We start from the raw sequence: 57671 nt of genomic DNA on the forward strand, positions 1-57671 counted from the left end.
TTCTCCATTTACACCCCTTTTTCCTTCAAAAGAAAAAAACCAGGTTTAAAACCCGGTAATTAATCTATGACTCTACTGCAAAAACCCCTTTTGTTGCATGAGGGTTGCATAAATATACAAAGCGAGCGTTGGCGAAGCATGGATGCAGCACCCTGCGGGTACTCCTGATGTTCCATCCTTCGGATGTCACTATTAAGGTTGCACCGGCAAAGGCGAGCAGGCGAAAGGGGGCGAGCGGCAGGACGTCGCGAGAGCGCTATCACCCTGCGGGTACTCCTGGTGTTCCACCCTGCGGGTGTCACTATTAAGGTTGTGACCAGGATGGGAGATTAGCGCGGCACCCCTTGAGCCACGAGACAAGCCGCAGGTGTTGCCCATGCGAAGCGCCCTGTCGGGCACAACTGATGCTCCCTGCGGTCGCTATTAAGGACGCTGGAGCGGTATATTTATGCAAGCTAATGCATATTTATAACTTTCTGCAGTGACATCATCTATTAGCAATATTTTATTTTATTATTTTTTACTCGCCGACCTGGATTTCCGGGCCATGCGGTTCAAATCTATGCGCTTTCCTTCTACCAAATAAACCACCATTTCCGCCAGATTGGTGGCGTGGTCGCCAATCCTTTCGATATGACCGGCAACCAGCAACAGCGAAGTAGCCTGGGGAATGTTTTTGGGATCTTGCATCATATAAGACAGAAGTTCGCGAAAAATCTGGTCGTAGAGGTTGTCTATTTCCTCTTCCAGGGGAATAAGACTCATGGCCAGGTTTACATCATGATTAACAAAGGCTTTTAGAGCCTTTTCCAGCATCTTTTGCACAATAGCGGCCATACGGGGTATATCAATCAGGGGCTTTATATAAACCTGATCATAAAGATCTATGGTCAGGTGAGCAATATCTTCGGCATGGTCGGCCATTCGCTCAATATCCACGATTATTCTCAAGGCCGTCCCTATCAGGCGCAAATCGCTGGCCATGGGTTGTTTTAGCGCCAGTATGCCCAAAGATTTTTTCTCAATATCCATTTCCATCTGATCAATGAGATCATCATGGGCAATTACCTCCCTGGCCAATTCCAGGTTTTTCTCCACCAGGGATTTGACTGCCTTATACAATTGCTCTTCTAAAAGTCTTCCCATTTTTAGGATTTCCTCTTTGAGCTTTTCCATTTCACAGGCCAGGGTTTCATTTATCATTTTTCAAATCCTCTTTCGTTTTACTAATCCACATAAAAAACCATAAACATATGCTTGACTCCACTGCAAAAACCCTTTTGTTGCATAAGGATTGCATGAATATGCAAAAGTTTTTTCCGTCCTCCGTCTTTCGTCCTATCCAAAACGTCCGGTAATATAATCTTCTGTTTTGTTATGGCGGGGATTGAGAAATAATTCCTCCGTCCGGTTGAATTCCAGCATGCAACCATGAAGGAAAAAACCAGTATAATCGGAAACTCTCGCTGCTTGCTGCATATTATGAGTTACTATCACTATAGTGTAACGAGTTTTCAGAATAGCAATCAATTCTTCCAAACGGGCGGTGGAAATGGGGTCCAGAGCGGAGGCCGGCTCATCCATTAGTATAACTTCGGGCTGCACCGCCAGCACCCGGGCAATGACCAAACGTTGCTGTTGCCCCCCCGACATCTGGTTGGCCGGGGCAACGAGCCTGTCTTTGACTTCATCCCAGAGGTTGGCCGATTGCAGACTCCGGCAGACTATTTCATCCAGCTCGCTGCGCTTCTTTATCCCATGAATTCGTGGTCCATAGGCCACATTTTCGTAAATGGACATGGGAAAGACCGCCGGTTTCTGAAAAACCATCCCGACTTTCTTGCGCAGTTCCACCACGTTTATTCCTTTTTCGTAAATAGCTGAATCATCCAAAAAGACTTCGCCACTGATACGGCTGCCCTCAATCAATTCATTCAAGCGGTTTAAGGAACGTAAAAAGCTGGACTTGCCGCAGCCTGAAGGGCCAATCAAAGCCGTTACCCGGTTTTCTTCTATATCCATATTAATATTATATAGAGCCTGAAAATTGCCGTAAAATAGGTTAAGTTCCCGGCTTTTCATCTTAATAGCCTTTTCCACTTCATTTACCTCCGAGTTACCCGCCGTTGTGAGATAAAAGGCTCATACTACGGTTGGCCAGGTAATTTATAAATAGTAGCAAAATAATTATTAAAAAGGCAGTTCCAAAAGCTCTTTCCATGGAAAGTCCCTCCATGGCCAGCATGTATAAATGTACGGACATGCTTCGGGCCGGATCTGCCGGGCTCAAAGGCATGCCCAGGGAAGTACCCGCAGTCAATAGAACCGCCGCGGTCTCTCCAATAGCCCGTCCCAGCGCAAGAATCATACCAGTAACAATACCGGGAATGGCCGCCGGTATAACGATTTTTCTAATCGTCTGCCACTTGCTGGCACCCAGGGCCAGGCTGTTTTCCCGGTACTCCCGGGGCACGCTCAGTATAGCTTCTTGCGCGGTCCTGGTTATAGTAGGCCAAACCATAATAGCCAAAGTCAGGCTTCCAGACCATATGGACCAGCCCAGCTTCAAATAAATTACAAAAAACACAAACCCGAAGAGACCATAAATAATAGAAGGTATGGCCGCCAGAGTTTCAGCGGTGAGTGTGACCAGGTAAGCAAAGTAGCTTTCCTTCTGGGCATATTCCTCCAGGTGAATAGCAGTACCAACCCCCAGCGGCGCGGCAATGGCCAGAGACAAGACCGTAAGGTAGAGGGTTCCCACTATGGTGCTGGAAATCCCTCCCTCTTTGCCGGCTCGCCTGGGGGCTTGCATTATGAAATCCAGGTTAATCATAGCCAGGCCTTTATAAACAATGTAGCCCACGATTGCCAATAGAATCCCAATAATTATGAGAGCTGACAAGTATAACAGGCAAGTCAACGCTTTTTCCCCTATCCTAGTTCCCGGCATAGCGTTTTCCCGCCCTTCTAATAAAGTTAAGCAGCAGATTAAGCAAGAGAATGAAAATAAAGAGTATAGCACCGGTCGCGAATAGGGCTGCCTGGTGGTCTCCGGCAGCGTAGCCCATTTCCAGCACGATGTTGCTGGTCATGGTTCTTAGCGGCGCGAGCAGGCTATCCGGTATTATAGCAGCGTTCCCGGTTACCATCACCACAGCCATTGTTTCCCCAATGGCCCGGCCCATAGCCAAAACTACAGCGGTAATAATACCTGAACTGGCGGCCGGGAGTATAAGCCGGCCAATAGTTTGATAATGGCTGGCTCCGAGGGCTAGCGAGCTTTCTTTGTATACAAGGGGTACCGCTTGGATAGCATCCCGGGAAATATTAATTATAGTAGGCAATATCATTATCCCCAGAATAATAGCTCCGGCCAGAACACTCATCCCAGTTCCCCCCAGGTAATTGCGAATAAGCGGTACAATGATCACCAACCCGAAAAAACCGTAGACTACCGAAGGAATACCCGCTAAAAGACTGACCATACGGGTCATTATTCTACCTACCGGCGGCGGAGCTATCTCAGCCATAAAGATCGCCGTTAAAAGCCCCAGTGGTACTGCCCAGGCTAAAGATGCCGAGGTAAGCAGCAAAGAGCCGACAAACATAGCACCGATGCCAAATTTCCCCTGGATGGGCTTCCATTCCAAAGAAAACAGGAAATCTCCTAAACCCACCGAGGCTATCAGCGGAACCCCACGGGAAAATATAAATACGCTTATGAGCAACAAAGCCATGATAGATACGACTGCGCTGAGCATCAAGAGCTTTTCCACCAGGATTTCGGGAATAAATCTTGCTTTGCTTTTTCGGAGAATGACCAGTATCCGCTCCCATCTCCCGGCTTTAGCTTGAAGGATTTGCGATTTCTCCTCACGATTATTATGCTGTTTTACGGCAGTGATTTTTCCTTCAATTATGCCATTCATTTAGATAAGCTCACCTGCTTCAAAAATACTTCGCTATTTTATGCTGATAGCACCTTCATTGCCCAGTATGTTCTGCCCTTCATCGCTGAGAACGAATTCAATAAAAGAATCGGCTATTTTATTATCCGAAGCGGTCCGGGTTAAGTAAATAAAAGGCCGGGAGATTTTGTAGCTGCCGTTTTTGACATTGTCAACAGCAGGGAGGACTCCGTCAATTTTCAGAGCCTTGACATCTTGATTGACTGCCGCCAGTGAAATAAAACCAATCGCATTCTTGTCCCCGGCAACTGTGGTTCTGACTGCACCGGTGGAGTTTTGAATCAAGGACTTGGCAAAAATATCCTGCTTGTTCATGACAATCTCTTCGAAAGCTCCCCTGGTTCCGGAACCTTCTTCTCGACAGACTATGCTTATGGGAGCATCAGCCCCGCCCAGTTCCTTCCAGTTGGCAATATTGCCCAGGTAAATATTTCTCACATCCTCCATCTTTAATTCACCAAGCCGGTTGGAGGGATGAACCACAATTGCTATGGCATCCAGGGCTATGGTCGTCTCTTTTAAACCCGCCTTTTTTTCTTCATCCTTAAGTTCCCTCGAACTGGCACCTATATCGGCAGCTCCGCTGATGGCGGTTTCGATTCCCTGGCTGGATCCTCCGCCCTGAACATTAATCTTTACGCCTGGGTTTTTGCTCTGGAATTCTTCCGCTAAAACTTCAGTGAAAGGTTGGACTGAGGTTGAGCCCGCAATAGTAATAGAGCCTTGGAGTTCATCATTTCCCCCGTTCTTGACCCCGGATTCCGGTTCCGACAGGTTTTTACTGCAGGCGCTGGTAAAAACCAGGGCTAAAAGCAATAATCCCAGTATGATAAAACTTCCTACCCTTCTCAACTTCTCTGAATACATTTTTTACATTCCTCCTTATTGAAGATATTGATGCACCAATTCTAACTTCCATGCTATCAGCATATTGTTAAGAATGGCCTTTACATAAAATAAATTTTGTCATTAAGAAGTGTAAATATTGTGTAAATATTTTAAAATGCGGTTTTGCCATAAAAAAATGAGGGTATTACCCTCATGCGCAGAACAATTCTAGCCAGCAGAACCCAATATAACGAGTGAAATATGTCCCCCGCCTCTTTAAAGCGGTCGGGGTCCTATTAACAAAACAGGCGGCGGGTTGAAATCCCGCCTCTTTGCAGAGTTGTGTTGAAACTGCTAAGCAATTTCTTGCGATGCTTAAAGTCCCTCCAGGAATAACTCTGCCGCTGGCCTGACGGTCAGCCCCTATTCCCGCAGAAGCGAAAAATAGAAGCAGGAACCCTTTCCCGGAACGGACTCTACCCCCACCTGTCCTCCATGGTTCTCCACCAGGTGTTTCACTATTGCCAGGCCCAGGCCGGTACCCCCGGTTTTTTTCGAGCGGGCTTTGTCCACTCGGTAAAAGCGTTCAAAAACGCGGGGCAATTCCTTCTCCGGAATACCCTCGCCCTTATCGGCTACCTTAACCCTGATGGAATTCTCCTCTTCTTCAATACTGATCTTTACCATTTCGCCATCCGGGCTGAAATTGATAGCGTTTTCCAGCAAATTCAACATCACCTGCACTATGGATTCGGCATTGCCCTTAATAATTACCGGGTTTTCCGGCTTATCAAAGCATAATTTAACTTGACTGTTCTTTTTTCTCTTTTCCATCAGGCCAATAGCATTTTCGATTGTCTGGTTCAAATCCATCCATTCCTTCCTTAATTCCTCGGACTGAGATTCCAGACGTGACAATTCCAACAAGCGCTTAATCAAACGGGAAAGACGCTGGGCCTCTTCATAAATAATTCCGGAGAACTCACGTACCCTCTTCTCTTCTAATTCCCTCTCGTTAAGCAGGGTTTCCGCAAATCCGCTTATGCTGGCCACCGGAGTTTTTAACTCGTGGGACACATTGGCTACAAAGTCCTTGCGGATTGCTTCCAGACGCTTCAGTTCACTAATATCATTCATAACCAATAAAACCCCTCCAGCAACAGCATCTACTCCGATAAAAAGGGGTATGGCCGTAGTTTCCACCCGTTTTTCCCCCAGCTTATGCAAAATGATCTCCTGACTGCAAGTTTTTCCCTCTTCCCTAACCTGATCGATCAAAGCCAGCAAGTAATAGTTGCTTATAACTTCCAGATGCCTGCATCCGACAACATTATCTTGAAAACCCAGCAGATTAATAGCTACCGGATTAACATAGTTTATTATTCCCTTATTGTCCACCATCAGTATGCCATTGACGGTATTGGCGAGCAAAGCCTCCAGCCTTTCGTTGACAGCCGAAATCTGGTTAATATTCTGTTCCAGGTTCTCTGCCATTTCATTAACTGCCACCGCCAAAAGACCCAGTTCATCTCGGGCGGGGAAGGAAATCCGTTTCTTAAGATTCCCCCGGGCCATATCCTGAACCGTTGCCGTAAGCTCGGCCACCGGTCCGGAAAACCACCGGGCTATTCCTAGGCTGAGCAAAAATGCCAAAATGCCGGTCATGACAAGAACTAATAGAATAATATGAAGGATCTGGCGATAAAGACTCTCCACTTCAAGCAGCGCTTTGGCGATCCTTACCACCCCTTTTTGCTCACCATTGCCAAAGGGAACTGCTACATAAAGCATTTGAACCGCGGCCGTCTCACTGTAACGCATCTCCACCGCCGTCTCTCCCTTTAAGGCTCGAAATATCTCGGGGCGGTTTTTGTGTTCTTCCATTTGCCGGGGATCAAACTGGGAATCACCCAGCACTTTTCCCTCCTGATCAACAATAGTAACCCGGTTGTCCGTATCGCGACCGGCCAATTCGGCGATTTGCTGCATAAAGCGTCCAGTTTCCTCCTGGCCATCATAGCTCCGGGTCATTTCCGCCACCAGCAAGCCTTCGTATACCAGATTGGCTTTAAGATTATCCAGATAAAAGTCCTTGAAGCTAAATGAAAGAAAAACCCCCAAAACCGCCAGAACCAGCATTATTATCAATAGATAACTGATGGTAAGCTTCCAGCGAAAGGAGTTAGGCATTTCCGCTCACCTCAAACTTGTAGCCTACTCCCCGGATGGTTTTAATATACCTGGGATTTTTCGAATCTGGCTCAATCTTTTCCCGCAGCTTACTGATATGCACATCCAGAACCCTCGTATTCACCGGTTCCGCATAATCCCATAACACCTGCAGCAAATAATCGCGTTTCAGCACCCGGCCCCGGTTCTTAATCAGCAGTTCCAGCAGTTCGTATTCCTTCAAGGTAAGCTCCAAAAGCTTATCTTTATAGTATACTTCGTAGCTCTCGGACTTTAGGGCAAATTCACCGACCGTAATGATACTGCTTGCATCTGCTTTTTCCTCCATTTGCCGGTTCCGTCTCAAAACCGCTTTTACCCGGGCGCTCAGTTCCCGGACGCTAAAGGGTTTGGTCACATAATCATCGGCTCCCATCTCCAGTCCCACTACTTTATCAATTTCTTCATCACGGGCCGTCAGCATTATTATAGGGGTTTTAACGCCCTGTGCCCGAACCTCGCGACATATTTCCAGGCCGTCTTTGCCCGGAAGCATTAGATCCAATATGATTAGATCCGGTTTCTCCTCCGTTATTTTTTGCAGGGCTTCCACTCCATCGTATGCGGGAATCGTAATAAATCCCTCTTTTTTTAGATTATAGGTAAGCAATCTAACCAGGGCTTCTTCATCATCGACCACCAGGATTTTGCCTCGCATCTGCAATCACCTCAATATCAGGTTGATATAAACCTATATTAAGCTTTAAACTGTAATGGTAAAATGCTTTTTACCGAATCTTTACATTAAATTTACCTGTTGCAGAACTGTTTTGTCTGACATATTGCGTTATTGGGATAGTGATTATACTCTCTTTAAAAAAAGCAATAAAAAACACCCTCAATCATTTTAGATTAGCGCGTTCTTTAAATCTGTTGAACTTTAAAACTATGGTTCATCTTTGATTTCATTGATAATCCTATGCATCAGAATCGAACTGTTTAATAATACTAGAACAATAATCTTTTAATTTCGGAATATCGCTTGTAATGGTCTCCCACAAGCTTTCGTCATCGATCTTGCCGTAGTTATGAGCAACTACATTACGCAATGCCTTAATTTGTGTCCAAGGTATCCCAGTATAGCTCTGTTTAAAATCATTCGTAAGATGTGTGGTTAGTTCTCCAATCTGTAGAACGCAAAGAGCTGTAGCATTCTTATAAACAGAATCTTGTTTAAAAACTGTATAATCGTCACCAAAGCGATGGATAGCCTCCGAAATATCATTACAATAGGAAATAATGCGCCTGAGTACATAGGCGTTTCGATTATTCTGCATATAATAGTATCTCCTCATTCTTAATTTTTTGCAGAAAATCATCTTCCAGACTTCCCGTTGTCAAAACGTCGACTTTCATCTGTAAAGCTTCTTCAATTTCTGTATACAGACCACATAAAGCAAACATTCCTTTAAGAGACCCTTTATCTACACGAAAATCCACATCACTGTTTTCACCAATATCTCCACGAGCATAAGAACCAAACAGATAGACACGTGCTACTCCGTATTTCCGTGCAATCGGTTCTACAATAGCCTTGATTTCCTCTATCGTATACTTTTTGACCGGCATAGTTCTAATCTCCTTTGGCCCTGACTTCATCTAAACTATTGTACTTATTATATCACAGCCCTTTTCAAAAAAATACCATAATCAGATTTGCTGCAACAGCTTATCACTGAAAAAACCGGTAATTGACTAGTTATATCTTACCCACATACTCCTTTTAATCGGAAAAAAACAAATAGCCCATTGACCTCAAACAAACACCAACAGGCTTTTAAATAATCATCTTATCTTTGCCTGCCCTTGCGGCAGGCATACTTTTTGGCTTCTTTCTTCTTATCCTTATGGGTTCCGGCATGCTGGTTGAGAGCAACCGGAATGCGCGGCTTCAATACCTTCTTCTTCATGATTTCCCCCATTATGATCTGCCTGGGTTATTACCCCCTCACTCCTAATCCCTTTAAATCACCGTATCCTTCTTCCCTCTACCGCCATCCGCCTTTCGTCATCTCCCGATGACTGACGCCTGACGACCACTCTGTCTTCCGCCCTCCGTCTTCCGTCTTTCTATACTTTAAAACAGCTTCCCCCGATGAATTCCCGGAGAATGGAATTGGCGGGGACCGCATCCGGCGCTATGGGTTTAAAATAGCTGGCAAATTGCAGGAGATAGCGCGCTACCACATATTCCGGGTGTTCCGGGCCAATCTGCCGCAACAGAGGCTCAATATAGGGCTTCAATACTGATAATTCATAAACCAGAGAGGAATTGAACATAATATCGGCATTTTCTTGAAAAGAAAAAATGTTCCTTTCCTCTCCCCGCCTAACCGAAGGCCATCTCTTAATGGTGTCCAAGGCATTGTAGCCTCGGGTTCTGGCATCACGAACTATCCGTCGCACCAATCTGCTGTCCGTGGTGGGAATCCGGTTGCTGTAATCTATATTCAACTGGGTCAGAGCACTGATATATATTTTAAATTTTTGTTCCGGCGGAATACTCCAGGTCAAGCGCTCATTCAGGCCATGGATGCCCTCGATAATTATAGGTTCTCCTGCCGGCACCTTCATGGACATACCTCGCTCTTCGCAAGAACCCCGGGTAAAACTATAGATGGGAATTTCCACTTCATCCCCTTTGATCAGCCGTCCCAGATGCTCATTAAATAAATCGACTTTAAGGGCTTCCAAAGCTTCAAAATCATAGTCGTTATTCTCATCCCGGGGTGTCAAGTCACGGTCAACAAAATAGTTGTCCAGGGACAGGACTACCGGCTTCTTACCGTTTACCCGGAGCTGTATGAGCAAGCGCTGGGCAAAAGTGGTCTTGCCGGAAGAGGACGGTCCTGATATCAGCACCAGGCGTATATCCTCGTCACTGCAAATCTGGTCGGCAATAAAAGCAATCTTCTTTTCATGCAAAGCTTCATTAACCCGGATTATATCGTTAATATCTCCCTGTTCAATAATATCATTAAGGGCCGCCACATGAGGAGTTTCCAGCATTTCGGCCCATTTTTTGGCCTCCTGAAATATGCTGGCCAGTTTTTTTTGCTCCACATAAGGCCGCAGCGAATTTGGAGCACTCAACTCCGGAGTTTGTAAAATCATTCCCGGTGGATATTCAAACAAGCGAAACTTTTTCAACATTCCCGTTTCGGGAAGCATAAAAATATAGAAGTTTTCGTAAAATCCATCAAGCTCAGATACCTGGACCTTATCCACATCCCGGTAGGCCAGGAGTTTCACTTTGTCTTCCTCCCCCTGCTCCCGGAATATTTCCTGGGCTCTTTCTTTATTAATCCGCATTCTCCTGATAGGCAGATTATCCTCAACCATTTCCCGCATTCTTTTTTCGAGGGCTTCAATCTCGTCTGCCCGCGAGTCCTCATTCAAAAACTCGCATAACAAGCCATTGGACAGAGAGTGTTTTACCGTCAGCACCCGTTCAGGATACAAATCACGCGCTGCCTTCATCAACAGAAAACTCACACTGCGACGGTAAATCCTCACTCCGATTTCACTATTCATATCTACCAACTCTATAGCACAGGAGCGGGTGAAACGATAATTCAAATCTCGCAAGCGATTGTCAATAATTATTGCCATTACCGGATAGAGTAATTTCTTCTCCAGCCTCTTTAGCAACTCGGCTACGCTAGTTCCTTCCAGAACATTATATGAACCTATTCCTTTAATCCTTACTTCGACCCCAGCTGTCTCCACTCTTGCAATGGCCATTATTTCCCTCCTCAATCTTCTCCTCCTGGCCCTTATCTCATTATATAATATTCGGGAGAAAATTGCTGACCGGCCCTTTACCATTAAAAGATTGATTCCGCTGCAAAAAGTAATAATTATGCATTTGCTTGCATAAATATTCCGCTCGCAGTCTACGCATGGGCAACACCTACGGCTTGACAGAAGAATCTATCTTGCTTACCATAAAATTGGAAGGAGAGAAAAAGAATGAATGTCTTCACCAATCTCTTCAAGGAAATAAGCTTCATGAAACTCTTGAAAGCCCTGGAAGACGGCCTTGCTTCCACCGGTCGCGCCCTGAGCGGCAGCAAAACACCCGATAATTCAACTCCCCCAGCAAGCAGCAAGAGCCGCCCTTTCAGCGAGATTATTAAAGAAGCCAGCCAGGCTTATGGTATTCAGGAAGAAGTAATTAGTGCCGTAATAAAACAGGAGTCATCTTACAATCCCCGGGCGGTTTCTTCCTGTGGTGCTCAGGGTCTCATGCAGTTGATGCCAGGCACAGCCAGAAGCTTGGGGGTAAGGGATGCCTTTAATCCGGAAGAGAATATTATGGCGGGAACCCGCTATTTGAAAGAAAAGCTGAACGAATTCAATGGCAGCCTGCCACTGGCCCTGGCGGCATACAATGCCGGCAGTGGAGCAGTTAAAAAGCATGGAGGTATTCCCCCTTATAAAGAAACTCAGGCCTATGTTAATAAAATAATCAAGTCTATTGATCACCTGGCCTAAAGATAAAAGGCCGCATAAAGCGACCTTTAAGCATCGTAAGAAACTGCGAAGCAGTTTCATCACACCACTGCAGTGGGCGGGGGATTAGAACCCGCCGCCTGTTTTGTTATTTGTTAAGGACCCGACCGTTTAGCACCCTGCGGGCACCACTGATGTTCGCTTCGCTCACTATTAACCTGCATTCCCAGAAACACGTAACGAGAGTGGCCTGAACCCCAATTAGTACCTGAAAGTTCACTCGTTATGCGTTTTTCTCGTAACGATGGCTTTGAAAGGTTAGTGGGGTTTTATAACACCCGATTTTACTGTGTTTATACTGAAACCTCGTTATGAGTAGTCGAGAATGCAGGTATTAAGGATGCGGGGGGCATATTGCGCCTCGTTATAAAAACAGCCAGCATTTAGTCTTCGCTTAATATCTCGGAACGCTCTCCCAACCAATAAGCTATTTCCGGGAAAACTCGCATGCGGGCCGTTTCGCCCAAAACCAATCCCCCGTGACCTACCGGGAACTCCATATAGGTTTTATCATTACCCCCCAGATAGGTTAAAGCAGCTGCGGTCTGGTGCGGCATAACGATATGATCCCGCAAGCCTACCATAGCCAGGATGTTGGCTTTGATGCGCTGCAATTGCACTCTCTTTCCCCGCAATACCACCTGATTTTTTATGAGCTTGTTGCCCTGATAGAAGTCCCTTATCCAGTCGCGATAGGCACCGCCAGGAAAATTAATATTATCACTCGACCACTTGTTAAGCACCTTCCAAAAATGAACCGGCTTTCCTTCCTCTAAAGTTTTCCACAAGCGAGTATATGTGCCCCAATAATTGGCCAAAGGATTCAGCATCCTGGTTCCCCAATCTATGAAAGACTTGGGGACCAGCTCCATGGTATCAGCTATACGGTCCGGGTCATAACCCGGGGCTTTAAGCCATACATCATAGGTTCCGGCCCGGTTAAAGTCGATGGGAGCCGCCAGGTAGACCAGGTTTTTTAAAACCGGCCGGTCAAAAAGGGCCGCGTATAATGTAGACATGGTTCCACCCATGCAGTAACCGATAATGCTTATTTCTTTGGAACCGGCACTACGCGCCACCTTCCGGGCAGCGGTGGCGATATAGTCATAGACCAGATCAGCATAGCTTATATCTCGATCCTCCCATTCAAACTCTCCCCAATCCAGCAGGTATACATCGAAACCCTCGTTTACCAGATACTCCACCAGACTGGACCCAGGGGTCAGATCCAATACATAAGGCCTGTTAATGAGAGCATATATCATTAATACCGGGGTGCGATAGCGGCGCTCACTACTGCTCTGATAGTGATAAAGTTGTGCTTTATTCTTGGTCCACAAAGTTTCTTTGGGCGAACAACCAGTAGCAGGTCGGGGATCATAAGTCAAGATCTCCCTCCACCTGGTCGTGGTCATCAGCCAGTGTTCCCAATTTTGCTGCAGTATTTCGCCAGCTTCACCAGGCGAGTGCGCTTGGAAGATGCGCTCCATATCATTACCCCCTCTTGCTTAATTATTCCGTTGCAGTCTTTTGGCTTTTCCGGGTAGTCGCTTGGGGCTTCGGCTTGGCTTTTAGCTCCAGCAGGGAAGCCTTTATTTCTTCTATCGCCAGTTCCAGTGCTGTAATCTTTTCTACCAATGCTTCAGTATTCTTAATATGCTGGTCAATTTGTTCAACCCTTCCAGCATCCGCTTCATCGGAAATACTGGCTGGTACCGGAGCAAAACGTTCCAAAATAGCAGCCGTATCTTCCTTCAAATCATAAATATCTGTAAATAACTCTTCATCCAGACGATCTATCTTGTTCTCAAGAGCGGTAAGCATTTTCGCCACACGAGCAGTATCCCGGTGTGAGGAGAAAGGCAAAGTTTCGGCAATATAATTGGAGACCTCGTTTTGCAATTTAAGATATTGCAAGTAGCTGTTAAGTATCACATCAACGCTATTAGCAAACATGGTGGTTTCAACCGCTTTGCGGGTAATTGCGGTCAGGGCTGCCTCGCTAGAAAAATATACATTTTTCCATACATTGAAGGGGTTGAACATAACTACCTTCGAGTCATCTTGTTTAATCTCATCACTCATCAAAATTCCCTCCTTTAATTTTAATGTGTCAGGGGGATAACTCCCCTGGCTATTTTAACCCCCGGCCCAATCAAATAATCAAGGGCAGATACCCCGGAAAGTTTAAAGGGTTGCTGCAGTTTAAACACTATATATATTACCCCTTACCCTTCACCGATTATTGTTTAATGATTACCGATTCAACCTTAAAACCTGCTGCCTTTATCTCCTCAATAATTGAGCGCGAATCTACTGTATCCAGGCGAATAATAAGAAGTGATTTTTCGCCTTTTACTTCCATACGAACCATGCTCTCAATTTTAATGTCAAAATGGGATAAAACTTCTCCCAACCGCAACAAAACCTGGGCATCATCATCTACCCGCAGGCACAGGCGAGTACCCCGGCAATTTACTCCCAGGATATAAAGAAAAGCATCAGAAAGATCACTTTGCGTAATTATCCCCACCATACGACCTTCATCATCAATTACCGGTAAACCGCTGATGCGATTGTCCCGTAATAATTTTGCCGCCTGCTCGATAAATGCATCCTGATGAATGGTGATTAATTGCTGGTTAAGAGGAATTATATCCCTGACTCTCAGTTTGCTTAGTTTTTGTTCCATTTCTTCGGGGAAAAATCGTGTAGCCAGTGATGATCTTTTGAGGTCCAATTCCGGCCGGGCGTTAAAATCCCTGCGGGTTACGATGCCTATCAATTTACCCCGATCCAGGACCGGTACCCTTTGCAGGCTCTTTTCCTGCATCAAATGCCAGAGTTCTCCTACACAAGTATCAGGAGTAGTTGCATAGGGATTGGGAGTCATTCGGTCTTTGACTTTCACAATGTATCCCTTCTTTCCTAAACTTATTAATAATACTGCGCAAAATCCTGTATTAATAAAAATTCTCCACTTATTTTACATAATCGTCCATTTCAAGCAGAACTGTCAAGCATTAAAGAAATCGCCCTTATAGCTTTTTACCCCCGCTTAATCCGATTTTGGACCAAACCCCCTTATTACTGCACAACTGCAGGAAATAGAATCTCGATATAGAATATTACTAGTGAGGAGGCTATTATATGAGAAAAAATAGTTGTTTATTTGCATTATTTCTGTTGGCCATCTTTCTCCCACCACTCTTTTACCCCCTGGACGCGAGTGCTGCAACAACTTTAATAAAAAATGGTGCCATCGCTTATCAACCAGAGTATAATTCTTATGATGACATTAAGGCTATAGCTACCCTTGAACCGGGGATTAACCGGCTTCTCGACTATAGCCAGGCTTACAGCATCGACTATCCCAGCCATATGAATATTGATGCTTCCTTATCCCAGGTTAAAACCAGCCTGTGGGACGATAAAACCTGTATAGAAATCTACCGGGATGATTTCTCGCAAACGGTACATAATAGCACCGGCTACCAGTATTACAGCAACCAGTTTCTTAACAACCGTAAGGATCATAAAATCCAGGAGAACCGCAGCATCAACATCGCCGGTGCCAAAGCGCATCTTTTAAGATGGCAAAGAAGCAAGCTATCTCGGGTAGTAGGAGATAAAAACTACTATATGAGCGTGGAAATCCCCCGCAACTATAAAGAAGTTTACACTATACTGATAAAATCCAGCTCTCCGCTGGAAAGCTTTCTGCCACTGGTAAAGTCATTCACCTTTATTGATAAAAAAGGGGCCAGCCAGATTAATACCCGCTTCAAGAAAAAAGATAAAGCGTGGAATGAGGAGACCAAAGCTTTTTATGAGCAATATTTTGACCCCGATGCCAGCTTGCAGTGGGGTATATTTGAAAATTCAGCCCCGGCCAGCATGGATTATCTCAACAAACTGGAGGAAAATCTGGAATACAGGTTTAATTTTCTGGTGCTTTACAAAACCTTTGATGCCCCCTTCCCCCTGGAAGAGCTGCAAAAGGCCTATGAAGAACAGAAGTATGTTGAATTAACCCTGCAGACCATGTGGTATAACCGGGACAACAGCAGTGTAACCTATGACATTCTCAATGGCCATTACGATAATTTCTTCCAGGATTATGCGGAAAAGGCCCGTCAATTCGGGCACCCCATTCTGTTTCGCCTCAATAACGAAATGAATGGGGACTGGTGCGTATACTCCAGTTACTACAGTTCCAAAGATAGTGAGCTTTTTAAAGAGGTCTGGCGTTATATTTATAATATATTCCAGCAGAATCAGGTCGATAATGTTATCTGGGTGTGGAATCCCCATGACCTTTCTTTCCCCGGTTTCATGTGGAACCACTACCTGAACTATTTCCCCGGGGAGGAATATGTAGATATCATAGGGCTTACCGGTTATAATACCGGAACATATCACAAAGGTGAAATCTGGCGTGGCTTCAGGCAAATATATGATCCGCTTTATGAAGAGTATTGCCGTTATTTTGATTATCCCTTCATGATAAGCGAGTTTGCTTGCAGTTCAGTGGGTGGCAACAAAGCCCTTTGGATTGAGGAAATGTTTGCTCAAATGGGAAAATACGACCGAATCAAAGTGGCCATTTGGTTTAACGGGGTGGACTTCGATCTGGTGGGCCGGGCGGCGCGAAAATATCGTCTGGACGAAGGCCCGGCCATAATCGAGGCTTTTCAGAATGGTTTGCCAAGCTATAAACCTGACCCGAAAGCAAATAAAACCCAGTAATAATCTCATTAATGAGGCTTGCATGAAGTATAAAGCTCCACTTGAATGCAGGGATTCGCAAGGGAATCCCTGCTGGATTTCCCCCTTCTGACGTCCGACACTTGACGTCTGACAAGCTTTCTAAGCTATCTCAAAACAGCTCCTAGCTGCTTCTTCAGTTGTTCCAGAATACTATCCATACTGTGGTTAACTTCAGCATCGGTCAGGGTTCTCTCAGCAGATTGGAATATGGCTTTAAAAGCTACGCTCTTTTGGCCTTTTGTCACCTGGGTTCCTGAATACAGGTCAAAAAGCTTGAGATCGTAAAGCAACGGATTGTTCATCCCCTTAATAACGCTTAACACCCGGGATGCTTTGATTTCCTGATCCAGGAGTATAGCAATATCTCTTTCTACTGCCGGGTAGCGGCTGATGGATTCCATTTTACTGGCTGCACCCAGCAAAGTGAACAGCTTTTCTACATCTAATTCAAAGGCCGAAGCTCTTTCCTTGATATCATAGTTTTCCAATACCAGGGGATGAAGCTCCCCGATTACCGCTATCTCCTGACCCTTCACCTCAAGGGATGCAGTTCTTCCCGGATGATAGGAAGGATTTTGGGTTTCCTTGAATTCATAATCACTTATCCCCAGCTCTTGCAGCAGATCTTCCATTATCCCTTTCAAAAAGAAGAAATCCAATTCCACCTGCTGTTTCAACCAGTTGGGCTCGCTTTTCCCGGTTACTATGGCTCCCAGGTACAATTTCTCCAAAGGCAAAAGCTCGTTGGTTGGAATAAAGACCTGCCCCATCTCAAAAAAGGCCAGATCCTGGTTCTTTCTTGCCAGGTTCCGTTTTATCGTCTCCAATAATCCTGGCAGTAGCAAGCTGCGCATAACACTCTGTTCTTCCGAAAGAGGATTGGCAATCTTAACTACATTTCGTAGTGGGCTGTCTGCCGGTAAAAGAAGCCGGTCAAAATCCTTGGGGTTGATAAAACTATAGTTGACTACCTCAGATAGACTTTGGGCCATAAACTCATTAAGCCTTTGGCGAAATTTTTGGTAGGGATTTAATCCGCCACTGCTTTCGCCTCCAGGCAGGCCAGCAGGTATATTACCATAGCCATAAAGCCGGGCTACTTCTTCAATCAAATCTACCTCCATTTGAATATCCGGGCGATAGAAAGGAATATCAACCAAAAACTGCTTGTCTTGCTCTTTAAGGTTAAATTTTAGTCTTTGCAGGTATTGCTTTATTTCATCTGGATTTATATCGGTGCCCAGCAGGTAATTAACCCTTTCCGGACGCAAAGTGAGCGTTATTGGCGTTCGGGGCTCAGGATAGATGTCACATATCCCCTCCAGTACCTGCCCCCCGGCTAAATCCTGTATCAGAGCGGCAGCACGATTTAAAGCATATATCAATCCTTCAATATCTGCTCCTTTTTCAAAACGGATTGAGGAATCACTTCTCAAGCCCAGCCTTTTCGATGTTTTGCGAATACTGGTATCTTGAAAATTGGCTGATTCCAATAAAACATCGCAAGTATCATCCTGGATCTCACTATTCTCTCCCCCCATGATACCGGCGAGAGCTACTGCCTTGCGACCGTCAGTGATAACCAGCATCTCCGAATCCAGTACCCTTTCCACTCCGTCCAGGGTAGTAAACTTTTCGCCGTCCCCGGCTCGCCTGACCAGTATTCTTTTCTCGTCCCCCAGGAGATTATAGTCAAAGGCATGTAATGGCTGGTTGGTCTCGAGCATCACATAATTGGTGATGTCCACTATATTGTTTATGGGACGGATACCGGAATTAATCAGAGCTTCTTGCATCCATTCCGGCGATTCCTTGATATTAACATTTTTCACTAGCCGGGCAGCATAACGAGGACAAAGGTCACGGGCAGCAATTTCTACCTTTATGTAATCCTCAACCTTCTGTGCTGCAGGCTTAATCTGTATTTCGGGAATCCGCAGTTCCTGGCCATTCAGGGCGGAAACTTCCCGGGCCAGGTTTATCAAGCCCAAGCAATCACCCCGATTGGGAGTCAAGTCCAGTTCAAGAACCGTGTCACCGCCCTGTTCCTGCCATCCCTCCACGGCAATTCCCGCCATGGTAAGGCGCTGTGCCAATTCTTCCGGACTCCAGCCAATATCTACATATTTCTTTAACCAGTTCAAGGATACTCCCATCTCTTTGCCTCCTAATTCAAGCGTGATTAATAAAAAGTCCTCCACCCGGCACCCGGCATTTAAGACTAAGATTTCGGGAAAACAAACCTAACAGAGTACCGGGCAATGCTCACTTGGTATATTTATGCAACCCTTATGCAACAAAAAGGGTTTTTGCAGTAGAGTCAACTCTTATGCAACAAAAGTGTTTTTCGCAGTGTTCAACCGTTCTAAAATTGGGCCAAAAACCTCTTATCATTTTCAAAAAACAAGCGTAAATCATTGATTCCATATTTCAGCATGGCTATACGTTCAATACCCATACCAAAAGCAAATCCCGTAACCTCTTCCGGGTCATAACCTCCATATTGCAACACCCGGGGGTTAACCATTCCGGCTCCCAGGATCTCCAGCCAACCGGTATGGGAACAAACCCGACAACCTTCCCCTTGGCACATAACGCAGGAAATATCCATCTCCGCGCTCGGTTCGGTAAAGGGAAAGAAACTGGGGCGATAGCGGACGGTGACATCTTCCCCAAAAACCTGGTGGGCAAAACGAACCAGGGTCCCTTTAAGGTGAGCGAAAGTAATCCTTTGACCAATTACCAGGCCTTCCACTTGATGAAACATAGGGGAATGAGTAGCATCATCATCCTTACGGTATACTTTGCCGGGAACGATGATTTTTATGGGAATTTGGGGGGCCATTTGTTCCATAGTACGTACCTGTACCGGCGAAGTGTGGGTCCGTAAAAGCAGCTCTTCACTGATATAGAAAGAATCCTGCATATCCCGGGCCGGATGATCCCGCGGCACATTCAGAGCCTCAAAATTATAATAATCCAATTCTATTTCAGGCCCCTCGGCAACAGTAAAACCCATTCCGATAAAAATACCTTGTATTTCCCGGGTAATTTGCGTAAGGGGATGTTGTCTGCCTCTCTGTCGAGGAAGTCCCGGCAAAGTCACATCGATTTTTTCCTGCAGCAATCTCTGCTCCAGTTCATCACGTTTAAATGCTTCAATTTTCTCTCTTAGCATTTGCTCCAGGTTTTGCTTAAGTTCATTGGCTACCCGTCCGGCTTTGGCCTTTTCTTCCCCACTCAGGTCTTTTAGTCCCCTCAATAACAGGGTTACTTCACCTTTACGCCCCAGGGTCTTGATTCTGAATTCATTTAACTCCTCCATAGTGGAAACCTGGGATAGCCTGGCCTGGCACTCGTTCTTAATCTCCTCAATTTTCCTCAACATATCAACTAAACCTCCTGGCAGAAAATAAAAAAGCCTTCCTCCCCATAGGGACGAAAGCCTGGTTCCGCGGTACCACCCTGATTAATCAAACCGCTATTAATGCGGCTTAATTCTCTTTGCTGCCCTTTAACGGTGGCTACCGGTGAGATCTACTACTATTTCAATCCACTGCTCCCAAGTGAATTCACCTGTTTTCCCTCCTGGCCATACTTCCAGTCTACGATATGGCCTCCCTGCAGGGCTTCCAGCAGGTTACTTGTCCTGTTCCCGGCGATTAATTTATTGAGTTATGAACATCTTATAAAGAAGATAATACAGTATACAACCGGATTGCTCAAAAAGATGCCACAGATTGTCAGCTGGATTCATCATTTGGGTCCACCCTTCAAGTTATTATGAGGGCCGAACTTTAAGGAAATTGTATCATATTTATAGAGTCAGGACAAGATAAAACCCTGTCTCTGTTTCCACGCCTCGTTGATAATTATAGCACAGGCTACCGCTGCATTCAAAGAATCAACTCCGGGCTTGATGGGTATTTTGCAGTTGATATCACAAATCTCCTCTATAACCGATCTTATTCCTTGTGATTCGCTTCCTATTGCCAGTAAAGACGGACCTGTAAAATCAAGGGAAAATACCTCCTGCCTGGCCTGCATGGAAGTACAGAAAAACTGGTAGCCAATCTGCTTCAGGCGTTTTAATTCATCCAGTGAAACATCAAGTAAAAGCGGAATATTAAAAATACCTCCCATACTGGCTCGAACTACCTTCGGGCTGAAAGGATCAACCGAATCAGGGCTGAGTAGAATCCCATCTGCTCCCAGGGCCCATCCGCTGCGAATAATAGTGCCCAGGTTGCCGGGGTCAGCTATGCGATCAAGAAAAATTAAAAAAGCGTTTTTGGACAAAAATTCTTCCCTCGACCAGGAAGGGATTTGACAAAGCGCAACAATTCCGGGTGGTGTTTCCGTATCACTAATATGCTTCATCAATCGTTTATCCACCACATAACATTCCCATTCGGGGTGTTGCTGGGAAAGTTCCGTATATTCAGGGGCCAGCTCTGCTTCAATAAAAATCTGCCGCAGAAGTTTCGGGTGTTTAAGGGCTTCTTCCAACATTTTTTTGCCTTCAATAAGGAAACAAGCTTCCTGATTTCTGAAGCTTTTCTGTTTCAACCTGGCCGCATATTTGATTTTTTTATTATCCTTCGAGCAGATCTTCAGCAAAACTTCACCTGATTTCTCTTCATCAGTTTCGTAAAGGGCAAAAAAATATGGCCCAGGGCCATATTTTTTTGCTTCTATTGCACGCTTCTCTTGGCCAGTTCGGCCAGTTGGGTGAAACCCTGGGGATCACTGATGGCCAGTTCAGCCAATAATTTCCGGTTTATATCGACTCCGGCCACTTTCAAACCATGAACCATTCTGCTGTAGGTAGTGCCATTGTTACGGGCGGCAGCATTAATACGAGCAATCCATAGTTTGCGAAAATCCCTTTTCTTTAATCTCCTATGAATATAGGCATATTGCCCGGACTTCATTACCTGTTCATTGGCTACCCGGAAGAGCTTGGATTTGCTGCCCCGGTATCCTTTGGCCAATTTTAAGATTTTCTTATGTCTTTTATGTGAGGTGACTCCACCTTTTACTCTTGGCATCAGCAAAACCTCCTAAGAATTAATTAAAAAGTAAGGGGTAAGGAGTGCGGGATTAAAATAATTCTTAAATACATCTCCCCGTTTAAGCACCCACTGATTTTTTCATCGTTGTTGTAACTCTCAATATGGATTTAATATGGGATTAAGCGGGAAATACCTCTGGTTTCCGCCTCGCTTACCAGACCGGCTTTGCGTAGATTTCTCTTTCTTTTAGGACTTTTACCCCCCAGGAGATGACTGGCATAGGCTTTTGATCTCTTAATTTTTCCAGTACCGGTTTTTTTGAATCTCTTGGCTGCACCCCGGTGGGTTTTAATCTTGGGCATTAAGCTTCCTCCTTTTTATCCTTTTTCTCGTTCTTCTCCTGTTCCATCTTCGGCACAAGAATTGTTACCATGTTTCTTCCTTCAACCTTGGGCATTTTTTCTATCGTTGATATATCGGATAATTGCTCAGTAAGTTTTAGAGACAATCTTTCTCCAATATCCGGGTGGGTAATTTCTCTTCCCCTGAACATAATGGTCAATTTGACTTTATCCCCGCCACTTAGAAATTTGCGAGCATTTTTAGCCTTAACCTGAAAATCATGTTCTTCTATATTGGGCCTCATTTTTACTTCCTTAATAGAGATTATCCTTTGTTTCTTGCGGGCTTCCTTTTCCCTCTTGCTCTGTTCAAATCTATACTTGCCATAGTCCATTAAACGGCAAACGGGGGGCTTGGCGGAAGGAGCCACCTCCACCAGGTCCAACTCTTTTTCCTGAGCCAGATCCATGGCTTCGCGGATAGAAACAATGCCCAATTGCTCACCGCTTTCGCTGATGAGCCTTACTTCCTTAACCCGGATTTCTTCGTTTAACCTCAAATCCTTACTGATGAGAAGTCCACCTCCTAATCAAAATAAAAAAGCGGGTCGCAAAAACCCGCTTGTTGGATTGCTTTTACTGTTTAACAGGATTTTACTTTCCTGTTAAAGTATCTGCTTATCCAAATACCTTACGAACCACAGTTGTAAGGTGAGAAGCATGGCTCCTGCTTAAATACAAGAAGGAGTATAACATAAATGGCTGCTTTATGCAATAAGTCGCCTAAAGAACTTTATCCTTAATTTCTTTCACAATTGTTTGTTTGAATTCCTCCAAAAGTTTGGCACCCAGGTCCCCCTCTTTACGATGACGAACCGAAACCGTGCCCTCTTCCGCCTCCCGGTCGCCCAGAACCAGGAGATAGGGTATCTTCTGCAGTTGCCCTTCCCTTATCTTGTAGCCAATTTTTTCACTGCGGAAATCAGCCTCTACCCTTATGCCTGCCTGCTCCAGTTCTGTAACTACCTGGCGAGCGTAATCCTGGCTTCTCTGGGTAATAGGAAGCACCCGGACCTGAACCGGCGCCAGCCACAGCGGAAAGGCACCGCCAAAATGTTCGGTTAGAATGCCAATGAAGCGTTCAATGCTACCGTATATAACCCGGTGAATCATTACCGGGCGGTGTTTTCCCCCATCCTCACCCACATAAGTGAGATCGAATTTCTCCGGCATCTGAAAATCCAGTTGTATGGTGCCACACTGCCAGGTACGATCCAGCGAATCCTGGAGATGGAAATCAATCTTGGGTCCGTAAAAAGCTCCATCCCCTTCATTAACCTTGTACTCCATACCCCTTTCCTCCAGGGCTTTAATCAAAGCGTTGGTAGCTGCTTCCCAGATTTCGTCAGAGCCCATAGCTTTCTCCGGTTTGGTGGAAAGCTCTACATGGTAGGGAAAACCAAAGAGACTATAGAAACGATCCACCAGATCCATTACGCCCTTGATCTCATCAATGATCTGTTCCGGCAACATGAATATATGGGCATCATCCTGGGTGAAGGCCCGCACCCGCATCAGTCCATGCAAGACACCGGACATTTCATGCCGGTGTACCAGCCCCATTTCCCCCATCCGCAAAGGGAGTTCCTTATAGCTATGCAGGTTTTGCTTGTATACCAGCAATCCTCCCGGACAATTCATCGGTTTTATGGCATAATCGCCCTCGTCAATGGTGGTAAAATACATATTATCCTTATAGTGATCCCAGTGTCCTGATCTCTCCCACAGCTCCCGGCTAAGAATTATCGGGGTGCGTATCTCCTGGTAACCGGCTTTTCGGTGTTCCTCTCTCCAGAAATTCTCCAGTTCATTTCGCAAAACCATTCCTTTGGGCAGGAAAAAGGGAAATCCCGGACCCTCGTCTAAAACCACAAACAGACCCAGTTCCCTTCCCAGGCGCCGGTGATCGCGTTTTTTCGCTTCCTCCAATTTTTGCAGGTAATCATCGAGCATAGACTTTTTAGGAAAGGAAGTGGCATAAACTCTCTGCAGCATGGGGTTTTTCTCACTCCCCCGCCAGTAGGCCCCAGCCAGGCTCATGACCTTTATGGCTTTCAAACGGCCGGTTGAAGGTAGATGCGGACCAGCACAGAGGTCAACAAACTCACCCTGCTGGTAAGTGCTGATTACAGCATCTTCAGGAAGGTCTTCAATCAATTCCAGTTTGTAATCCTCGCTGCGCTCGCTAAAAAACTGCAGGGCTTCTTCCCGTGATAGTTCTTTTCTAACTATAGGATAATCGGCTTTGATAATCCGTTTCATTTCTTCTTCGATGGTGGCAAAATCCTCCGGAGTAAAGGTATGTCCGCTGTCAAAATCATAATAGAATCCCTTGTCAATAGCCGGACCTATCGCCAGCTTGCTCTCCGGCCACAATCTTTTTACCGCCTGGGCCATGACATGAGCGGAAGAATGCCGGTAAACCTCACGGGCTCTTTCATCTTCGAAATCAAGCAGTTCCAGGCAACCGTCTTCCTTGACCTGGCTATTCAAATCAGATATTTTGCCGTTAAAAACAGCTGCCATTGCATTCTTGGCCAGTTTAGGGCTGATATCTTCCGCAACCTGCAAAAGACTTATGCCTTCCGGATATTCCCGCTGGCTCCCGTCTTTCAATCTGATGGATATCATTTAAATTCCTCCCAAATTATACTAATCGTGCTCACGCCTCATCGCAGGCATGGGCGCGCAGGCAGGCAGGCATGGGGACGGTTCTTTTGCCTGCTTTCCTTTTCTTATTTATCCCCATACCAAAGAACAGAAACACCAGTAATAATGAATCCAGGGGTGCTTAAGCAGCAAAATGCGACTGCCCTGCCATAACCTTAACCCCTGACCCCTCACTCTTTACTTAAAATTCAGGTCCTCAAGCAGTTAAGGATATTATAAGCAATTGAACCAGACCAATAATAAAGCCCAGAATGCCGCCCAGTAATTCAATAAATCTTATCTCGGTTCCGGATACTCCCCTAATCATCATTTCCAATTCATCAAGATCCAGTGCCATTACCCGGTTTTCCACTATTTGCTTGATTTGCACTTCTTCATTGAGGTAGTCTCGACCTGTAGCCAGAAGCTGTTTAAAAATTGCCGGGGTTTCCTGTTGCAAGATACGATCCAGGTTGTCCACAATCAGGGCGCTGACTTTACCTGGTATTATACGGGGCAACAGGGCATAAAGCTTTCCCCTGACCATATGGCTGAGTTCCGAGCTAAGCCGGGAATAAGTCTCCGGGGTATCAATCCGCTCAAATAAATCATCTATGGAAAGAAGCTGTTCCTCAACCAACTGTCCCAGTTTAGACGCGATTTCCGCCTGCCTTTTCGGTAAAAGTCCATATAATTCAAAATAAACTATTCTTATGGGCTTTTTGGGCCAGAACAGCAGTCTAATGGCCACAACATTGGTCATGTAACCGATACCAGCACTTATTAGTGGTATGGCAATTATTTGCCATATCATATTATCACCTTATTCGATTTTACTTTAAAGAATATAGCAGATTTCAGGCTCACTCGCAATAAATTCCGCCTTTATGAAGTAGTGCAAAGGCAAAAGGCTTTTGCGGAATGAGGTTAGGGAGCGAAGTGAGGGATTAGCAGTCAAAAAATGCGGTCTTCGACACGGGAGGCAGGATTAAGGCGAGAGTTAGCGTTGATGATATCAACTGTAAAGGAAGAAAAGCAAGAGAGTGATTGCTGGGAGCATTGGCAGCAAACTGCAGGGTTCCAGCAATAACTTAACAACTTAAGTGCCTGGCACCAAATGGTTTTCATCGTGCCGGCAGAATTTACAACCCGGACAGGCAATAATTCTTTCTTGAAAAACATTCTTGATCATCTTTACCGGTTCATTGCAAGAAAGCTCATCAGTATTGTGCAGTATAATCTTTCTAGGAGCAATGGTAACCAGTATACTTATTAGCACATCATCAAGACTAATCTCATTTTGCAAGATATCGTCCAGATAGTAGTTTATATATTTGTCTTCAATCTTTATCCCGTTCTCATCCCATAGGTAGAATCTACCTTTATCGGTAATTATCAGATTTACTTCCAGCACTCTGGGCATCTGGGTTTCCACAAAATAACGCAGGAGTTTAACAAATTCATTATACTCCTTTTCGCTTTTCAACTCTTCACTGGCCAGTTCTACAGCAAATCTAATTTCCGCCAAATATTCTGGCAGGCAAAAATTAATAAAACCTTCTATAACTAAAGTTTTATTATTTTCTATCTGGTCAAACAAACGGTGAGCAATGCGATTTTTGCGGCCATAAGCCATCAAGAGATTCAGGCTTTCATTATAGTGACACTTGCACAGAAACTCACTGGCTTTATTATGAATAATTGTTTTATCTTCTCTTAATGCTGAGCGGTACTTTCGATTAATGGCCTTCCAAAGCAGTTTTGATTCCCATTCGTAAACTATATGTTCGGCCAATACCTCGGCAATTTGGTGTTTAAATATATGAATGATATCTTCATCCCGGAACAATTTATCTCTTTTATTACCTTCCAGATTTATATCGACTATATATGTTGAATGCTCCATTTTATAGCTGCTCTGAACTTGAAAAGAAAAATCCTTCTGCTTAATCCACTTAAGCCGTTCTTCAAGCTTTATTAATAAGTTATCAATTTCGCTGTCTGTTACTATTCGAAACCCATAATTCATAAGCGTCTCCTCATTAAAATTTAATTTATTATATGTTTGCAGCTATCTCAATATTCAAAGTGAGCTCAAAGCAAAGCATTCTAATAAACCCGCTTTTGTCCAATTCAGATAATTGCCCATCAAGCAACAAATTATGCATTCATAGCTAAAATATATAAAATTTAGGTGCTGGTTCATTTAGTAAGAAAAGTGAGGAATGAGGGGTTTAATTTATTTCCTGCTGCATCTTACTATTCAAGCCCCTGCTAACCCACTTTTAATCAGTGGTTGTGGCCCTCATCCTGCACCCTGTCGGGTACGCCTGATGCTCCCTGTGGGCGCTAATTAAGGTTGAAGGGTACTCCTGGTGTTCCATCCTTCGGATGTCACTATTAAGGTTGCGGCCATGGGTGGTTAGATTAGTATTTTGCAATATTGACATTAAAGCCCTTCTCCCTGGCCTTTCGCGCCATTTCCTCGGCTCCTTCACGTTGGTAAAAAGCAGCGAGTTCTACCCGGTACAGGGGCCAGCGAGTTGTTTCCCAGCTTAAATCCAGGATTCCCCGCCCCACCAGAAGTGGATCAATCGGGACCTGGCAAATATGTCGAAATAGAATGTTTTCGCCTTCATCCGTGCTGGGCCAGCGTCCTTCCCGCTTTCTGAATAAAGCAGCTAGCAAGGCATAGGCCCCGCTCACATGGGGTGCGGCCATACTGGTTCCACTGAGCAGTCTGTATCCCCCACCCGGCCAGGCCGAATATATATTGGTACCCGGCGCAGCCAAATCAATACCGTCAAAGGAATTGGAATAACCGGCCGCCTTACCGTTCTGATTCGTGGCCCCGGTGGTAATAACCTCATAAATATAGGCAGGATAAGAAAATATCTCCTGGGTGTCCGGAGTTCCGTCCCCCTCGTTACCAGCCGCTACAACCACCGCTACTCCGGAATTAGTAAGACTGCGAATATAGTAAGCCATAAGGGGATTATAAAGCGGGCTGCCAAAACTGCAATTTACCACCAGGACGCGATCTTTTTCACCCGCATTCTGGTTGTATTGCAATATGAATTTAAAAGCTTCCAGGATGTTTTTATCCACCTCCCGATCACCGAATACCTTGAGCGGCATTATCCTGGCTTCCGGAGCCACTCCACAGTTCTTTCCGGCTACAATGCCAGCCACATGGGTACCATGGCCAATCTCGTCATGCAGATTCGAGCTATTGCCTGCAGCAGTAAAATTGCGGGGCGATACTACCCTCCCGGCAATCTCCGGATGCTCAAGCTCCAGTCCGCTATCCACCACCGCTACCACCACCCCATCCCCCTGGGATCGCGGCCATAAGCTGGCGGCATTGACCTGTTTGATATTCCAAGGAATGCCCCTCTGGCTTTGGGCTTCCTGAATTTTATAAGGATATAAGGAAAAGCGGTTCATGCCATTATTCTCCTTCTGGCTTTTCCTATTATATGGGGATAATATTCAACTGGTTAATTAGAAAAGTGAGGGGTGAGGGGTGAGGAGTGAGGGGGCGTCTGAGAGCGGAAGACGGAAGGCGGAAGACAGAGGCCGATAGCAAGAAGGGCCGGTGATTTAGAGGAATAAGAGGGAGGGGTGAAGGGGCGTCTGAGAGCGGAAGACGGACGTTGGAATGGTCGTCAGATGTCAGGAGAAAGGGGATGCTCATCGGTTGCCGGTCATCAGTTATCAGAGAACGAAAGGATGAAGGCGGAAGGCCGAGGCAGATGGCAGAAAGGCGGTATATTTATACAAGCCAATGAATATTAATAACTTTTTGCAGTGGAGCTAGATATAAGTTCTGGAGCTCGCAAAATAGCGGAGTAATTGAAGCATCTTCATTGCCCTGATAGCATACGGCCAGCTTGTAGTTCTCAAATTGGGTAAGGAAAAAGCTGCAGGGCTGTATTTGCCCATCCTGTATTAGGGTTATTCTATCTCCCATTTGGAGGCAAAAAGCATCCAGGGCCAGGCGAAAACCGGCTCCGCATGCTTTCATATAGCTTTCCTTTAAAACCCATAAGTCATAAAAGGCCTGCAGGCACTCTGACTCGGGTTTTCCTAAAATATATTCATATTCCTGGCTTAAGAAATAACTCCGGGCAATATCCCCATCAATATCAGCGCAATACTCTATATCCACTCCCAGAGCTGCATCGGATAGGGCACAGACCGCGAATTCCTCCGCATGCGAGAGGTTGAAATAGATAGCGGGATAATCCGGCAAATACGGTTTGCCGTTTTCATCCTCGCCCCAGGTCACCGGGCAGCTTATACCGGGATACAGTTCCTGCAAAGCAGCGTTTAACAAGAGCTCAACCCCCAGGGACAAGGCCCGGTCCTTTTTTTGCCGGTAGCTTAACATTTTTTCATAGCGTTTTGGGGAAACATGCTTTTTCCATTTGATATCATCAGGCTCCAGCCCGGATATCTTCATTAAATACAGCTTTATCATTGGTCAAAAAAGTTCAGGCCATCCAGGGCTTTAATCGACTGCTTCATATACTCATCGCTGATAATAGGCCATTTATAGGCCAGCCGGTACAGGATTTCGGTGGTAAATTTATTGCTGGCATCAAGCCAATAGATTTTGCTATCAGCATCATTTGACAAATAGGCGATAAGTCTGGAAATGGCTTCGTTGCGGTTTTCATCCCCCATAGCCTCCAGCAAAGATTTTTGAAATTCATCTTCACTTACCACCTCGATCTTGAAGCCGTATTGATTAATCGCATAAATCACATCAGACATATAGATTAAATGGTTGTTGTAAGGATGGAAAACGCTAAACGCCTTATTAGTACCGGAAAGCTTCAAAATTGCCGCTGCCGTAGAATCAACGGGGGAAAACTCCGCCGGTGCATCCATGGCTGTTATGGGGAATTTCCCAATAATCTTGTAGCCGCGCAGCTGCTGCATAAAACTATTGGTTAAAAAATTAATCTGGAATTCGCCGTCCGAATATCGCGACATCAGGTTGCCTACCCGCATTATTTTTGCGTCCAGACCCTCGCTGATAGCCTCTAAAACCGCACGTTCGGCCAGGAACTTGGACTTAATATAGGCGTTTTCCAGAGCCTGCCCAAAATAGACTTCGTTTTCCAATAACTTCTTATCCACAGGCGGTCTGCCATCGCGACCTTCGCCGGCAATGCTGGCTGTAGATACCTGAATTAAGCGTTTTTTGGTCTTTTGGCCAAGCTTAATGAGATTTTTTACACCCTCCACATTAACTTTTTCCAGGCTGTCATCTGCCACGAAATGCTTTACATTGGCAGCGCAGTTGATAAGCAGGTCAAAATTGTACTGCTCCAGGGCCAAAACATTATCCAAATCAGTAATATCTCCATCAATCACCATAATCCTGTCCCCGAACAAATCTTCGTAGGTATTCTCGAAATAATACATCAACATGGTTTTCAAGTGTTCCTCCAGGCTCTTTCTCTGGCCCTGGCGAATAAAGCAATAAACCTTGCCGGAGTAATTATCTAAAAATTCTTTTAACACATGGGTTCCCAAAAATCCTGTGGCTCCGGTTAATAGAATATTACCTATCGGGGTATATTCTACCTCATCAATATAGCGCAAATCGTTTGGGGCCAGTGCTGCCGCCAGTTTCTTGTAATCATAGGCTGAGATTATATCTTCTTTATCTGCTTCGATTTCTGCAGCGCCCGTATCGGCACATATTGCTGCCAGATCCCTCGGGGTTGGGAATTTAAAAATATCGGCGTATACGATTTTTAAGCCCCGGCTCATACACTGCATGGCCACCCGGGAAGCACTCAATGATGTGCCGCCGATTTCAAAGAAATTATCAACCGCACCTACTTGCGGCAAGCCCAATACCGATTTGAATATCTCGCATAAATCGGCCTCGGTTTTATTGGCCGGTGCGACATACTCACGCTCGACCATTATAAAGTCCGGCTCGGGCAGTGCTTTTTTATCCACCTTGCCGTTATTGGTAAGCGGAAGCTTATCCAGCTGAATTAAAATACTAGGAACCATATAATAGGTCAGGGTATCAGCCAAATGCCGTGTCAGTGCTGCCTTATCCACTATCCCCTGGGCAGTAAAATAAGCGCAGAGGAATTGCCCCCCTTGGTTTTCCTTTACCACCACGATACTGGATAATATGCCCTCATAATCGTTTATTACCTTTTCGATTTCACCTAGTTCCACCCGCAACCCTCTCAGCTTCACCTGATCATCTATTCTACCGTGGAATTCAATTTCACCGTTAAAATTCCACCGGGCCAAGTCCCCACTGCGATATGCTCGCCGTCCATTTATGCTGATGTATTTCTCCGCTGTCATTTCCGGCTTATTTACATAGCCCCGGCCCACTCCTGCTCCCGCAATTACCAGTTCACCGGGAGCACCTGCCGGCAATATTTTATGGTTTTCGTTAATCATATAAATCTGCACATTGGACATGGGTTTGCCGATGGTTATTTTTTCACCCAAAACCTCGCAGAAAGTACAGCCGATAGTGGCTTCGGTAGGTCCATAACCGTTAAATACAGCGGCGTTGCTGCCCAGGGCTTTAATTTGCTCGTATAATGCTGCCGGAAATGATTCCGCTCCCACATTGAACGCCTTAATTTGGCGAAGCGCCCGGCGCATTTCTGGCATATCCACGATATTGCTGATAAAGGAGGGGGTACAGGTCATCATGTCCACCTTATTCTTTAAGATCAAGTCCGATAAGGCCAGGGGATTATGAATTTCTTCCTCGTTGGCCAGGCAGACGGTGATGCCGTTTAAAAGAGGCACAAATTGCTCCAATATGGACACATCGAAGGTAATCGCCGCCAGGGCCAGAGATACGCTGGCATTATTCACATAGGACATGATTTCTGGATTCAAGGGATTGGCGTTACAGTAATGCGTCAGGTTGCTATGCTCTATCATAACGCCCTTGGGCTTGCCGGTGGAGCCGGAAGTGTAGATGCAATAACAGATATGCTCGGGTTTAATATCCACCAGCGGATTTTTATTATTCTCATTATCCAACAGCTGCTCAATACTTAAGACCTCATAATTCCCCTGGGAGCATATGCTGCAGCCTTTACTCTTAATGGCTTCGCTGGTAATAATATAGGGAGCCGCACTGTCCTCTAAAATGTACTGGATTCTATCATCGGGATAATCAGGGTCAATGGGCAAAAAGGCCGCAGCAGATTTCACCACACCCTGAATCGCTACATAGACATTTACCGTACGGGGAAGCATAATGCCTACCATCTGCTCACTTTGAATCCCCTTTTCAATTAAGGAGTTGGCTACCCGATTGGCTCTTTCGTTAAGCTCGCTGAAGGTTAGCTGTTCATCACCAGCAATTACCGCCACTTTATCGGGGTGTAAAGCTGCCTGCTCCTCAAATAAATGTGCTGCCGGAATATCCCTCACCGGCCAGGCGGTCTGGTTGAAGCCCTCTAAGAAAGCCAGGGCTTGTTCCGAGCACATATTTACATCAGCCAGGGTTTCCGCCTCCAAAAAACTCTTAATGGTTTCAATATATGCATCGGTAAAGCTCGCTATCATCTCCTCAGAATACCAGTCGCTTCTGTACTCACTCAAAAAACGATACTGCTCGCCTTCGACAAATACATCCACCGATAAGGGGGCCTTGGCATCTTTGGCTTCCAAATACATTAGCTCGCACGCTTCACCCGCAATTTGAAAATCAGTAAATTCTTCCCCCTGATAAGCAAATAGAATATCCGCTTTTATCCCGTAAGCACGACTGATTTCAGCAAAGGAGTAGATGTCGTTACTCATAAGTTCCATAAGATGTTCCTTCATGCCTTGTAAATAAACGGCTACATTCTGCCGCTGGTCAAGATTGGCATAAACCGGCAAGGTCTTGACCAGCATACCGACTATATGGGCTTTTCTCGCCTCATTTCTGCCGTTGTATATGGTGGTAAACAGCGCTTCGTCTTGATTGGTAAATTGCCCCAGCAAATAGGCAAAGGCCCCAGTAAATAAGGCATTGGGGGTAATATTGTTTTCCTGGCAAAAGGCATCAATTTGCCCCCGGGGCAATTTCTCTACCCGTTCCCAGCTCTGGCATTGCTCGCTATCATTAAATACATCCCGGGCTGGCAATGAATTGATTTCCACATCCTTAAAAAGCGAATCATAATAAGCCCTGGCCTCACTGTATTCTTTCCCGCTTCGGGCCTCGATTTCATCCAGCGAAAGATCAAAACTGGAGTATTCCTCCACGGCCAGGATTTCATCCTTATAGGCCCGGTTGATATCATTTAATAAAATCGCGGTAGAACTGCCGTCACAGATAATGTGATGAATATCCATGAACAGGTACTGGCCGCTTTCACCCTGGTAGATGACAATTCTAAACAACGGGGCGCTGGCAAAATCAAAAGCTTGAACCAGGGTATTTTTCATTTCCTCGAAAGCGCATGTTTTAATTATGGGCACCTTATACTCAAAATCATCGTTTCTAAGCTGTTTAATATCCCCGTTGGCATCTGTTTTCAGATAGCACTTCATATAGGGATGGGCATCAATCGTCTTTTCAATAGCTGCCGCCAGCCTCTCGGCATTTACAGCCTCTCCCAGCTTAAACAGCATAGGTATGTTGTAGATGGTGGATTTTTCGTCCCGCAGGCACTCCAAATATATACCTATTTGGGTCTGGGTCAAGGGATACTCCGCTAATTTTTCATAGCTCTTTTCCCCCTGGCTGTTCCCCAAAATAAACTGTTCCAATTTCTCCACCGTTTTATGCTGTTTAATATCCCGAGATTTTATATTAATGCCGAACTCCTTTGCCAGAACGACATTTAGTTTCACCGCTCCGATAGAGGTCAGACCGGCCAGGTATATATCCGTATTAATGCCGAATTCATCATTGCCGGTTATTGATTTTATGCAGTTGAAAATTCTTTGCTGCAGGGTATTTTGGGGTGGAATAGCTTCCGCAAATGTTACTTTGGGCTCCGGCAAGGCACGCTTGTTTACCTTGCCGTTCTGGTTAAGGGGGATGCTGGCTAATTGCATAGTCACAGCCGGCACCATATAGGCAGGTAAATCTTGCGCAATAAAGTCATTCAACTCCGCTATCTTGACCTGATGGTCGGCTACTATATACGCCGCTACATATTTGCCGCCGCCGGCCTCGTCATAGGCAACAACAGTTGCATCAAGGATACCGGGATATTCTCGAATTTTACCTTCGATTTCACTAAGCTCAACTCTAAAACCGCGAATTTTTACCTGAAAATCGCGCCGACCCACAAACTCGATATTACCGTCCGGCAGCCAGCGGCATACATCTCCGGTTTTATAATAACGCTCATAACCCTCGGCACGCTTATAGGGATTGGCCACATATTGTTCTGCGGTCAAATCATCCCGGCCCAGATAACCCCTGGATACTTGATAGCCGGAAATGCAAAGCTCGCCGGGAACTCCCACCGGCATTGGCCGCCCCTGTTTATCCAGGATATACAAATCGGTATTGCTCAAGGGTTTGCCGATAGGTACATTGGCATATTCCTTATCCATCAAAAATGCGGTGGAAATAATGGTACACTCGGTTGGCCCGTATAAATTATAAAAGTTGTAAGCCGGCGGCGCACAGGGCACCAATTTCTCCCCACCGGTGGAAAGATGCCTAAGGCTTTTATTATCCATGCTCAGGGCAAACTGCCGGCCCAATTGAGTGGTCATAAAGGCTATGCTAATGCCATTTTTTTCAAAATAATCGTTAAGTGCGGGCAAGTCCAGGCGCATTTCTTCAGGAATAATATGTACGCAAGCGCCCCGGGTCAAAAAGGGATACAAATCCATCATGCAGGCGTCAAAACCATAGCTGGCATAGGCGGCGCTTTTATCCTCCTCCGTCACAGCGTAATAATCCTGATGCCACAGGCAGAAATTCACCAGATTTCTATGTTCAATCATGCAGCCCTTGGGTGTTCCGGTAGAGCCCGAGGTGTATAGAAGAATAAATAAATCCTGGGCTCTGGGCGCCGTCAATGCCAGTTTACTATCCTCTAAATCCCAGATGCTGCTGCTTAAGATAATTTCACCCTGGTAATTAGGAACCCGGTCATATAAATCATCATCCACTATAAGGATTTTGGCGGCGGCATCATTCAGCATAAATTCCAGCCGTTCCGATGGGTAATTGGGGTCTAGCGGCAGGTAGGCGGCAGCACTTTTTAATACTCCTATGGAACAAATCGCCATCAACTCCGAACGATGGATTAAAACTCCCACCGCTTGTCCCCGGCCCATACCTTTGGCCGTTAGGAAGCGGGCAATTCTATCCGTTATCTCGTCCAGTTCCCGGTAAGTGTATGAATTGTCCCCATATACCACCGCCGTACGCTCCGGGGTCCTGGCCGCCTGTGCCCGCAGCATATCCACTATGGTCAATTCCCTATCCAAAGGGACGTTATTATCGTTAAAGGATTTTATTAAATCCAGGTCTTTGCCGGAAATTATCTCAATCTCACTTAATCTTTGGCCCTCTGATAGAGCTAAGATAACCGCCTGCAAGGATGTTAAAAAACGCTCAATGCTTTCCTCTTTATAAAGATTCGCATTGTAAACTCCGGTAATACCGTTCTCCGACAGCTTCACCGAGAATTTAAAAGGCTCGTTAAGCTCGGATTCTCCAAACAGCAATAGCACATCAGAGCTCAGCGCAAAATTTTTCTTAATTTCAGTATAGGGATAAAAGGAATACTTTTGGGTCCGGGCTAAATATTTCTTAATCTGCTGCAAATACTCCGGAGCAGCCTGCTCCTCGTCTATATTCGTATAAACCGGCAGCGTTTTCCCCTCAATAACGCTGCAGAATATTACCTCCTCCTGATTGCTATATTTGGCCAGGGTATAGGCAAAGGCCGCCAGGCAGGTGGTTTGGTCATGGGGCAGCTCACCGCTTAAAGTATAGGAAGCCAAGAGCGGCGGGGCTTTTTCACCCGGCAGGTCCGGGATTAAATTGGAATCAATCTCATTGCCGGCAAATATCTTCTCGAAATACTTCTGCGCCTCTTGATAGGCAAAGCTGTTTTCCGGCGTAGCCGCTCCAGCGGCAATCAGCCTTTTTTCCGTTGCACCCCAAATACTTATCTCATCACAGGCTATTTCCGGATTATTTACCATATCCCTAAGCATGGTCAAAAGATTATCCACCAAACTATCAATTTTCTCATCACTGAAAGAATCATAGCGATACTCGATTCTGATTCGCTGCAGGCCGTCCCGGTCATCCCGGCCTGGATTAATGCGGAAAAGCAAAGGGAATTCAGCATGGCTGAGTTCCAGAACATCGATATAATCCGACTTCCATGAGTTGGAAACAATGGAGTAATTCAATAGCATACCGGCATCTATATTATTTTGTTTTAATTCCTCACTATAGAGGTTAAAGGGGTACCTGCCATGGGTTAATCCGCCTTTTAAAATCCCTTTGGCATTCTCCAAAGCCTGAATAAAGGTCATTTCTGGATTATAGGGGTATTTTTGCGGCAGAAGATTCACAAACATGCCCATGGCCTCATTTAAATCTTCGCCAAAGTTTCGGCCCGAGTATCCTGTAGATAATACCATCCCCTCCGCCTTATTTACCCGGGAGAGATATACCGCCAGCAGGGCACTGGCCAAAACAAAGGGTGAAATCTGCACAGGGCATTTTTCACAGGCTGCCTTAATCCCCCAGCTTAATTCTTCCGGCAAGTCAATAGTTCTGGTGCCAATGGACAATTCCTCACTGACCGCTATGGCCTGCACATAACCGGATAAATCCTGGAATTGCTCAAGCCAAAATGCCTTATCGTTTTTGCCCTCACTAGAATTCAAGTATTGCTGCTCACGTTCGATATATAAGCGGTAATCCGCTTCATTAAACAAGTATTCGCCGCCGCTGCGCAAGCATCTCACCGCTTCCTGCAAGCGGTCAGCCAGCATATACACTGAGCTGCCATCACATATCAGGTGATGTAAAACGATTAGCAGGATTAATTTACGGGGGGTTTTAATTATAGTAAAGCGATACAAAGGAACATCAAAAATAGTGAAAAACCCCTTCGCTACGGAATCTTTCACTATCATCTCCACATCCTCGGTATCGGCCTCTATGTATTTTATAGTAGAATAATCTGCTTCAGCTATGTATTGAACCACATCCAAATTATTATCCCGGGTAAAGCGGATATTGATATTTCCCACAAGAACCGCTTTTATAGCATCCATAATATATGCTTCATCCCTGGCTGCAAAGCTAACACTGATGGGTACAATATACGCTGTAGTGCCGGGATTGCCCAGCTCAGTGGCGATTATTCTCGCCTGGGCATTGGAAAGTTTAAAAGTTTTCATATATCTACCTCCCGTAATAAGCTTTCATTTTTTTTCAATATCTATTTGATTCTACTGCAAAAAGTTATTAATATTCATTGGCTTGTATAAATATACCGCTCGCAGTCTTCGCATGGGCAACACCTGCGGCTTGTCTCGCGGCTCAAGGGGTACACGCTAACCTCCCATCCATGGTCGTATAGCGCTCTCGCGACGTCCTGTCGCTCGCCCCCTTTCGCCTGCTCGCCTTCGCCGGGCGTTGCAACCATGCTTCGCCAACGCTCGCTTTGTATATTTATGCAACCCTTATGCAACAAAAGGGGTTTTCGCAGTGGAGTCCTATTTAAATCACAGTATTTTATTTAGTAAAAAAAAGTGAGGAGTAAGGGGTAAGATGTAGGGGTTACATTGTCAAAAGGACCGTCCCCTTGACACCCTGTAAATACCTGCAATATAAAATGCATTCGCCCTCCACATTGCCGAATACTTTGAGGCCGTCCTGTTCCACAAGCTTATAGGGAAGTACCTTTTCTCGCCGAAAGCCCAGCTTCTCAAACATACCGGCAGAATTTATATTGGTGGCATCAGCTATCATCAATTCGTAGCTCAAATCAATTGCACGCTTTATCATAGACTCGCCTAGTTTTCTAGCAATTCCCCTTCTCAGATAGTTTTCATCAGTGGAAACATACATGAGTCGCACACATTTTCCCGGTTTAAAGGCCAGATTAGTTTTCAAGGGTTTTTCCAACTCTTCAAAAAAAAATATTGGTTTTGCTAATCCCGTCAATCTCTTTTGGGGTCCATTCTATATTCGGAAATACTGCAAAAGCATCAAAACATATGACTACAGCTGCTACTGCTCCCGTATCTTCATCTACCGCCGCCATTGTAAGCCCTGCATTTATACTTTCCGGAATAATCTTCAGAAAATAATCATACATTTCCTCCTTAGTAAAATTCAACGACATGGTCATAGGCTCACGCTCAGAAAATGCTGCTGTTTGAATTGCAACTATCTCTTCCAGCATATCGATTGTTGACGTTATGATTTTTATATACACACCATCAATCCTCTTTTTCATCATTATAGCATCAGAGGACCAGGAGTTGCTCAATAGACTTTACTTTCTGACCTGACTGCATTAAATAATAACTGTTAAAAAAAATGGGGCCGTTAAGCCAGTGGGAGATAGACCTGTTGCTCACCGCTATAGCCCGGGCGTCCATACCCCGGCTGCATATCCTTATAATCAGTCGCAGTTATCCGGAAATCCCTGTAGACGAGCTGGAATTGAAGGGATTATGTAAAGAGATATCCCAAAACCTCTTTGAGTTTACCCAGGAGGAAACTGTGGAGCTGTTTGCCCAAAACGGATTCCAGCTTTCTGCCAAAGAACAGATCCTTTTGTGCAATAATACCGATGGCTGGGTGGCGGCCATTTATCTGGCCTCTACCATAAAAACGAAGGGCAACTGCTGCCGCTGGTAAATACCATTGAAAACAATATAGAGTACTACAATCACGTGGCCAACGGCTGTGGTACCGGTTTTGAACATACCGCCCGGGCCGAATATTGTTTGGAAACCGGTGATTTAAGCAATGCCGAACTGTTTGCCTATAAAGCCATCTTCAAGGCTAAAACCAAAAACCAGCTGTGCCTGGTTATCTGCGGCAACCTGTGTCTGGTCCGCCTGGCCCTGTTAAACGGCAAGCCCCATAAAGCCTTTTCCCTTTTAAATAAATTACGCACCGAGGTGGAAACTGCCGCCCATCCGGTTTTGTTCAACAGCGTTGATATCGCCGCCGCATACATATACGGCATTTTGGATAAATTGGAGCAAATCCCGTATTGGCTACAGGACGAGGACTTTTCCCGCTGCAATCTCTTTTATCAGGGAATAGGCATCAATTATACTGCCGTTGGCCAGGCAGCAGTTTTGCGTAAAAGTTATGCCGAGTTGGAAGTCATTGTGGAAACCATACGGGAAATTTATAAACCTAATAACCATATATTCGGCCTCATCTATGTCGGCATCTATGATGCTATAGCCAAAAAGCATCTTTATGGCTTGGAAAAAGCCGGGCAAGCTCTGCTGCCGGCTATAACAATGGCTGCCGCTGACGCTATCATTACCCCCTTCGCGGAAAACCTGCCCGAGCTTTATCCCGTTTTGCAGTCTATGCCGCCGCAAGAGCACCGCTCATGGATAAATCAGGTACTGAAATTGGGTGAACGTTTTATGCAGAGCTGGAAAATAATTAATGAACAGGAGCATATTCCACCCCTGACCGAGCGGGAAAGAGAAGTTCTAACTCTGCTGGTGAAGGCTGCACCCAAAAAGAAATTGCCCTAAGGCTCTACCTCTCCTCCAACACGGTCAGAAGGCATATACAAAATGCTTACGAGAAGTTAGGAGTTAATAATAAAATCCTGGCCGTTAAAAAGGCCAGGGAGATGCCCCTGCTTTAAGCAGGGGCATGCCTGCTGGGGAATTGCCCCCTGTTAAGTAAAGTAAATCCATAAACATAATTTCATTTTTGCGGATTAAAACAGGTCGCTGTGGGTTCCGGTGCGTGTCAAAGACAATATCAAGATATCCTTTTCAATCTTATAAATTAGTAACCAGTCAGGTGTGATGTGGCATTCCCTATGCCCGGCATAGTTACCGGTAAGTGGATGATCAAGATACTTCTGAGGAAGGGCCTTCTCTTGAACCAGAAGATTAAGAACCTCTTCGAGAAGCTTAACATCATAACCTCGCTTGACAATAGCTTTAAAGTCTTTTTTAAATCGGCTGGAGTACCTGATTTTAAGCATTCAGATCCTCCATTAATGCACTTACACTATCAAAAGTTTTACTCATATTGCGGTTGTTATTAACATCATCAATTGCAGCCATGGTTTCTTTATTGGGCTTTTCGATGCGGAGGTCAAAAGGGATGCCACCGTAGCGAACGGAGTAACGCAGGAATATATTCATGGCTGTGGACATATTAAACCCCAGTTCGTTAAATATAGCTTCAGCTTCCCGTTTTAATTCCTCATCGACACGAATATTTAAATTGGTTGTTTTGGCCATGTTTATCAGCTCCTTTCTATAATTAAATTCTAAGGTATTATATGCAATTGTCAATATATTACTCACAAACGCTTTACAAAGTCATTACAAATGCGAGGACTTCCCTATGAGGAAGTCCCTGCTTTTCAATTCCCCTTCTCAGATAATTTTCATATGGGAACTTTTGTTCTACCTCCAACTTCTTTCCATCCGTCTTTATATAAGAGTTTCAATACTTCCCTGACGGTCATCCCTTGCCCCTTCCCCATGTCTACTATACGCCCTGGTTATGCGTAATGTATATACCCTTTTCATCCGTCCAATCCAAGACTTATTTTTATAGCTTGATCTGTTTTTTGCATATAGGAATCATCAAGTTCTCCTATCTTCCGCACGAACCATCAGAAGACAGGAGTTGCTCAATAGACTTTACTTTCTGACCTGACTGCATTAAAATAATAACTGTTAAAAACAGATGGGGCCGTTAACTCAGTGGGAGAGTGCTTCCTTGACGCGGAAGAAGTCATAAGTTCGAATCTTATACGGCCCACCATGAAATCACTCTACACTCCAGTGTATCGGAATTATCGAAACAGAAAATAACTGGAGGCCATAATTAAAATAGTTCCATAAGAATCTAAAATAACAGGGTTTGCCCATCAGTGGCTAACAATATGGCTAATCAAAATAGCGGGTGAAAAAACCCGTTATTTTGCTATTTCTGTAAGCTTGCCCTGTAAATGCACCCTGTTTAACCTAATTCCAGGCAAACATATTAATAATGCCAGAGCAGGTTGCCCGGGTTTGCCTGCGAAGGAAGTTTGCCTTCCCTTAAGACCTATTCTGCCGTATTCCCGATTTTTTAACTTACACTTTCATTACTGTTTGTCTATCGCCGCTACTGGCGAGATGGAGGTATATATGGAAGAGTTGAGGGAACAGATATCTAATTTAATAAACCAGCAACTATGGAATCAACTAAGGCAATTGGCATGGGATGACTATCTTATACCGGATGTGGCATCATTGTTAATCGGCTTAAATAAAGCAGATAGGGTAATATTGTTCCGGCTCCTGCCCCGTCCGGTTGCAACTGCCGTATTCTCCTATTTGGAAAAAGAAGATCGCAATGCCCTGCTTAAAGATTTGACCAATGAAGAAACTCGCTATCTATTAACTAACCTGCCTCCCGATGATAGAACCACTCTCTTCGAGGAGTTGCCTGGTCAAGTTACTCAGCGCCTGCTTAATCTTTTGAACCCGGATGATTTGAAAGAAGCCAGGCTCTTGTTAGGCTATCCGGAAGAAAGTGTCGGTCGATTGATGACTCCGGATTATGTCGCGGTGAGACCACAGTGGACTATTCAGGAAGCCATTAATCACATACGGCTTAAAGCACGAAACAGCGAAACCCTGCATACCATCTATGTTATTGACGAATCCTGGAAGTTGCTGGATTCTCTGGAGCTCTCCCTGTTAATTCTGGCCAACCCCCAGGAAACAGTGGAAGCCATCATGAGCAAATCCTTCATCAGTCTCAGTGCCTTTGATGACCGGGAAATGGCCGTTAAAGTCATGCAAAAATATGATGTCTTTTCTCTTCCCGTGGTAGATTCGGATGGAATACTCCTGGGGCTGGTTACTTTTGACGATGTAATGGATGTTGCCGAAGAAGAGGCCACCGAAGACTTTCATAAAACCGCCGCCGTTACACCGTTGAAAGCCAGTTATCAAGAATCAAGCATAAAAGACCTGGTAGGAAAAAGAATGGGCTGGTTAATCGCTCTGGTTTTTGTAAGCCTGCTTTCCTCGGGAGTAATCGCTCTGTATGAACAAACCCTGCAAACCGTAATAGTTCTCACTGTATTCATCCCTCTTTTGCTGGGCAGTGGCGGCAACGCCGGTGCTCAGGCATCTACCCTGATGGTACGCGCCTTAGCCACCAGCGATGTGACGGCAGATGAATGGATAAGAGTGTTTTTTAAGGAACTTATGGTAGGTTTATTGCTGGGGGTGTTTATGGGAATCATCAGTTCCATATTTGGGTCTATGCGGGGAGGCCTGCAAATTGGTTTAATTGTGGGTCTTACCATGTTAACCATTATTATAGCTGCCAATCTGATAGGGGTAATGCTGCCCTTTATACTAACAAAAATGAAATTGGACCCGGCGGTAGCCAGCAATCCCCTTATCACCTCGATAACGGATGTCATGGGCCTGCTCATCTATTTTGCTATCGCCACCATGGTTTTGGGCCCGCTATAGAATATCTCCCAACTTGTTTACTGTCCGGTCTGATTACGGATTGATATTACATAGAAGTAAAAAGGACGTCTCAAGCCAAATATTTCTGCATGCTTTGGGGGAATGATGGTTTCCATAATAATATACTGCGACTCTTTGAGCCCGGCCGCATTTATAAGTTTTTTAAATGAACCGGGGGAACAGCCAAAGAATATAGCATCTTCCATAAGATTTAAAGCCTGCCGGTAATCATGGCTTATAGCCGCCACTATTTGTTCCCTGCTCCAGTATCTGAGCTGTCCTGCGAGTTGAGGCTTTAAATGCAGGTCCCAGAATGTAGTACGGGGCGATATGGACAGAGACAGCCAACGATTACCCAGCAGCAATCCCAGTAAAAGCAGCGCGGCACGGGATGAGAATTGCAGTTTAACCAATTTAAAGCCTGCCCGCCGGTTAACCCCAGTATTTATAAACTGCCAGCTAATAACAGCAAGCAGCATAAATATTGCTGCCAGGCTATAGATTTCAATAAAACTCCATTTGAAAAAGAAGAAAGGATAAATTATGGCTGCCATAGTCACTATTAGCATTTGAAAAACACCAGCAATAATAATCACTGCTGGCAGGGTACCATAAAGATTAACCAGTTGCCAGAAAAATGGAATAATAGTACCCACCAGCCCCGGGATTAATCTAAAACTACGAAGATAAATCAGGCCACTGCTGAGATGTTTCCAAATCAGTCTCATGTCCTCACCATCCACTCATGAAGCAAGGGGATATTCCTCTGCTTACCTGTTCTTCCCCATATTCCACCACTCATAAATTTATGATACAATGAATTTAGAATAGTATCACTAACATAATATTAATGTATACCTTCGAATATAGGGAAAAGAACCAGGCTATCTCTCTGTATGGGGCGTTCTGAGGGGACATTTTTTTGCTTTTGCAACAGGAAGCAAAAAAGATGTCCCTTTGCTTGATGGTTAGGAGCTGCATAGGGGGGAAAAAATGGCAACGGGAAAAAGCAATAGCATGGAACTGCATTATTATTCCGACCGGCTCAAACGCAAATTGGAGCAGATGCGTCTTGTGCCAGTTACTATTGTCGAAGCCCCGTCCGGTTACGGTAAAACCACCGCGATACGAGACTTTTTACAAAACTCCCTCCCCCAGGGCACGCCCGTCTGTTGGTTCACCGCCATGGATGAAAAGACCTCTGCGGGTTTTCGACGACTCTGCCGCGAGATTGAGAAGATTGACAGCCGTGCTAGTGAACGTCTCCTTAAAATAGATTTTCCTAACGCCGCCAACATTGGTGAAGCAAGTGAAGCCCTGCGGTCAGTCCAATGCAAACATGAAACCTATCTGGTCATAGATAACTTTCAGTTTTTGCAGGACGCCCTGCCCCCAGCTTTTTTTCTTGCGCTCCTCGAACATGGTGGCCAGGGTTTACATGTCATTATCGCAACCCAAATGCTCAAACGAGATACCCTTGCTATTGTTGCAAGTCACGGGGTTTTGCATATTACAACTGCCGATATGCGTTTGAGTGCAGAAGATATCAGCCGCTATTATGCCCTGGCCAATGTAAAAATTACCCCGGAGGATGCAAACGAGATCGAGCGCTACACCGAAGGCTGGATTATCGCGATCTATTTACAGCTCTCCACTTTTCTGGAAACAGGCACATTTTCCGATACACCTGGTGTTTTGGCTCTCATGGAGCATTTAGTGTGGGATAAGTTGACTGAAGCGCAACAAACCTTTCTTTTGTACTTATCACCGTTTGAGATGGTCAGTATACAGCAGGCATGTTCCCTCATCGGCTGTGATACACTGCCCGAATATGCTTTAGAGTCCTTCGCGAGCCCCTTTATCCGCTACGACCCGGTCGAGCGACAATATGAGCTGCATAGCATTCTGACCGAACTTCTTATTCAAAAATGTGGGGAGCGCGGGCCTGCGTTTGAACGCCAGTGCCTGTTGCAGGCGGGAGACTTTTGCCGGGATGAAGGCCAAACCGCCAGGGCTCTGGGCTTTTACATGCAAATCCGTGATTATGAGCGGATGCTCTCGCTGGACCTTTCCGAAATGAATTTGGAGATTATAGGCGGCGTGCCATTTACCGAGTTAGCATCTGATATTGCCCAAAATTGTCCGGCAGAAATCAAAAAGAAATATATTCTTAACATGCTTCGCATTGCCTGGGCGTTGTTTATGGTTGGGATGAAGGAGCAGTTTGAGATATTAATGGAAGAACTGCATACCATACCGGAACTACTGGAGAATTCCAATTTGCTAAGGGAATGGCTCTTGTTGTCTTCATATAGGAGTTTCCCATATCTGGCTGAAATGACTGCTATAATCAGACAGGCTGCCCCACTTTTTAAAAACCAATGTTCCCAGGTAATTCTCCCTACCGCGCTCTGGTGCTTCGGCAATTATTCCCCGTTGACTGAGTTCTACACTACATCTGGTGAGGCTGATCATGAGGCTGATGCGCTGGAGGAGTACATTTCCATCTATTCGCGTCTTACCAATGGCCACGGCAGCGGAGTTGATGCGCTATTTCGCGCGGAACTGGCCTATCAACGGGGAAACTTGAACGACGCGGAGATACTTGCCTATAAGGCAGCGTTTCTTGCCGAAAGCAAGCAGCAAAGTGTAGTTCTATTAGGTGCCGCCATATTGCTGGCCCATGTTGCCCTGCACAAAGCGGATATAGTCGGCTGGGAGCGTGCTATCGACTCAATGGAACGTGCCGCGTCCTTTGACCGACAGGATACGCTCGTCATCAGGTCGCTTCTGGATATTATTCGAGGCGTTCTCCTAAACGAGTTTCAGGATCATATGAGTATCGCTGATTGGCTGCAAAATGCAGATTTTGCAGAGCGTCGCCTGCCGCCCGCTATGATCCAAATTGGGTTGTTCGTACACCTGGGCTTTCTTATGCATCAAGGTGAATTTGCCCGAGTAATAGGCACAGCACAGGCCATACGACCGGAAGATGGGCTATTAAGTCCATATAGGGACCTCTTTGCTTGTTTCCTTATGGCCATCAGCCATATGGCCTTGGACAACCGTACTCAAGCCGCTGCTCTTGTTGAAGACGCTGCCCGCAAGGTTCTTCCCGATGGGTTGGTGTCTCCCTTTGCCTCATATTCACAACTGCTGGGGAATCTGGTTGATGAGGTCATTGCGCGTGATTATCCCGCCCTTTTAGAGAAATTTAAGACCGTCAGGAAGCGCTTCTCAGAAGGCTGGTTTACGTTGCGTGAAGCCTTTTTTTCAGGCGAGCTGCCTCCTGACTTAACGGAACGAGAATATGAGGTGGCCAAACTGGCAGCCGCAGGACTGCGCAACAGCGAAATCGCGGAAAAGCTTATGATAACGGAAAGCACCGTACGCGCACATATGCGAGCAATATTTCAAAAGCTGCAAATCGACCGCCGCACCCGCCTGGCGGAAAAACTGAAATTAAATATTCAAAGATAGTCCATTAAGATAGTCCATTCGGACGATGCGCAAAACAAAATCCCATTCTATAGTTAATCTGTAGGATGGGATTTTTCTATTTGCTATGGAGAAGGAGGCATATGCGTGAATTACATCAAAACCGTGCTGTCCATGAAGGACTACCGGCTTTTTATGGAAATGGAGAGCGGCAGTACAGTAACAGTAGACCTCTCCGGCAAGCTGCACACCATGAAATACGGCGAGCTTGCCGACGAAGCATTCTTTAAAACCGCCACCACCGACGGCGACTATGTCATCTGGGGCGGCGGGCGACTGCGCTTGACGGTTAATGAACTGATGGAGGTGGTTTTGCTGGGATGATTGAGGTATGGGAAATAGATACTCCATTCTTTGTATGACGAATTAAGGGAGGTATTAAGAATGAAAGACCAATTGGAATGTACCCGTGTCTTGGAGCGAACAAAACACATAAATGTGGAAGATACAAGGACACGGTTAGCATTGGCAGGTTTTAAGTCTATCTTAGGCATCTTGGTATTCGTATTGTTGTTATTGCCCGGTTTTAGTCAAGTCCAGCCAGAAACGGTAGGTCAAACCGTTTACTCTGTTTGCTCGGGAAATACACTGCTGGGTTACAACGGGCCGGTTAGCTCTCTGAACTCTCAGGGTGGTAACACCGGAGCAATCGTAGTACCGATAGCGTTGGGGCAGACGATAAATGGAAATATCGATAAATCCGATTATTTCTATCCTACGGCGGGGGGAGGTATTTGGCAGGACGAATATCAGTTAGTTCTCCACCAGGATACAAAAATTGCTCTGGAGCTGCATGCTCCAAACGGGGGGTATACACGCACCCTGTTGTACTGCGACCATGCTACACTTCCCAATGGGGATAAGGGAACCTATTCTGCATTTTCAGGCGGGAATTTGGTAGGGAACAATATTTATCGTCGCCCTGCAGCCGGATTCGGTGACCTTTCGTTGGGATCTAACATATATTTCCCCGGTTTATATCGTATTGTAGTCTTCTCAGATACTCCAGGACCCTATACGCTGAAAGTATTATCACCTGTAGCCGGAACCCATATCAACTTCACGGTAGAAAATGGCAACGCAAATGCGCCTCAACCAGTGATTTCTGATAGCAATGGTCACTGGACCCGGGATTTCGACCCGGCGTCCACCTACAGGATAACGGCGGAGAAAACCGGTTACAGCGTTTCCCCATCCAGCCAAGTGTTTGATGGCCCGTCTGACGAGCTGGATTTTGAACTATTTTCACTAGCGAGTATTCCTGAAATAACTTATTTGACCCTTAACAAAAATACGGGTGTTGCCGGAGAGATTCAGACGGTTAACGCCACAATTCATGCCACTGGAGCTGTTGATGGTACACCGGTCTCGATCTGTTTGTTGAATGCTCAAGGAAGCAATCCTCTGGCTCCGTTGTTCTATCCTAGTCCTGGCGATTTGGATAATAAGGACCTGAAGAAATTTTGGGAGAATTTAAAGGAAGATCCTTACCAGGAAATCACGTATAAAAGTATAGCGGGAAATGGAACGATTATTAACGGTCAGGCCACTGTTACCATGGTTATCCCTGATAAACTGGCTCCTGGTTACTACCAGGTTCGCGCTCAGTTAGCAGGTTCAGCCAGTATCATGTCCAAAAATTATAATATTGCCACAGCGACTGACGTTCCCTTGATAAGCAGTATTTCACTGACCCCCGCTCAACATAATACAGGACAATCTCAATATATAGATGTTAGTGTGGAAACTTACAATGTCAAGAACGGAACTAGTGTTACAGCTACACTGGTTAATAATGACGGCAGTCCCCTGGCCACCCCGGTTGATTCAGTTACCGGTGTCATTAGTGATAATCAGGTTCAGCTAGGTTTATACTTGCCGAGCGGGGTCCCGGCCGGCCATTACAGTGTAAAAGTTACCATATCCTTAGCCGAAATACTGACGGGTTTCAAACCTTATCATATTGTTAATTATCCGGATGCTGAAGCGGTTGATGCCGCTATAGAGGCCCTGACCTGGGAAAGCATCAAAGGCGGAAACACTTCACCTGATAATATTACAACCAATCTTAAAAGCCCGTTACCCACCACCGGACCAAACGGTACATCTATAAGCTGGAGTGCAAACCCTGTAGATTGGATTAATACTACCACCGGAGCAGTTACCCGACCAACAACAGGTCAAGGTCACCAAACAATTGTCCTGACAGCTACCATAAGCAAAGGTATGTTTAGTGGCATCAAGAACTTCACTCTGACGATTATTGATCCTACTATGGTAGTTACTCCAAGTGCCAGTCTGGCATCCGGTACTTACGGCGGAACGCAAAATATTACCTTATCTACTGCAAGCGAAGGGGCAACCATTTACTATACGACCGATAATAGCAAGCCGACAACTGCCAGCACCCCGTATACCAATATGATAGAAGTAGCATATAACATGACCATCAAGGCCATAGCAATAAAAGAGGGTATGGAAAATAGCCCGGTATCCACATTTGAATATGTAATTTTTGCCGGCGGTGACGGCAGCATAGATAATCCTTATCAGGTTGCAACGGCCGAACAACTTAACAATGTGAGATATCACCTGGATAAGCATTTCCAGCAGACAGCAGATATCGACCTGAGCAGTTATTATACCGGTTCGGGTTGGGAACCCATTGGCAGTGACGGGTCTCCATTTACCAGCATATTTAACGGCAACGGCAAGATCATCAGTAACCTTACTATCAACCGGAGTACAGAGAATTACACCGGTTTGTTTGGTTTTACCGGTACTACTGCCAAAATCCGGAATGTGAAACTGGAGAATAACAATGTTATCGGCCAACAAAATACCGGTGCCCTGGTGGGATACAATCAGGGTACCATCTTCAACTCTTACGCCACAGGTAATGTAACAAGTACAGATGATTGTGTCGGTGGTCTGATCGGTTGCAACCAGCAGAATTCTTCCATTACCGATTCCTACGCTATCGGTAATGTGGTCGGGGGGCAGTGTACCGGCGGCCTGGTAGGATACAATCAGGGTACCATTACCCGCTCATACGCTACAGGCGAAATAACTGGCAGAGGTAAAGTCGCCGGTCTGGTGGGGAGCAATTCTTCCGGTACAATTACCAACTCATACGCCACGGGTGCTGCAACCGGTACCGAGAACTATGTTGGCGGTCTGGTAGGGTGGACTTATTGCGGTACAATTACTAACGCTTATTCCACCGGTGCCGTAACGGGCACTGGAGGAGTCGGTGGTCTGGTAGGGTGGTATGACTCTAAATTCAGCGCTCCTTACGTCACTAATAGTTATTGGGACATAAATACATCAGGAATTACTTCATCTGCCGGCGGAAATGGCAAAACTACAGCTGATATGACAGGCGGGAATTATGGTGCCCATATTTATTTCCAATGGAATTTTGGTGGTATTTGGAAATATGGTGGGAATAACGGCTACCCCTCTCTGATAAACAATCCCCCTGTTGGACCAGATAAAACCCTGATCAGCATCATCACACCTTCTGCTATCACTGGTGTAGCCAATGGCACCGCTAAAGAAGCGGCAGCCCTGGGATTACCTGATAAAGTAAGAATGATTACGGATCGAGGAAATGTTCAGGCCGATGTGACCTGGTATGTAGACGCCTGCTCCTATGAACCGGCTGTAACTACTGAGCAGACCTTCACCGTAAATGGAACCGTAACGCTTCCGACCGGGGTAATAAATCCCGGCAATAAACCCCTGACCACTACCATTAGGGTCACCGTAAAAGCTCAAGCTGGCACCGTAACCAACATTACAGCAGTAAGTAATGTAGAAGTAGCTTATGGCACCGCACAAGCAGCAGCCCTGGCAGCGCTGGCAGCTACCACCACCATAACTGATAGCAATAACAATACCCATACCGTAAGTTTAAGCTGGAGCATAGCCAGCTATGACAGCAATACTGCAGGCAACTACACCGCTACCGGAACCTTTACCTTACCGACAGGAGTAGACCAGTCAGATCCACAGACCGAGCTAAAGGTAACGGCTATCGTTACCGTAAAAACTCAAGGAGTAGAACCTAATCCGACTATAACCGGCATTACATCAGTAAGTAATGTAGAAGTAGCTTATGGCACCGCAGAAGCAATAGCCCTGGCAGCGCTGGCAGCTACCACCACCATAACTGATAGCAACAACAATACCCATACCGTAAGTTTAAGCTGGAGCATAGCCAGCTATGACAGCAATAATGCAGGCAACTACACCGCTACCGGAACCTTTACCTTACCGGCAGGAGTAGACCAGTCAGATCCACAGACCGAGCTAAAGATAACAGCTACCGTAAGGGTTAACGCAGCAGTTTCTACTGATAAAACCCTGGTCAGCATAACCGCACCTTCTGCCATCACCGGCATAGCCAACGGTACCGCTAATACAGCAGAAGCCCTGGGATTGCCAACCAAGGTGACCTTGATTACCAATGACGGAAATGTACAGGCCAATGTGACCTGGTATGTAGCCGCCTGCTCCTATGACCCGGCTGTAACTACCAGGCAGACCTTCACCGTAAATGGAAATGTGACTCTTCCGGCGGGGGTAGTAAATCCTAATAGCGTTGAATTAAGAACCAGTATCAGTGTAACCGTCAACACGGCGGCTTCTCCCCCACCCCCGTGGTACCCGGTAAGCGGAGTAACTCTTAATAAAAGTAGTTTAACCCTGGAAGTAAACGGTCCTGCTCAAAAACTAGCAGCAACGGTGCAGCCCTCCTATGCCAGTTATCCCTATGTCTACTGGAATTCCAGCGATACTGCAGTAGCCAGGGTTGATAATACCGGACTGGTAACCCCGGTAGCCCCGGGGCAAGCCGTAATTACGGCAACTACTGCAGAAGGGGGAAAAACGGCCAGCTGTACCGTGACGGTGATGGCATCATAACTGCCACTGCAGAAGAAACCATAGTCTTGCACGATGTACCAGTAAGCATTAGTATTCCCCCCGAAGTCGAGGCTACGATTGAGGTTACACCGGGCAGCACAATGCCTCAGGTGAATATCAACAGTTCCACTGCCCTGGGTATAGTAGAAATACAAATACCGGAAGGAACTATTGCCAGCGGTCCGGACGGCTGGGATGGGACTTTTAAGCTGCCTACGATAAGCAATCAGCCCAGTGTTAACATAAATGGCGCCAGTCAGGTTAATACGGTTATCGTACTGGGTCTGGAGGATGAGCAAATCAGCTTTTCCCAGGCGGTAAGAATACTTATTCCCGGTCAGGCTCAGCAGCAGGTGGGCTATATTAGAAATGGAGTATTCACCCCTATTACCCGTATCCTCTCTGCCGATCGGCAGGATGTTGCGGATAGCGAGATTCCTGCTGATGGAGATGGTAAAATTGATGTTGATTCGAACCTGGCAGTCTGGACCAAGCACTTTACTGAATTTGTAATTTACACCCCTATAAGTAATCCTAAGCCTGCCAGTTATACTGTAAGCCTGAGCAGCAATTACACCAAAGCAGGGACCGTCAGTGGCGATGGGACGTTTTACGGTGGCAGTTTAATCACGGTAAGAGCTAAAGCCCAAAGTGGATATGTTTTTGATTACTGGAGTGAAAACGGCTCCATGCTTAGTCGAAATAGCGTCTACAGCTTTAACCTGGGTGAGAGTAGCCGTCAGTTGCAGGCTAACTTCGTACGGGAATTCCAGGAGTTGTCAATTACAGATGCTACTAAACCACGGATTATCACTTTTTCCCACCCAGTTTTACCGGATGAACAGAACCTTGGCAATATTTACGTGGCTACTGATATTAACGGGGATAATAAAGTTGAGGGGGTAATCGTTGCAGGGGTACCCGGCAATAACTGCCAGATTTCGGTTAAGCCTCCTGATGGCCAATGGTTATCCGGGGCAAGCTACTACTTGATACTGGAACCCGGCTTGCAATCAGCTTTAAATAAAACCCTGGGTATAAGGACGAGAATGAAGTTTACCGTGGAATAGGATTAAGCAGGGACTTCCCTATAGGGAAGTCCCTGCTTTTTTTGTTTGACAAAATGTAGGGGTCAACAACTATCGGAAGTATATGTTCCCCAGGCATATGAACCGAAAACAAACGCCTTTTCAACTGTAATCTGGTTCCTTATCTGGTTTATATAATCTTTTATTGTTTGCTGAATTGACTCAGGCATTGCAGCCACAAAAACACCCCCTCGGTCCTGGTTAACACCTCTTTTGCTTTTACCTCGCCAACCTTTTCCAATACCTTTTGCTTATAAGCCGGATATCGTTCAGAAATATAATAATACAATAAATCGGCAAAAAACGCTTCGTGCTCCGAAACTTTTTGGTCAAATGATTCGCTGCTCCAAGAGTCATATATGACTGTCAGAGCAGCTATTTTACATTATTAACCACATTATTATAATACATTATATTAAGTTACATAACCCAATAAAACATGATAAAATATAAAACAAAACACTAAAAAGCATAACATAACTTAACTGGCTTTATATGTACTAATAGTTTTTCTCCAAATAAGCGGACCAACAGATAGGCTATATATTTTTGAGCCGGTTTTTTTATGTTTCTTCTTTCGATTGCGCTTTGCGGAAACAATTAATAAATATCCGTAACCGAAAGAATCAGCAAGGAGAAGTTGAATTTATGAGGGGAAATGAGAACTCAAGAAAATGGCTAAGCAGTATTGTGATAGGTATATATATGCTGAGCTTTATTTTAGCACAGGCCCCGGTAATGTATGCCTGGATCAGTTCAGCGGTTGACGGATTAAAGGTTAGTGGGAGGGATTAAGAGAGGAGGTGGAAACGGACTAATTTTATAAAATATTAATGATTAGTAAGGAGAGAGATTGAATGAGTTTATTAAAAGTGAGACATGGTGAGAAGTGGGAAAGGGGAATAATTACTTATTGCTTGTTAGTCTGTATGGTATTTTCGTGTATCATAGCAATGCCGTCTGCATCTTATGCGGCAGATGATAATGCATGGGAACAGAATGGCATAGGGCTAAGTGAGCTTACACCTGAAAAGGTAGTGGTATTTGCAGGAAATACCATGAATGCTTCCAAGATGGGGTTTTTAAAGAATTATTATTATTTAAGCGAGGAGAACTTAAATGATCTTCGCCAGTATGACAATGGAACACGAGCATATGGCTATTTTGGTGAGGAGGCATGGATTTCCAATGCTTCATACTCTTCAAGTGATGATCATGGGGCTAGGGAGTGGAGATATAGCTGTTTAACAGGAATTGATTTGGAAAAAGCGTTTACAGGACTTGGTGTTACGCCTTCCACTGGCCTGAGCTTAAAAGTAAAGTCTACCGATGGGACTTCTTTTGTGTTGGAGAATGCCTTCGACCAATCAAGATATTACTTTAATCCCCAGGGAGAACAAAGCACAACGGCAGTGGCTCCAATATTGGCATTAAAGAAAAGCACAGTTTCCAGCACGATCGCTCCCAGTTCTGAAGCAACAGTTGTTGTACCCACTACAGCGGCAGATACATATGATCCCCTGTTTGCTTATGGGCAAAAAGAGGTCAATGAAGATAATAACTGTCACTTTGTAAAGTATGTAAACAGTATTGTGGCGGGTACTGAGGATATAGCGCTTACGGTTATAGAAGATGGGAAGAGTGAAAATCAGATTTCTATTTCTGAAATAATCAGAAAAGGTGTTTACAAAACAAATTATTCATATTCTAGCGGCGGTTCGCTGCATAATCATAGTGTGACGGGCATTCCGCTGGCTGCTCTGCTTAATGCGATGGGTGTATGTGTTGCTGATGGGCAGAGCATTCAGCCGGCTACAAGTGATAATTATGCTGCCAATGCCATTTCACAAGCAGATATCGACAAATGGTTTGTCGCCTATGATGCACTGGAAAATGGAAGTCAGGTTACAAATAATACTATATTAAGATTATACGGCCCAGGTCAGTTTGGCAATCAGGTGCTGGTGAAGAATCTCAGCACTTTGACGATAACCGGTCAATCGGCAGCAGTAAGCAAGACAGCTCTTACCGATGCAATCAAAGCAGCAAATACAAAATATATGAACGCAGCAGAAGGGATAGAAGCAGGACAGTATGCAGTTGGATCGAAGGATGCATTCAAGACGGCAATTGATACGGCTCAAGCGGTAGCGGATAATGCGGAAGCTACTCAAGCCCAAGTAAATCAGGCAGTTACCGATTTGAAAACAGCTGAAGGCGTATTTGATGCAGCAAAAGTAACAGCAGTAAGCAAGACAGCTCTTACCGATGCAATCAAAGCGGCAAATACAAAATATACGAACGCAGTAGAAGGGTCAGCAGCAGGACAATATGCACTTGGCTCGAAGGCTGCGCTCAAGACGGCAATTGATACGGCTCAAGCAGTAGCAGATAATACGGAGGCTACTCAAGCCCAAGTAAATCAGGCAGTTACCGATTTGAAAGCAGCTGAAGGTATATTTGATGCAGCAAAAGTAACCGATGGCAAAGCTGCAGGTGGAGATACAGAGAATGCAGTATTCTATATTGCGGTAAAAGAAAGCGCAGACAGTACAGCTAAGTATTACTATTACACAAAAGCAGAGCTGGAAGCTTATGAAACAACGGAAGACTTTCTTTACAATGATCACAGCGTAATCAAGACGGTAACAGCCAAGGGAGCACTGTTAAGCAACCTGTTATACAACCTGAACGGGGTTACAATTACCGGCGATATGATTATCCAGTATGCAGAATCGGATGGATACCATGCAGATCAGGCAACCTCCATAGACAACTCCAGCTACAAGGATAAGATTGCATGGCTGACAGCCCCTCACTACAACGGAAGCAATACCATAGAAGCAGCCAGAACTGTGATTGCATATGGTATACATGAAGAATATCTTAATCCGGATGAGAACAATATTAACGATGCTCCCGGAGTCTTCAAGGATGCGGACAAGGGCAGCGGCTATCTGAGAGCCTACCGAGAGACCGGCTCAGGGAAAAATGATGCCAACATCGGTGGGGCCAATGCAACAGTCATCAAGTATTTAATGGGGGTTGTAGTCAGCTACGACGGAGCACAGTTTACGGGCAAAGATGGATATACCCTAAAGGCAGTAAGCGCCAAGAACCCTGACTTGGCAATCGTTGCAGACCAAAAAGTTACAGGCCTTATGCCGGGAATGGAATTTGCGGTTAAGGCGCCAAGAGTAGTAAATTCTGTACTGGCAAGCGGAGAACCGGCATTTCAGAAGATAACAGTGGGAACAGGAGCATCCCAAACAGTATCCTTTAAATACACAGAGAACCCATATTTCTATGTAACAAATGGAAGCAGCACAACCAACTATACTTACACAGACCTGGTGAAAACTTCCGTGCAGCTTCCCAGCAAGGATGAAAACCAAGCACCTTATGGATATTCAAGGCCAATGTACTACAGATACAACGGAGCGTGGCTGGCCGACATAATTGGATCTGCCCTGATGAATGACACTGCCGTAACTGGTTTTAATATAATCGGAAAAGACGGCAAAAAGACATTTGTCAGCAAAGCGGATGTAGCCCAGTATTTTGTAGCCTACAACAATACCCAGTCAAAGACCAGCACCAACATTCCAGAAGGAAAGCGGGTTACCAGGACATATGAAGACGCCAAGGTAATTATCCCGGGCCAAGGTGAAAACATAACCGGCTCCGCAGCAGACGACTACACAACTGCAGGCAAAGATGTAGGTGTGCTGGTTGCTGCGGCTGAAGGCGTGGAAGCTTCATCCGCCGGTGGGGGAAGCGGTGGTGGTGGTGGTTCCTCCGGTGGTGGTGGATCCGTTTCTACTTCGAGCGGGCAACAGGTACAGAGTTCTGGTGCGACTGTCACTAAAAACGGAGTTGTAGTAGTTATACCTTCAGGAGCAGTCAGCAGCGGCATATATGTTCATGTAGCTATAGTTAGTTCATCAGGTTTGACCGTTGACAGCGGAAGTAAACTGATTAGTGATGTTTATGAAATTACCAAGGATAAAGAGGGCAATTTTGCCAAGGACATTACTGTGACCCTTCCCTTTACCAAGAGTAAAGCAGATCAAAGCAAAGATGAACTGACTATCTGCTTCTGGAATGGCAGCAAGTGGGTAGAGCTGGATAACGTTAAGGTGGATTGGAGTACAGGTACAGTAAGCGGTACAATAAATCACTTCACCAAATTTGCCGTGCTGGCCAAGAAAAAGGAATCCGCAGCAGTACCGATGATCAGTCAGCCCGCAGCCAATCAGACGGTATTGACTGATATTAACGGTCATTGGGCGGCAGAATCTATTCGCAATATGCTAGGCATCGGTATCCTTAGCGGTTATCCGGATGGCACTTTCAAGCCTGATCAAACAATTACCAGAGCTGAATTTGCCAGCATGCTTGCTAAAGCTTTTAAATTGTCTGCAAGTGGAAACAAGGTTTTTGATGATACTGCCGGCCATTGGGCACAGGATTATATCGCTGCTGCTAGTGATGCAGGTATAGTGAGCGGTTTCAACAACAACAATTTTAAGCCAGACGAGCCCATCACCCGTGAACAGATGGCGGTAATGGTTACTAAGGCTGCCAAAGCAGGAAAGCCTACCCAGGCAATTAGTTTTAAGGATAAAAACGATATCTCAGTCTGGGCCCAGGAAGCTGTAGCCAGTGCTGTATCAGCTCAGCTGTTAAGCGGTTACCCTGATCAAACCTTCAGACCTAAGAATAATGCTAGCCGGGCTGAGGCTGCCTCAGTTTTAACCAAAGCTTTAAATCTGAAATAATATTATCAAGTTTATTTAGCCAAAGCCTTCTGAACATTGAATGAAAATGTTCAGAAGGCTTTCCTCCCTTTAAGCATCGGAAGAAACTGCGGAGCCGTTTTAAACACAGCGTGCAACGTGGCGGGGGATTAGTCCTTTATCCATAAAAAGAACCCGCTGTCCCACCTCCCGGGCAAATCCATCTAGTGGCTATATTGTCGTTTTTTATATAATCTGTCGAAGGGGTACAGAAGGACGCTTCTTTGACTTGCTAACTTAATGGGGAACATAAACAGCCTTTCTAAAACATATAAATTAGAATCAGCAAATGAGGAGAAATGCTTTTATGTTTTTTGTATTGCGAAAACGAAGCGTGGGGGTCTTTTTAGGCGGAATCCTGTTTCTGGGTATTTCACTGGGGGCTTATAACCTGGCCTTACACCCCAATATGCATAATTGGAAAGCCCAGAAACTAGTGATAACTGATGTAAAAACTACGGAAAAAGCAGTGGCCCTTACCTTTGATGATGGCCCCGATCCGGTAAATACCCCGGTAGTTCTGGACGTATTAAAGAAGCATCAAGCCCAGGCCACCTTTTTCGTTGTGGGAATAAGAGCGGAAAGACAGCCTGAACTTTTGCAAAGAATGGCCAGTGAAGGGCATGAAATCGGTAACCATAGTTATAGTCACGCGGATTTTAATCACAAGAAAAAGGAGTTTTACCAGGAAGAAATACGGAAAACCAATGCATCGATTGAAAGCATCAGCGGCCAGAAGCCCCGGCTATTTCGCCCACCAGGCGGTTATCTTTCCTATGATATGGTTGAGGTCACCCAGAAAGAAAAAGTCACCATAGCCTATTGGACCTATCAGCAGGATAGTAAAGATTGGCAAGGAAACAGTTCCTCCCAAATTTCCGCCCACATAATAAAAAACATAAAACCTGGTCAGATTATAATACTTCATGATGGCTATAAAAACGGCCTGGAAACAGCACGAGCTTTGGATAAACTGATTCCTGAGCTTAAGCAGCAAGGTTACCGTTTTCTAACTATGAGCGATTTAATGCTCCTGGAAAAGCAGGAATAAAGCTGGAAACATCGCCATAAAAATGTAGGAGAATAAAGAGAGGAGGAAAAAAGCATGCCCAAGGTTTTTGGTTTTTACAAGATACGGGCCAGAACCAGGCTGACCCTTACCGCTCTGATTACCCTGATTATCCTGGTAAGTGGGGCTTTATATGTACAGGCCTATAATAAAAATAAGCCGGTATATGAAGTGCCAACTGAGAAAAAGATGGCGGCTCTTACTTTT

General features: G+C 45.3%; 44 protein-coding genes, 1 tRNA gene and 1 other annotated feature (1 of these 46 running past the window's edge). Of the genes, 15 read left to right on the forward strand and 30 right to left on the reverse strand.

Annotated elements, in window-relative coordinates:
• Positions 1-513: 513 nt before the first annotated feature.
• From phoU to AWB54_RS08670, 10 genes are all read right to left on the reverse strand, one after another.
• Positions 514-1203 carry a phosphate signaling complex protein PhoU gene (gene phoU / locus AWB54_RS08625; protein ID WP_061214210.1) on the reverse strand — a complete coding sequence of 230 codons (690 nt, stop codon included), beginning with the start codon at positions 1201-1203 and terminating at the stop codon, positions 514-516.
• Positions 1204-1338: 135 nt separating this feature from the next.
• On the reverse strand, positions 1339-2082 hold the full coding sequence (gene pstB / locus AWB54_RS08630) for a phosphate ABC transporter ATP-binding protein PstB (protein WP_082736119.1): 744 nt from the start codon (positions 2080-2082) through the stop codon (positions 1339-1341).
• Between the two features lie 34 nt (positions 2083-2116).
• Positions 2117-2953 carry a phosphate ABC transporter permease PstA gene (gene pstA / locus AWB54_RS08635; RefSeq protein WP_061214212.1) on the reverse strand — a complete coding sequence of 279 codons (837 nt, stop codon included), beginning with the start codon at positions 2951-2953 and terminating at the stop codon, positions 2117-2119.
• Positions 2940-3932 (reverse strand): phosphate ABC transporter permease subunit PstC, encoded by a 993-nt coding sequence (gene pstC, locus AWB54_RS08640; RefSeq protein WP_082736107.1) that lies wholly within the window; start codon positions 3930-3932, stop codon positions 2940-2942. The genes pstA and pstC overlap by 14 nt, the downstream gene beginning before the upstream one ends.
• Before the next feature lie 33 nt (positions 3933-3965).
• The gene (locus AWB54_RS08645; RefSeq protein WP_061214213.1) at positions 3966-4838 is read right to left on the reverse strand and encodes a phosphate ABC transporter substrate-binding protein; all 873 of its coding nucleotides are present in this window, start codon (positions 4836-4838) and stop codon (positions 3966-3968) included.
• Between the two features lie 384 nt (positions 4839-5222).
• Positions 5223-6989: a two-component system histidine kinase PnpS gene (gene pnpS / locus AWB54_RS08650; protein WP_061214214.1), complete on the reverse strand. Its 1767-nt coding sequence runs from the start codon at positions 6987-6989 to the stop codon at positions 5223-5225.
• Complete coding sequence (locus AWB54_RS08655) at positions 6982-7686, reverse strand: response regulator transcription factor (protein WP_061214215.1); 705 nt, start codon at positions 7684-7686, stop codon at positions 6982-6984. The genes pnpS and AWB54_RS08655 overlap by 8 nt, the downstream gene beginning before the upstream one ends.
• Positions 7687-7945: 259 nt before the next feature.
• Positions 7946-8305 carry a HepT-like ribonuclease domain-containing protein gene (locus AWB54_RS08660; RefSeq protein WP_061214216.1) on the reverse strand — a complete coding sequence of 120 codons (360 nt, stop codon included), beginning with the start codon at positions 8303-8305 and terminating at the stop codon, positions 7946-7948.
• Positions 8295-8597, reverse strand: coding sequence for a nucleotidyltransferase family protein (locus AWB54_RS08665; RefSeq protein ID WP_061214217.1), 303 nt, complete (start codon positions 8595-8597; stop codon positions 8295-8297). The genes AWB54_RS08660 and AWB54_RS08665 overlap by 11 nt, the downstream gene beginning before the upstream one ends.
• A gap of 501 nt (positions 8598-9098) precedes the next feature.
• Complete coding sequence (locus AWB54_RS08670) at positions 9099-10772, reverse strand: nucleoside kinase (RefSeq protein WP_082736109.1); 1674 nt, start codon at positions 10770-10772, stop codon at positions 9099-9101.
• A gap of 228 nt (positions 10773-11000) precedes the next feature.
• On the opposite strand from AWB54_RS08670, the gene AWB54_RS08675 reads away from it, so the two are divergent.
• Entirely contained in the window at positions 11001-11525 is a 525-nt protein-coding gene (locus tag AWB54_RS08675) for a lytic transglycosylase domain-containing protein (protein ID WP_061214218.1), read from the forward strand.
• 401 nt (positions 11526-11926) lie between these two features.
• On the opposite strand, the gene AWB54_RS08680 is transcribed toward AWB54_RS08675, so the two are convergent.
• The 3 genes from AWB54_RS08680 to AWB54_RS08690 form a co-directional block, all read right to left on the reverse strand.
• Complete coding sequence (locus tag AWB54_RS08680) at positions 11927-13033, reverse strand: alpha/beta fold hydrolase (protein WP_061214219.1); 1107 nt, start codon at positions 13031-13033, stop codon at positions 11927-11929.
• A 22-nt stretch (positions 13034-13055) separates the two neighbouring features.
• The gene (locus tag AWB54_RS08685; RefSeq protein ID WP_061214220.1) at positions 13056-13628 is read right to left on the reverse strand and encodes a hypothetical protein; all 573 of its coding nucleotides are present in this window, start codon (positions 13626-13628) and stop codon (positions 13056-13058) included.
• A 157-nt stretch (positions 13629-13785) separates the two neighbouring features.
• A complete protein-coding gene (locus AWB54_RS08690) occupies positions 13786-14454 on the reverse strand; it encodes a CBS and ACT domain-containing protein (RefSeq protein WP_082736110.1) in 669 nt (222 codons plus the stop codon).
• A 239-nt stretch (positions 14455-14693) separates the two neighbouring features.
• Here AWB54_RS08690 and AWB54_RS08695 point away from each other — a divergent pair, with 239 nt between their 5' ends.
• Positions 14694-16292, forward strand: a complete 1599-nt coding sequence (locus tag AWB54_RS08695; protein WP_061214222.1) for a glycosyl hydrolase — start codon at positions 14694-14696, stop codon at positions 16290-16292.
• A gap of 125 nt (positions 16293-16417) precedes the next feature.
• Here the strand turns inward: AWB54_RS08695 and pheT are convergent, their stop codons facing one another.
• The 10 genes from pheT to AWB54_RS08745 all read right to left on the reverse strand — a co-directional run bounded on the left by pheT (position 16418) and on the right by AWB54_RS08745 (position 27825).
• Complete coding sequence (pheT, locus tag AWB54_RS08700) at positions 16418-18469, reverse strand: phenylalanine--tRNA ligase subunit beta (RefSeq protein ID WP_061214223.1); 2052 nt, start codon at positions 18467-18469, stop codon at positions 16418-16420.
• A 209-nt stretch (positions 18470-18678) separates the two neighbouring features.
• Positions 18679-19701, reverse strand: a complete 1023-nt coding sequence (gene pheS / locus AWB54_RS08705) for a phenylalanine--tRNA ligase subunit alpha (RefSeq protein ID WP_061214224.1) — start codon at positions 19699-19701, stop codon at positions 18679-18681.
• A 43-nt stretch (positions 19702-19744) separates the two neighbouring features.
• Positions 19745-19979, reverse strand: a binding site (T-box leader).
• Positions 19980-20138: 159 nt separating this feature from the next.
• Positions 20139-20933, reverse strand: a complete 795-nt coding sequence (locus tag AWB54_RS08710) for a TrmH family RNA methyltransferase (protein WP_061214225.1) — start codon at positions 20931-20933, stop codon at positions 20139-20141.
• A 74-nt stretch (positions 20934-21007) separates the two neighbouring features.
• The gene (gene rplT, locus AWB54_RS08715) at positions 21008-21364 is read right to left on the reverse strand and encodes a 50S ribosomal protein L20 (RefSeq protein ID WP_061214226.1); all 357 of its coding nucleotides are present in this window, start codon (positions 21362-21364) and stop codon (positions 21008-21010) included.
• Between the two features lie 131 nt (positions 21365-21495).
• Positions 21496-21690 (reverse strand): 50S ribosomal protein L35, encoded by a 195-nt coding sequence (rpmI, locus tag AWB54_RS08720; RefSeq protein ID WP_011640505.1) that lies wholly within the window; start codon positions 21688-21690, stop codon positions 21496-21498.
• A complete protein-coding gene (gene infC / locus AWB54_RS08725; RefSeq protein WP_061214227.1) occupies positions 21690-22229 on the reverse strand; it encodes a translation initiation factor IF-3 in 540 nt (179 codons plus the stop codon). Before infC ends, rpmI begins: the two co-directional genes overlap by 1 nt.
• A gap of 223 nt (positions 22230-22452) precedes the next feature.
• Complete coding sequence (thrS, locus tag AWB54_RS08730; protein WP_061214228.1) at positions 22453-24360, reverse strand: threonine--tRNA ligase; 1908 nt, start codon at positions 24358-24360, stop codon at positions 22453-22455.
• A gap of 235 nt (positions 24361-24595) precedes the next feature.
• Positions 24596-25192 carry a DUF445 domain-containing protein gene (locus tag AWB54_RS08735; protein ID WP_061214229.1) on the reverse strand — a complete coding sequence of 199 codons (597 nt, stop codon included), beginning with the start codon at positions 25190-25192 and terminating at the stop codon, positions 24596-24598.
• A gap of 285 nt (positions 25193-25477) precedes the next feature.
• The gene (gene ytxC / locus AWB54_RS08740; protein WP_061214230.1) at positions 25478-26407 is read right to left on the reverse strand and encodes a putative sporulation protein YtxC; all 930 of its coding nucleotides are present in this window, start codon (positions 26405-26407) and stop codon (positions 25478-25480) included.
• 398 nt (positions 26408-26805) lie between these two features.
• On the reverse strand, positions 26806-27825 hold the full coding sequence (locus AWB54_RS08745) for a S8 family peptidase (protein WP_061214231.1): 1020 nt from the start codon (positions 27823-27825) through the stop codon (positions 26806-26808).
• A gap of 177 nt (positions 27826-28002) precedes the next feature.
• Here AWB54_RS08745 and AWB54_RS15930 point away from each other — a divergent pair, with 177 nt between their 5' ends.
• Positions 28003-28176, forward strand: a complete 174-nt coding sequence (locus AWB54_RS15930) for a hypothetical protein (protein ID WP_160328934.1) — start codon at positions 28003-28005, stop codon at positions 28174-28176.
• On the opposite strand, the gene AWB54_RS08750 is transcribed toward AWB54_RS15930, so the two are convergent.
• From AWB54_RS08750 to AWB54_RS08765, 4 genes are all read right to left on the reverse strand, one after another.
• The gene (locus tag AWB54_RS08750; protein ID WP_160328935.1) at positions 28154-28843 is read right to left on the reverse strand and encodes a 4'-phosphopantetheinyl transferase family protein; all 690 of its coding nucleotides are present in this window, start codon (positions 28841-28843) and stop codon (positions 28154-28156) included. The genes AWB54_RS15930 and AWB54_RS08750 overlap by 23 nt on opposite strands.
• Positions 28844-28857: 14 nt before the next feature.
• A complete protein-coding gene (locus AWB54_RS08755; protein ID WP_061214233.1) occupies positions 28858-36774 on the reverse strand; it encodes a non-ribosomal peptide synthetase in 7917 nt (2638 codons plus the stop codon).
• A 382-nt stretch (positions 36775-37156) separates the two neighbouring features.
• Complete coding sequence (locus tag AWB54_RS08760; RefSeq protein ID WP_061214234.1) at positions 37157-37492, reverse strand: GNAT family N-acetyltransferase; 336 nt, start codon at positions 37490-37492, stop codon at positions 37157-37159.
• A 16-nt stretch (positions 37493-37508) separates the two neighbouring features.
• Complete coding sequence (locus AWB54_RS08765) at positions 37509-37817, reverse strand: hypothetical protein (RefSeq protein WP_061214235.1); 309 nt, start codon at positions 37815-37817, stop codon at positions 37509-37511.
• A 137-nt stretch (positions 37818-37954) separates the two neighbouring features.
• Here AWB54_RS08765 and AWB54_RS08770 point away from each other — a divergent pair, with 137 nt between their 5' ends.
• The 3 genes from AWB54_RS08770 to AWB54_RS16695 are packed head-to-tail and all read left to right on the forward strand — an operon-like array spanning position 37955 to position 39227.
• Positions 37955-38245 (forward strand): hypothetical protein, encoded by a 291-nt coding sequence (locus AWB54_RS08770; protein ID WP_061214236.1) that lies wholly within the window; start codon positions 37955-37957, stop codon positions 38243-38245.
• Between the two features lie 35 nt (positions 38246-38280).
• Positions 38281-39111, forward strand: a complete 831-nt coding sequence (locus tag AWB54_RS16590; RefSeq protein WP_061214237.1) for a hypothetical protein — start codon at positions 38281-38283, stop codon at positions 39109-39111.
• A complete protein-coding gene (locus tag AWB54_RS16695; RefSeq protein WP_082736120.1) occupies positions 39102-39227 on the forward strand; it encodes a LuxR C-terminal-related transcriptional regulator in 126 nt (41 codons plus the stop codon). Before AWB54_RS16590 ends, AWB54_RS16695 begins: the two co-directional genes overlap by 10 nt.
• A 75-nt stretch (positions 39228-39302) precedes the next feature.
• Here AWB54_RS16695 and AWB54_RS08780 read toward each other — a convergent pair whose 3' ends face one another.
• Positions 39303-39575, reverse strand: coding sequence for a type II toxin-antitoxin system RelE/ParE family toxin (locus AWB54_RS08780; protein WP_061214238.1), 273 nt, complete (start codon positions 39573-39575; stop codon positions 39303-39305).
• Positions 39568-39837 carry a type II toxin-antitoxin system RelB/DinJ family antitoxin gene (locus AWB54_RS08785; RefSeq protein ID WP_061214239.1) on the reverse strand — a complete coding sequence of 90 codons (270 nt, stop codon included), beginning with the start codon at positions 39835-39837 and terminating at the stop codon, positions 39568-39570. The genes AWB54_RS08780 and AWB54_RS08785 overlap by 8 nt, the downstream gene beginning before the upstream one ends.
• A 457-nt stretch (positions 39838-40294) precedes the next feature.
• On the opposite strand from AWB54_RS08785, the gene AWB54_RS08790 reads away from it, so the two are divergent.
• Together AWB54_RS08790 and mgtE are read left to right on the forward strand one after the other, a co-directional pair.
• Positions 40295-40369: transfer RNA gene (locus AWB54_RS08790), tRNA-Val, on the forward strand.
• 368 nt (positions 40370-40737) lie between these two features.
• Positions 40738-42081: a magnesium transporter gene (mgtE, locus tag AWB54_RS08795; protein WP_153014697.1), complete on the forward strand. Its 1344-nt coding sequence runs from the start codon at positions 40738-40740 to the stop codon at positions 42079-42081.
• 17 nt (positions 42082-42098) lie between these two features.
• Here mgtE and AWB54_RS08800 read toward each other — a convergent pair whose 3' ends face one another.
• A complete protein-coding gene (locus AWB54_RS08800) occupies positions 42099-42809 on the reverse strand; it encodes a hypothetical protein (protein WP_061214240.1) in 711 nt (236 codons plus the stop codon).
• Positions 42810-43074: 265 nt separating this feature from the next.
• On the opposite strand from AWB54_RS08800, the gene AWB54_RS08805 reads away from it, so the two are divergent.
• From AWB54_RS08805 to pdaB, 7 genes are all read left to right on the forward strand, one after another.
• Complete coding sequence (locus AWB54_RS08805) at positions 43075-45561, forward strand: LuxR C-terminal-related transcriptional regulator (protein ID WP_061214241.1); 2487 nt, start codon at positions 43075-43077, stop codon at positions 45559-45561.
• 105 nt (positions 45562-45666) lie between these two features.
• On the forward strand, positions 45667-45903 hold the full coding sequence (locus AWB54_RS08810) for a DUF2442 domain-containing protein (RefSeq protein WP_061214242.1): 237 nt from the start codon (positions 45667-45669) through the stop codon (positions 45901-45903).
• Positions 45904-45963: 60 nt separating this feature from the next.
• A complete protein-coding gene (locus AWB54_RS16290) occupies positions 45964-50508 on the forward strand; it encodes a chitobiase/beta-hexosaminidase C-terminal domain-containing protein (RefSeq protein ID WP_061214243.1) in 4545 nt (1514 codons plus the stop codon).
• A gap of 26 nt (positions 50509-50534) precedes the next feature.
• Positions 50535-51578 carry an InlB B-repeat-containing protein gene (locus AWB54_RS16295; protein WP_061214244.1) on the forward strand — a complete coding sequence of 348 codons (1044 nt, stop codon included), beginning with the start codon at positions 50535-50537 and terminating at the stop codon, positions 51576-51578.
• A gap of 875 nt (positions 51579-52453) precedes the next feature.
• On the forward strand, positions 52454-56377 hold the full coding sequence (locus AWB54_RS08825) for an S-layer homology domain-containing protein (protein ID WP_061214245.1): 3924 nt from the start codon (positions 52454-52456) through the stop codon (positions 56375-56377).
• Positions 56378-56702: 325 nt separating this feature from the next.
• On the forward strand, positions 56703-57446 hold the full coding sequence (locus tag AWB54_RS08830) for a polysaccharide deacetylase family protein (RefSeq protein WP_160328936.1): 744 nt from the start codon (positions 56703-56705) through the stop codon (positions 57444-57446).
• Between the two features lie 54 nt (positions 57447-57500).
• On the forward strand, positions 57501-57671 hold the beginning of the coding sequence (gene pdaB / locus AWB54_RS08835) for a polysaccharide deacetylase family sporulation protein PdaB (RefSeq protein ID WP_061214246.1). 564 nt of this gene lie beyond the right edge of the window; the window shows 171 of its 735 coding nt (coding positions 1-171); its start codon is at positions 57501-57503; its stop codon lies off the right edge, out of view.

This window comes from Syntrophomonas wolfei subsp. methylbutyratica (assembly GCF_001570625.1).
In the GTDB taxonomy this organism is placed as follows: Bacteria; Bacillota; Syntrophomonadia; order Syntrophomonadales; family Syntrophomonadaceae; genus Syntrophomonas; species Syntrophomonas methylbutyratica.

Bases quoted from the DNA above. Each gene is read 5' to 3' on its own strand.
- phoU (WP_061214210.1), bottom strand. From the start codon at position 1,203: ATGATAAATGAAACCCTGGCCTGTGAAATGGAAAAGCTCAAAGAGGAA.
- pstB (WP_082736119.1), bottom strand. From the start codon at position 2,082: ATGAAAAGCCGGGAACTTAACCTATTTTACGGCAATTTTCAGGCTCTA.
- pstA (WP_061214212.1), bottom strand. From the start codon at position 2,953: ATGCCGGGAACTAGGATAGGGGAAAAAGCGTTGACTTGCCTGTTATAC.
- pstC (WP_082736107.1), bottom strand. From the start codon at position 3,932: ATGAATGGCATAATTGAAGGAAAAATCACTGCCGTAAAACAGCATAAT.
- AWB54_RS08645 (WP_061214213.1), bottom strand. From the start codon at position 4,838: ATGTATTCAGAGAAGTTGAGAAGGGTAGGAAGTTTTATCATACTGGGA.
- pnpS (WP_061214214.1), bottom strand. From the start codon at position 6,989: ATGCCTAACTCCTTTCGCTGGAAGCTTACCATCAGTTATCTATTGATA.
- AWB54_RS08655 (WP_061214215.1), bottom strand. From the start codon at position 7,686: ATGCGAGGCAAAATCCTGGTGGTCGATGATGAAGAAGCCCTGGTTAGA.
- AWB54_RS08660 (WP_061214216.1), bottom strand. From the start codon at position 8,305: ATGCAGAATAATCGAAACGCCTATGTACTCAGGCGCATTATTTCCTAT.
- AWB54_RS08665 (WP_061214217.1), bottom strand. From the start codon at position 8,597: ATGCCGGTCAAAAAGTATACGATAGAGGAAATCAAGGCTATTGTAGAA.
- AWB54_RS08670 (WP_082736109.1), bottom strand. From the start codon at position 10,772: ATGGCCATTGCAAGAGTGGAGACAGCTGGGGTCGAAGTAAGGATTAAA.
- AWB54_RS08675 (WP_061214218.1), top strand. From the start codon at position 11,001: ATGAATGTCTTCACCAATCTCTTCAAGGAAATAAGCTTCATGAAACTC.
- AWB54_RS08680 (WP_061214219.1), bottom strand. From the start codon at position 13,033: ATGGAGCGCATCTTCCAAGCGCACTCGCCTGGTGAAGCTGGCGAAATA.
- AWB54_RS08685 (WP_061214220.1), bottom strand. From the start codon at position 13,628: ATGAGTGATGAGATTAAACAAGATGACTCGAAGGTAGTTATGTTCAAC.
- AWB54_RS08695 (WP_061214222.1), top strand. From the start codon at position 14,694: ATGAGAAAAAATAGTTGTTTATTTGCATTATTTCTGTTGGCCATCTTT.
- pheT (WP_061214223.1), bottom strand. From the start codon at position 18,469: ATGGGAGTATCCTTGAACTGGTTAAAGAAATATGTAGATATTGGCTGG.
- pheS (WP_061214224.1), bottom strand. From the start codon at position 19,701: ATGTTGAGGAAAATTGAGGAGATTAAGAACGAGTGCCAGGCCAGGCTA.
- rplT (WP_061214226.1), bottom strand. From the start codon at position 21,364: ATGCCAAGAGTAAAAGGTGGAGTCACCTCACATAAAAGACATAAGAAA.
- rpmI (WP_011640505.1), bottom strand. From the start codon at position 21,690: ATGCCCAAGATTAAAACCCACCGGGGTGCAGCCAAGAGATTCAAAAAA.
- thrS (WP_061214228.1), bottom strand. From the start codon at position 24,360: ATGATATCCATCAGATTGAAAGACGGGAGCCAGCGGGAATATCCGGAA.
- AWB54_RS08735 (WP_061214229.1), bottom strand. From the start codon at position 25,192: ATGATATGGCAAATAATTGCCATACCACTAATAAGTGCTGGTATCGGT.
- ytxC (WP_061214230.1), bottom strand. From the start codon at position 26,407: ATGAATTATGGGTTTCGAATAGTAACAGACAGCGAAATTGATAACTTA.
- AWB54_RS08745 (WP_061214231.1), bottom strand. From the start codon at position 27,825: ATGAACCGCTTTTCCTTATATCCTTATAAAATTCAGGAAGCCCAAAGC.
- AWB54_RS08750 (WP_160328935.1), bottom strand. From the start codon at position 28,843: ATGAAGATATCCGGGCTGGAGCCTGATGATATCAAATGGAAAAAGCAT.
- AWB54_RS08755 (WP_061214233.1), bottom strand. From the start codon at position 36,774: ATGAAAACTTTTAAACTTTCCAATGCCCAGGCGAGAATAATCGCCACT.
- AWB54_RS08780 (WP_061214238.1), bottom strand. From the start codon at position 39,575: ATGCTTAAAATCAGGTACTCCAGCCGATTTAAAAAAGACTTTAAAGCT.
- AWB54_RS08785 (WP_061214239.1), bottom strand. From the start codon at position 39,837: ATGGCCAAAACAACCAATTTAAATATTCGTGTCGATGAGGAATTAAAA.
- mgtE (WP_153014697.1), top strand. From the start codon at position 40,738: ATGGAAGAGTTGAGGGAACAGATATCTAATTTAATAAACCAGCAACTA.
- AWB54_RS08800 (WP_061214240.1), bottom strand. From the start codon at position 42,809: ATGAGACTGATTTGGAAACATCTCAGCAGTGGCCTGATTTATCTTCGT.
- AWB54_RS08805 (WP_061214241.1), top strand. From the start codon at position 43,075: ATGGCAACGGGAAAAAGCAATAGCATGGAACTGCATTATTATTCCGAC.
- AWB54_RS16290 (WP_061214243.1), top strand. From the start codon at position 45,964: ATGAAAGACCAATTGGAATGTACCCGTGTCTTGGAGCGAACAAAACAC.
- AWB54_RS08825 (WP_061214245.1), top strand. From the start codon at position 52,454: ATGAGTTTATTAAAAGTGAGACATGGTGAGAAGTGGGAAAGGGGAATA.
- AWB54_RS08830 (WP_160328936.1), top strand. From the start codon at position 56,703: ATGTTTTTTGTATTGCGAAAACGAAGCGTGGGGGTCTTTTTAGGCGGA.